The organism is Streptomyces sp. XH2 (assembly GCF_049725035.1).
Lineage (GTDB): Bacteria > Actinomycetota > Actinomycetes > Streptomycetales > Streptomycetaceae > Streptomyces > Streptomyces roseoverticillatus.
This window is the reverse complement of the sequence record NZ_JBMMMZ010000028.1, coordinates 1-55,071: the sequence shown is the minus strand read 5'-3', so window position 1 is coordinate 55,071 and position 55,071 is coordinate 1. Positions and strand designations below refer to the sequence as shown.

General features: G+C 71.3%; 60 protein-coding genes. 30 read left to right on the top strand and 30 right to left on the bottom strand.

Translation table 11 applies throughout. The annotated features are described in order from the left end of the window. Positions 1-163 precede the first annotated feature (163 nt). The 3 genes from ACOTKD_RS37385 to ACOTKD_RS37375 are packed head-to-tail and all read right to left on the bottom strand — an operon-like array spanning position 164 to position 2,098. Positions 164-1,306 carry a hypothetical protein gene (locus tag ACOTKD_RS37385; protein WP_424893474.1) on the bottom strand — a complete coding sequence of 381 codons (1,143 nt, stop codon included), beginning with the start codon at positions 1,304-1,306 and terminating at the stop codon, positions 164-166. Then, positions 1,299-1,565, bottom strand: coding sequence for a hypothetical protein (locus ACOTKD_RS37380; RefSeq protein ID WP_424893473.1), 267 nt, complete (start codon positions 1,563-1,565; stop codon positions 1,299-1,301). The genes ACOTKD_RS37385 and ACOTKD_RS37380 overlap by 8 nt, the downstream gene beginning before the upstream one ends. Beyond that, positions 1,562-2,098, bottom strand: a complete 537-nt coding sequence (locus tag ACOTKD_RS37375; RefSeq protein ID WP_424893472.1) for a hypothetical protein — start codon at positions 2,096-2,098, stop codon at positions 1,562-1,564. Before ACOTKD_RS37375 ends, ACOTKD_RS37380 begins: the two co-directional genes overlap by 4 nt. 104 nt (positions 2,099-2,202) lie before the next feature. Between ACOTKD_RS37375 and ACOTKD_RS37370 the strand changes: the two genes are divergently transcribed. Beyond that, positions 2,203-2,973 carry a hypothetical protein gene (locus ACOTKD_RS37370; protein WP_424893471.1) on the top strand — a complete coding sequence of 257 codons (771 nt, stop codon included), beginning with the start codon at positions 2,203-2,205 and terminating at the stop codon, positions 2,971-2,973. A gap of 335 nt (positions 2,974-3,308) precedes the next feature. On the opposite strand, the gene ACOTKD_RS37365 is transcribed toward ACOTKD_RS37370, so the two are convergent. Together ACOTKD_RS37365 and ACOTKD_RS37360 are read right to left on the bottom strand one after the other, a co-directional pair. Then, on the bottom strand, positions 3,309-4,208 hold the full coding sequence (locus ACOTKD_RS37365) for a zeta toxin family protein (RefSeq protein ID WP_424893470.1): 900 nt from the start codon (positions 4,206-4,208) through the stop codon (positions 3,309-3,311). Between the two features lie 3 nt (positions 4,209-4,211). Further along, positions 4,212-4,556, bottom strand: a complete 345-nt coding sequence (locus tag ACOTKD_RS37360; RefSeq protein ID WP_424893469.1) for a hypothetical protein — start codon at positions 4,554-4,556, stop codon at positions 4,212-4,214. 493 nt (positions 4,557-5,049) lie between these two features. Here ACOTKD_RS37360 and ACOTKD_RS37355 point away from each other — a divergent pair, with 493 nt between their 5' ends. From ACOTKD_RS37355 to ACOTKD_RS37345, 3 genes are all read left to right on the top strand, one after another. After that, a complete protein-coding gene (locus ACOTKD_RS37355; protein WP_424893468.1) occupies positions 5,050-5,898 on the top strand; it encodes a hypothetical protein in 849 nt (282 codons plus the stop codon). A gap of 10 nt (positions 5,899-5,908) precedes the next feature. Beyond that, positions 5,909-6,487: a GNAT family N-acetyltransferase gene (locus ACOTKD_RS37350; protein WP_424893467.1), complete on the top strand. Its 579-nt coding sequence runs from the start codon at positions 5,909-5,911 to the stop codon at positions 6,485-6,487. 450 nt (positions 6,488-6,937) lie between these two features. Continuing rightward, positions 6,938-7,465, top strand: coding sequence for a hypothetical protein (locus tag ACOTKD_RS37345; RefSeq protein ID WP_424893466.1), 528 nt, complete (start codon positions 6,938-6,940; stop codon positions 7,463-7,465). Positions 7,466-8,265: 800 nt separating this feature from the next. On the opposite strand, the gene ACOTKD_RS37340 is transcribed toward ACOTKD_RS37345, so the two are convergent. Beyond that, on the bottom strand, positions 8,266-8,607 hold the full coding sequence (locus ACOTKD_RS37340) for a hypothetical protein (protein ID WP_424893465.1): 342 nt from the start codon (positions 8,605-8,607) through the stop codon (positions 8,266-8,268). A gap of 70 nt (positions 8,608-8,677) precedes the next feature. Continuing rightward, positions 8,678-12,898 (bottom strand): MobF family relaxase, encoded by a 4,221-nt coding sequence (mobF, locus tag ACOTKD_RS37335; protein ID WP_424893464.1) that lies wholly within the window; start codon positions 12,896-12,898, stop codon positions 8,678-8,680. Between the two features lie 881 nt (positions 12,899-13,779). Between mobF and ACOTKD_RS37330 the strand changes: the two genes are divergently transcribed. From ACOTKD_RS37330 to ACOTKD_RS37320, 3 genes are all read left to right on the top strand, one after another. Next, positions 13,780-14,271, top strand: a complete 492-nt coding sequence (locus tag ACOTKD_RS37330) for a hypothetical protein (protein ID WP_424893463.1) — start codon at positions 13,780-13,782, stop codon at positions 14,269-14,271. Between the two features lie 509 nt (positions 14,272-14,780). Next, positions 14,781-16,451 (top strand): UvrD-helicase domain-containing protein, encoded by a 1,671-nt coding sequence (locus ACOTKD_RS37325; protein ID WP_424893475.1) that lies wholly within the window; start codon positions 14,781-14,783, stop codon positions 16,449-16,451. Between the two features lie 155 nt (positions 16,452-16,606). Further along, a complete protein-coding gene (locus ACOTKD_RS37320; protein ID WP_424893462.1) occupies positions 16,607-17,650 on the top strand; it encodes a fatty acid desaturase in 1,044 nt (347 codons plus the stop codon). Between the two features lie 82 nt (positions 17,651-17,732). Here the strand turns inward: ACOTKD_RS37320 and dapF are convergent, their stop codons facing one another. Both dapF and ACOTKD_RS37310 read right to left on the bottom strand, forming a co-directional pair. Next, positions 17,733-18,656 carry a diaminopimelate epimerase gene (dapF, locus tag ACOTKD_RS37315; RefSeq protein ID WP_424893461.1) on the bottom strand — a complete coding sequence of 308 codons (924 nt, stop codon included), beginning with the start codon at positions 18,654-18,656 and terminating at the stop codon, positions 17,733-17,735. Continuing rightward, positions 18,653-18,907: a hypothetical protein gene (locus tag ACOTKD_RS37310; RefSeq protein WP_424893460.1), complete on the bottom strand. Its 255-nt coding sequence runs from the start codon at positions 18,905-18,907 to the stop codon at positions 18,653-18,655. The genes dapF and ACOTKD_RS37310 overlap by 4 nt, the downstream gene beginning before the upstream one ends. Before the next feature lie 115 nt (positions 18,908-19,022). On the opposite strand from ACOTKD_RS37310, the gene ACOTKD_RS37305 reads away from it, so the two are divergent. Together ACOTKD_RS37305 and ACOTKD_RS37300 are read left to right on the top strand one after the other, a co-directional pair. Next, a complete protein-coding gene (locus tag ACOTKD_RS37305) occupies positions 19,023-19,784 on the top strand; it encodes a GntR family transcriptional regulator (RefSeq protein ID WP_424893459.1) in 762 nt (253 codons plus the stop codon). 49 nt (positions 19,785-19,833) lie between these two features. After that, entirely contained in the window at positions 19,834-20,745 is a 912-nt protein-coding gene (locus tag ACOTKD_RS37300; protein WP_424893458.1) for a hypothetical protein, read from the top strand. A 111-nt stretch (positions 20,746-20,856) separates the two neighbouring features. Here the strand turns inward: ACOTKD_RS37300 and ACOTKD_RS37295 are convergent, their stop codons facing one another. The 7 genes from ACOTKD_RS37295 to ACOTKD_RS37265 form a co-directional block, all read right to left on the bottom strand. After that, the gene (locus ACOTKD_RS37295) at positions 20,857-21,237 is read right to left on the bottom strand and encodes a hypothetical protein (protein ID WP_424893457.1); all 381 of its coding nucleotides are present in this window, start codon (positions 21,235-21,237) and stop codon (positions 20,857-20,859) included. A 62-nt stretch (positions 21,238-21,299) separates the two neighbouring features. Continuing rightward, positions 21,300-21,707 (bottom strand): hypothetical protein, encoded by a 408-nt coding sequence (locus ACOTKD_RS37290; protein WP_424893456.1) that lies wholly within the window; start codon positions 21,705-21,707, stop codon positions 21,300-21,302. 68 nt (positions 21,708-21,775) lie between these two features. Further along, the gene (locus ACOTKD_RS37285) at positions 21,776-23,191 is read right to left on the bottom strand and encodes a replicative DNA helicase (protein ID WP_424893455.1); all 1,416 of its coding nucleotides are present in this window, start codon (positions 23,189-23,191) and stop codon (positions 21,776-21,778) included. Positions 23,192-23,383: 192 nt separating this feature from the next. Beyond that, on the bottom strand, positions 23,384-24,511 hold the full coding sequence (locus ACOTKD_RS37280) for a hypothetical protein (protein WP_424893454.1): 1,128 nt from the start codon (positions 24,509-24,511) through the stop codon (positions 23,384-23,386). Next, on the bottom strand, positions 24,508-24,696 hold the full coding sequence (locus tag ACOTKD_RS37275; protein ID WP_424893453.1) for a hypothetical protein: 189 nt from the start codon (positions 24,694-24,696) through the stop codon (positions 24,508-24,510). Before ACOTKD_RS37275 ends, ACOTKD_RS37280 begins: the two co-directional genes overlap by 4 nt. 592 nt (positions 24,697-25,288) lie before the next feature. Then, on the bottom strand, positions 25,289-26,137 hold the full coding sequence (locus tag ACOTKD_RS37270; RefSeq protein ID WP_424893452.1) for a glycosyltransferase: 849 nt from the start codon (positions 26,135-26,137) through the stop codon (positions 25,289-25,291). A 2-nt stretch (positions 26,138-26,139) separates the two neighbouring features. Next, positions 26,140-26,958 carry a GntR family transcriptional regulator gene (locus tag ACOTKD_RS37265; RefSeq protein ID WP_424893451.1) on the bottom strand — a complete coding sequence of 273 codons (819 nt, stop codon included), beginning with the start codon at positions 26,956-26,958 and terminating at the stop codon, positions 26,140-26,142. 632 nt (positions 26,959-27,590) lie between these two features. Here ACOTKD_RS37265 and ACOTKD_RS37260 point away from each other — a divergent pair. The 16 genes from ACOTKD_RS37260 (at position 27,591) to ACOTKD_RS37185 (ending at position 38,863) form a co-directional block, all read left to right on the top strand. Beyond that, entirely contained in the window at positions 27,591-28,037 is a 447-nt protein-coding gene (locus ACOTKD_RS37260; protein ID WP_424893450.1) for a hypothetical protein, read from the top strand. Next, a complete protein-coding gene (locus tag ACOTKD_RS37255; RefSeq protein WP_424893449.1) occupies positions 28,034-28,552 on the top strand; it encodes a hypothetical protein in 519 nt (172 codons plus the stop codon). The genes ACOTKD_RS37260 and ACOTKD_RS37255 overlap by 4 nt, the downstream gene beginning before the upstream one ends. Next, positions 28,549-29,043 carry a hypothetical protein gene (locus ACOTKD_RS37250; protein ID WP_424893448.1) on the top strand — a complete coding sequence of 165 codons (495 nt, stop codon included), beginning with the start codon at positions 28,549-28,551 and terminating at the stop codon, positions 29,041-29,043. Before ACOTKD_RS37255 ends, ACOTKD_RS37250 begins: the two co-directional genes overlap by 4 nt. Further along, positions 29,040-30,791, top strand: coding sequence for a hypothetical protein (locus ACOTKD_RS37245; protein ID WP_424893447.1), 1,752 nt, complete (start codon positions 29,040-29,042; stop codon positions 30,789-30,791). Before ACOTKD_RS37250 ends, ACOTKD_RS37245 begins: the two co-directional genes overlap by 4 nt. Positions 30,792-30,856: 65 nt before the next feature. Further along, positions 30,857-31,348 carry a hypothetical protein gene (locus ACOTKD_RS37240; protein ID WP_424893446.1) on the top strand — a complete coding sequence of 164 codons (492 nt, stop codon included), beginning with the start codon at positions 30,857-30,859 and terminating at the stop codon, positions 31,346-31,348. Continuing rightward, positions 31,345-31,566, top strand: a complete 222-nt coding sequence (locus ACOTKD_RS37235) for a hypothetical protein (RefSeq protein ID WP_424893445.1) — start codon at positions 31,345-31,347, stop codon at positions 31,564-31,566. Before ACOTKD_RS37240 ends, ACOTKD_RS37235 begins: the two co-directional genes overlap by 4 nt. Positions 31,567-31,693: 127 nt before the next feature. After that, entirely contained in the window at positions 31,694-33,802 is a 2,109-nt protein-coding gene (locus ACOTKD_RS37230; protein ID WP_424893444.1) for a hypothetical protein, read from the top strand. A gap of 5 nt (positions 33,803-33,807) precedes the next feature. Next, positions 33,808-34,236 (top strand): hypothetical protein, encoded by a 429-nt coding sequence (locus ACOTKD_RS37225; protein WP_424893443.1) that lies wholly within the window; start codon positions 33,808-33,810, stop codon positions 34,234-34,236. Between the two features lie 21 nt (positions 34,237-34,257). Further along, entirely contained in the window at positions 34,258-35,055 is a 798-nt protein-coding gene (locus ACOTKD_RS37220; RefSeq protein WP_424893442.1) for a hypothetical protein, read from the top strand. Then, complete coding sequence (locus tag ACOTKD_RS37215; protein WP_424893441.1) at positions 35,052-36,470, top strand: transfer protein; 1,419 nt, start codon at positions 35,052-35,054, stop codon at positions 36,468-36,470. Before ACOTKD_RS37220 ends, ACOTKD_RS37215 begins: the two co-directional genes overlap by 4 nt. 24 nt (positions 36,471-36,494) lie before the next feature. After that, entirely contained in the window at positions 36,495-36,689 is a 195-nt protein-coding gene (locus ACOTKD_RS37210) for a hypothetical protein (RefSeq protein WP_424893440.1), read from the top strand. Positions 36,690-36,708: 19 nt separating this feature from the next. Beyond that, positions 36,709-37,161, top strand: a complete 453-nt coding sequence (locus tag ACOTKD_RS37205; protein ID WP_424893439.1) for a protein kilB — start codon at positions 36,709-36,711, stop codon at positions 37,159-37,161. A gap of 127 nt (positions 37,162-37,288) precedes the next feature. Further along, positions 37,289-37,822 (top strand): hypothetical protein, encoded by a 534-nt coding sequence (locus ACOTKD_RS37200; RefSeq protein ID WP_424893438.1) that lies wholly within the window; start codon positions 37,289-37,291, stop codon positions 37,820-37,822. A 14-nt stretch (positions 37,823-37,836) separates the two neighbouring features. Then, entirely contained in the window at positions 37,837-38,121 is a 285-nt protein-coding gene (locus tag ACOTKD_RS37195; RefSeq protein ID WP_424893437.1) for a hypothetical protein, read from the top strand. An 85-nt stretch (positions 38,122-38,206) separates the two neighbouring features. Continuing rightward, the gene (locus tag ACOTKD_RS37190) at positions 38,207-38,506 is read left to right on the top strand and encodes a hypothetical protein (protein WP_424893436.1); all 300 of its coding nucleotides are present in this window, start codon (positions 38,207-38,209) and stop codon (positions 38,504-38,506) included. Positions 38,507-38,533: 27 nt separating this feature from the next. Continuing rightward, positions 38,534-38,863, top strand: a complete 330-nt coding sequence (locus tag ACOTKD_RS37185; protein ID WP_424893435.1) for a hypothetical protein — start codon at positions 38,534-38,536, stop codon at positions 38,861-38,863. Between the two features lie 127 nt (positions 38,864-38,990). On the opposite strand, the gene ACOTKD_RS37180 is transcribed toward ACOTKD_RS37185, so the two are convergent. The 7 genes from ACOTKD_RS37180 to ACOTKD_RS37150 form a co-directional block, all read right to left on the bottom strand. Next, positions 38,991-39,881, bottom strand: coding sequence for a hypothetical protein (locus ACOTKD_RS37180; protein ID WP_424893434.1), 891 nt, complete (start codon positions 39,879-39,881; stop codon positions 38,991-38,993). Further along, positions 39,881-40,648, bottom strand: a complete 768-nt coding sequence (locus tag ACOTKD_RS37175; RefSeq protein ID WP_424893433.1) for a ParA family protein — start codon at positions 40,646-40,648, stop codon at positions 39,881-39,883. Before ACOTKD_RS37175 ends, ACOTKD_RS37180 begins: the two co-directional genes overlap by 1 nt. Before the next feature lie 208 nt (positions 40,649-40,856). Next, positions 40,857-41,603: a hypothetical protein gene (locus ACOTKD_RS37170; RefSeq protein WP_424893432.1), complete on the bottom strand. Its 747-nt coding sequence runs from the start codon at positions 41,601-41,603 to the stop codon at positions 40,857-40,859. 381 nt (positions 41,604-41,984) lie between these two features. Continuing rightward, positions 41,985-43,844, bottom strand: a complete 1,860-nt coding sequence (locus ACOTKD_RS37165; RefSeq protein WP_424893431.1) for an ABC transporter ATP-binding protein — start codon at positions 43,842-43,844, stop codon at positions 41,985-41,987. 146 nt (positions 43,845-43,990) lie between these two features. Further along, complete coding sequence (locus tag ACOTKD_RS37160) at positions 43,991-44,734, bottom strand: lasso peptide biosynthesis B2 protein (RefSeq protein ID WP_424893430.1); 744 nt, start codon at positions 44,732-44,734, stop codon at positions 43,991-43,993. After that, positions 44,725-46,602 carry an asparagine synthase-related protein gene (locus ACOTKD_RS37155; RefSeq protein WP_424893429.1) on the bottom strand — a complete coding sequence of 626 codons (1,878 nt, stop codon included), beginning with the start codon at positions 46,600-46,602 and terminating at the stop codon, positions 44,725-44,727. Before ACOTKD_RS37155 ends, ACOTKD_RS37160 begins: the two co-directional genes overlap by 10 nt. A 110-nt stretch (positions 46,603-46,712) precedes the next feature. Beyond that, a complete protein-coding gene (locus ACOTKD_RS37150; protein ID WP_424893428.1) occupies positions 46,713-46,856 on the bottom strand; it encodes a hypothetical protein in 144 nt (47 codons plus the stop codon). 278 nt (positions 46,857-47,134) lie between these two features. Here ACOTKD_RS37150 and ACOTKD_RS37145 point away from each other — a divergent pair, with 278 nt between their 5' ends. Then, complete coding sequence (locus tag ACOTKD_RS37145) at positions 47,135-48,454, top strand: XRE family transcriptional regulator (protein ID WP_424893427.1); 1,320 nt, start codon at positions 47,135-47,137, stop codon at positions 48,452-48,454. An 82-nt stretch (positions 48,455-48,536) separates the two neighbouring features. On the opposite strand, the gene ACOTKD_RS37140 is transcribed toward ACOTKD_RS37145, so the two are convergent. The 4 genes from ACOTKD_RS37140 to ACOTKD_RS37125 all read right to left on the bottom strand — a co-directional run bounded on the left by ACOTKD_RS37140 (position 48,537) and on the right by ACOTKD_RS37125 (position 50,724). Next, positions 48,537-48,719 (bottom strand): hypothetical protein, encoded by a 183-nt coding sequence (locus ACOTKD_RS37140; RefSeq protein ID WP_424893426.1) that lies wholly within the window; start codon positions 48,717-48,719, stop codon positions 48,537-48,539. Continuing rightward, positions 48,716-48,946, bottom strand: coding sequence for a hypothetical protein (locus tag ACOTKD_RS37135; protein WP_424893425.1), 231 nt, complete (start codon positions 48,944-48,946; stop codon positions 48,716-48,718). Before ACOTKD_RS37135 ends, ACOTKD_RS37140 begins: the two co-directional genes overlap by 4 nt. Continuing rightward, a complete protein-coding gene (locus tag ACOTKD_RS37130; RefSeq protein WP_424893424.1) occupies positions 48,943-49,251 on the bottom strand; it encodes a hypothetical protein in 309 nt (102 codons plus the stop codon). Before ACOTKD_RS37130 ends, ACOTKD_RS37135 begins: the two co-directional genes overlap by 4 nt. 234 nt (positions 49,252-49,485) lie before the next feature. After that, entirely contained in the window at positions 49,486-50,724 is a 1,239-nt protein-coding gene (locus ACOTKD_RS37125) for a helix-turn-helix domain-containing protein (protein WP_424893423.1), read from the bottom strand. A 158-nt stretch (positions 50,725-50,882) separates the two neighbouring features. Between ACOTKD_RS37125 and ACOTKD_RS37120 the strand changes: the two genes are divergently transcribed. From ACOTKD_RS37120 to ACOTKD_RS37110, 3 genes are all read left to right on the top strand, one after another. Beyond that, positions 50,883-51,140, top strand: coding sequence for a hypothetical protein (locus ACOTKD_RS37120; RefSeq protein ID WP_424893422.1), 258 nt, complete (start codon positions 50,883-50,885; stop codon positions 51,138-51,140). Between the two features lie 152 nt (positions 51,141-51,292). After that, positions 51,293-52,018, top strand: coding sequence for a GNAT family N-acetyltransferase (locus ACOTKD_RS37115; protein WP_424893421.1), 726 nt, complete (start codon positions 51,293-51,295; stop codon positions 52,016-52,018). Positions 52,019-52,088: 70 nt separating this feature from the next. Beyond that, positions 52,089-52,307, top strand: coding sequence for a hypothetical protein (locus tag ACOTKD_RS37110; RefSeq protein WP_424893420.1), 219 nt, complete (start codon positions 52,089-52,091; stop codon positions 52,305-52,307). Between the two features lie 162 nt (positions 52,308-52,469). Here ACOTKD_RS37110 and ACOTKD_RS37105 read toward each other — a convergent pair whose 3' ends face one another. Both ACOTKD_RS37105 and ACOTKD_RS37100 read right to left on the bottom strand, forming a co-directional pair. Beyond that, a complete protein-coding gene (locus ACOTKD_RS37105; protein WP_424893419.1) occupies positions 52,470-52,613 on the bottom strand; it encodes a hypothetical protein in 144 nt (47 codons plus the stop codon). Further along, entirely contained in the window at positions 52,570-53,310 is a 741-nt protein-coding gene (locus ACOTKD_RS37100) for a plasmid pRiA4b ORF-3 family protein (RefSeq protein WP_424893418.1), read from the bottom strand. Before ACOTKD_RS37100 ends, ACOTKD_RS37105 begins: the two co-directional genes overlap by 44 nt. Before the next feature lie 157 nt (positions 53,311-53,467). Here ACOTKD_RS37100 and ACOTKD_RS37095 point away from each other — a divergent pair, with 157 nt between their 5' ends. Then, positions 53,468-53,812 (top strand): hypothetical protein, encoded by a 345-nt coding sequence (locus ACOTKD_RS37095; protein ID WP_424893417.1) that lies wholly within the window; start codon positions 53,468-53,470, stop codon positions 53,810-53,812. An 823-nt stretch (positions 53,813-54,635) separates the two neighbouring features. Here the strand turns inward: ACOTKD_RS37095 and ACOTKD_RS37090 are convergent. Then, on the bottom strand, positions 54,636-55,071 hold a 436-nt coding region (locus ACOTKD_RS37090), incomplete at its 5' end, for a hypothetical protein (RefSeq protein WP_424893416.1).

The following is a 55,071-nucleotide window of genomic DNA, read 5'->3' as shown; positions in this document are numbered from 1 at the left end:
GTGTCTGCCCGGGCCGGGCAGACACCGACAGCGGGGCCGGTCCAGGCTGTGACAGCCTCGGCTCGCCGGCGAGCATTCCAGCCGTTGATCACCACGTCACCGTGGATGTGCTGGGCCTGGATGGCGACCTCGAACCGCCCACCACTGATTTCGTTGTGCCCGCTCACAGCCCGATGCCGTCGGTGGCGGCGTCCTCGGTGCGGTCGGCGTCGTCGACGTACTCCCAGAAGACTGGGGACTTCGGGGACCAGCCGCCCTGGGCACGGAGCTTCTCGACGCGCTTGCCCCGCTTGCGGCCGGTGTTGACCAGGCCGCGGCGGCCGGAGTGGCCGGTGAGGTGGGCGTCGACGCCGGCCTGCTGGGCGGCGCGGGTGATGGCACGGCCGCACCCGTCAGGGGAGAGGCGCTGGGTGCCGAGGTGACCCCACTGGTCGACGGGGAGGTAGGCGGGCCCGCCGGGGGCGGCGCCGGCGGCGAGTTTGGCCTGCTGCCAGGCGAGCCAGCAGCGCACGGGGCAGGTGTCGGGGTGCTCGCCGTAGTAGACGATCACGTCGCGGGGCGGGCGGCCCTTGACGGAGGGGACATGGACGTCCAGGCCCTCGGCGATCAGCTTGATGCCGGTGTCGTCGAGGGCGGAGACCTCCTCGTTGCGCCCGGCGATGCCGAAGCGCATGCTGCTCGCGGAGCGGTCACGCAGCCGGGCGAGCTCCGGTACCGCGTACTCGCGGCGCCGCCGGCGGGAGCCGGGCTTCTTGGGCACGATGCGGTCGGCGGTGTTCATCGCCTTGATGTGCGCGGGGGTCATGGGGACGGCTTTGCCCCGGCCCCTTGCCATCCGGGCGGGGTCGTTGCGGAACCGCTTGACCAGCTGGCGGGCGGCGAGGGTGGCCTCCTTGGGTACGGTGGCGCCCTTTGAGCAGGCGGTGACCGTCACGCCGGTGATCCGCCGGTCGATCGTGGTGGGCGCGGCCTGCTTCACCTCGTCCAGCCACACGGTGAAGCCGACGATGGTGCCCTTGGTGACGGCGGTGAGCGGCAGCATGGTGCCGGTCCGTCCGGCGAGCCAGGTGTGGAACTCCGTCCACAGCGTCCAGTCGCGGGCGTAGGAGACCTTCGTCTTGCGCGGGCGCACGGCCGCGATGTGCTCGTCGGCACCCTGCTCGAGCGCGGCGAGCACGGCGGCCGCCGCCGGGTCGTACGCCTCCACCGCCCCGCCACCGATGGCGTGCTGGGCGGGGACGAGCTCGGCGTCGACGACCAAGTCGGTGCGGTCGATCTCGGTGGTCATCGTGTTCTGCTCACTCATAGCTGGCTTCGTCCGGGTAGCCGGTCAGACGGTCGATGTTGAGCTCGACCTGGTGCAGGGCCTTCCCGGTGGCGGGGCTGATCATGGGGAGCAGTCCCGCGGCTACGGCGGCGCGCAGCCAGGCGTGCGCCTCCCGGTGGCGCTCGGCCGCGGGTCGCCGGTCGCCGTCGAGTTCCTTCCGGGTGAGCGCGAGCGCCCGTACGCGGGGATCGGTGTCGTCGATCTGGGCGGCCCGCTGGGGGTACGGGACGTTACTCACCGGCCGGTCTCCCCCCGTGCCGGCTCGTCGTCGGCGAGCTCGGCCAGGGCCAGGACGGCGGCGTGCTGCTCGGCGCTGAGGCCGAGCGGCTGTTCGCCGCGCTCCTCGGATGCGGTGTACAGCGTGTGCTGGCCCTCGGCCCAGGCACGCAGCAGCTCGCGGGCCTCGCCGGGGGTGAGGTCGAGGGCAGCGGCGGCCTCGGTCCAGGTGGCGCCGAGCTGGAGGGCGTCGTGGAGGTACACGCCGCGGCCGTGCTCCATCTCGCGGTGGATGGCCTCGCGCAGCGCGAGGACGGCGAGGGCGTCGCCGGCGGTGCCCCGTTCGACCTCGTGCGGGAAGTCGGCGGGGAGCAGGCGGTTGGTCAGCCGGTCGGTGTGCTGCTGGTGCTTCTCGGCCAGCCACATCAGCGGCGTGGCCGGCGGGACGTCGCCGGGGCGGCGGACGTCGAGCTCCTGCCAGTGCTTGTACGCGTCGGTGCTCATCGGGTCGTCGGTGTCCCTCCGTCGCGGGCGCCGGTCGTGACGCTTCGCCATGTCCCGTTTATCGCCTCGGATATCGCATATTATCCGAGGCGATACAGATCACAGGGCGCGTTCCAAAATTCTTTGCCGGAACCAGGCCGTGCCAGGACCGAAGGGTGAAACTGGCACCGCTGCTGGAAGGAATCGCCGCCGTGATCACCATCGGTAAGACCCCCGTGCCCCCACAGAGCGCAGGCAAGCGGCCCGTTTGGCCCACGCGGTTCGTCCTGGCTCCCAGCACAAACTCCATCAAGCCGTCAGAACCGGCGAAGCACGAGCGGTTCGACTTCCTCGCCCTCCTACGTATGCGGCTCTGGCTGGCAGAAGGCACCGAGGGCAATGACTCGGCCCTCGACTGGTGCGCTCACCACGTCCTCGGCCTCCGTAACGGAAACCTGTGGCGTGAAGCAGTGTCAACCACACTGATGAGCGACTGGGTCGAACACAGGGGCACCGAAGCCCACGTCCGCTGCGGCATCGCTGACCTGCGCGCGCAGGCCCGCATGATCCACCAGCAACTGAGGCCGCTGTGGCGTCGGCGGGCCAACGGCTTGCGGGTCGTGTTGCTGGACACCCCGCTAGGTCATGATGTGACGCTGTACGACCTGGTGGCAGGCAGCCCCACCCCGCAGGAACTGGCCCTCGGCGCACTGCCCGACGACCCTCGCCTCACCGCCGTCCTCAACGCGCTTACCCCCGCCGAGCGCCGAATTGCCCTGGCCTGGGTCCACCCGGCCGTGGCCACGTGGACCCAGGCCGCGCTCGCCGCGGGCGCGGCGGACCCGGTCAAGGCCGGCGAGCGGGTGCGACGCAAGCTCAAGCGGCTCGGCCAGCAGCACACCGCCCGCCTCCAGGCCGCCGCTGCCACCCGGGCTGGTGCCCCGTGAACCGGGGCCGGGAGCGCGCGGTTCTCGTCCGGGTACCCAGCGCATCCGCCGCCGCCGCCGTGCTCAGCAACGGTGCCGCCACCACCCTGCTCGCCGGCGGCACCGTGCCCGCCGACTCACCCCTGGTGTGGCCACTCGTTGTCCTCGCACTCGGATCCATGGCCTACGACCTCGGGGTTCGAGCTCTGTGCCGCACCAACAAGTAACCATGCCGCCTCAGGTACCCCGGTGTTATCGTCACCCTGCTCGGCGGCGGCATTCTCCTCCTGCCCGCATCAGAAGACGTCATCACCCAACTCAGCGAGAGTGGAGAAGGGGCAGGTTCGGCAAGCCTGTTAGTGCCCGTTGCGTAGGCAGACAGGGGTGTTCAGGAATTTGGAGATAGTGCCAACTATATGGCCACGAAGGGTTGGGTGAACCAAGTGCTCTGCACGTAGCAGCGACTGTGCAGTGGCCCGGAACCTATCCACGTGATAGTCCCAGTAGCTTCGGCGTTCCGCAGCTATAGTCCTTGCGGTCAGTGCTTTACCTTCTTGCCAGCCACCCCCAACTAGGTGGTTTTTATAGGCAAGTTCAGTGTCATTCCCGCGACGCCGATACACTCGCACCCAGAGCTTGTCAAACCCGAAGGTGTTTTCATCGATATGGCGGGCTGTGTCAATGCTTCCTGCACATGCCTCATCATGAATATCAGCCGGGACGTATCGGGCCCAACTGCCTGGTCGCCTGCCCCTCAGGAAGCGTTCGACGATACTGAGTCGACTGCTGATCTCGTCTACGCTGGTAAAGATCAAGAATACGTCATAATTGGCGGCCAGGAACGGCTCGATCTTTTTTCGCGCCTTCTGTGCGTCCTTCAGAGTGGCGCTAACAATCACGTCGAAGCCCCGCTCGGCCACATGCTGGATGGCCCGGTCCACCCACTTGCCCACAGCCTCCTGGCTCTTGGAAGCCGCAGTGAGATCGTCCTCACGCACCCATCGCGGATAATAGGGGTGGAGCTCCCGCATCTTGTCGGCGTCGATCCGAACTGGATCACGGAGCCTCTCCTCTTTCCTTGCGTAATCCTCGATCGTGGTCTTTTGTGACGCTGGTTGGCCAGCAACGAATACAGCCCTTGGAGGTCGATGGCCATGGCGCCTCCGGGGGGTCGGAGTCAGCTGTCCCTTGACGATGTCCTGCCACGCCCGATCAAGGAGCGTAGGCAGAATTGCGTCGGCCTCGCTGCCGCTCATGCTTCACTCCGGTGGGGGGCCCAAAAGATCTTCCGCAGCTTCGAAGGCGGCTCTGATCGATTCACCGCTTCCAGGGTCGAGATCACGCTGCTGGATGATGTAGCGCATTCGCTCGGCGCCCAGCCGGTCGGCTTCTTCCTGGGACCCTGCCTCAGTGATCAAATTGGTGTAGTGGGCAATGACGGCCGCGAGCGCATCAGATGCCAGCTCGAACTGGGATATTTGCTCGTCCGTCATTACCGCAAGGCGCTCGGCGGCCAGGGTGTCCGGCTGTGTTGCCACGTGGTATTCCTTAATCCGCTGGATCACTTGGAGAGAACGCCGTTTCGGGTTCGCCAGCAACGACATTCTGCGGTCTGTGGGTGGCGTCATAGTCACACACCCTTCGATGGCTCCGGTAGGCCTACGCAGAGATCGACATATGCTGTCGGGAAAAGTAAGCCTCGCCTTACTTTCAGTGTTCGCCAGGGGTCGCGCTAAGGCAAATCGGTTCACTGTCTGCCCCGCTCATTGCCGTGGGCGTCACCGTCGCCGTGGGCGTCTTCAAGTACACCTCGCGCGCACGCCGGTAGCCCGACCCCCGGGGGCCTCGTCTGCGCCATCGCCTCCGGGGTCAGTGTCGCTGGCGTCCTGACCGCCCTCCTTGTCCCAGGCTTCGGGCAGATAGCTCCTGCCCTCTCAGCGCCGCCGGCGGCCACGGTCAGCCCTGCGCCCGTCCGGTAGCGGGCGATCTGCACCCGCCGCCAGGACCATCGGGACGGCCGTCGGCTCCGCCGCCCAGCGTGTCGTTAGATACACGACACTCGTTGTCGCGGATGTAACGACATCGAGGGGTGGGGTCATGGAGACGTCGCACGAGCGGACTCGGCGGATCAGGGAGGAGCGGGCGCAGCGGGAGCGGGACTACGCCTGGTTCCACGTCGCTGCCGACACGGACGAGTTCGGCGACGACTGGCGGGCCTGGCCGGGCCGGCCGATCGCCGACGTCGCTCCGCACTTGGACCAACTCTTCGAGCACGCCTACCTCGGCGAGGCGGACAAAGTCTCGGAGACCGACCTGCTGGCCTCACTGCTGGTGCTGCGCATTCTCCGGGACGACCTGCTGCGTGCCGAGGGCCACCTCATCGAGGCCGCCCGGGCCAAGGGTGTCACCTGGGCCCGGCTCGCCCCGGCCTTGGAAGTGAAGAGCCGCCAGTCCGCCGAGCGCCGCTATTTGCAGCTACGCGGCGCCTACGGAGAGGGCGACACCCAGGAGGAGCGCGTCGCCAACGAGCGCGACCAGCGCGCCCAGGCCCGGGTTCAGCGAGCGTGGGTGAAGGAGCACGCCGACGAGGTGCGGGCGCTCGCCGTGCGTCTGGCGGCCGTCGAGGACCTCCAGCAGCGCGCCGACAGGGCGGAGCGCGCCAGCCAGGAACACTCGAACCGGCGCACCTTCCCGCGGCCGGCCTTCCGCCCAGCGACCTGGCCCGCCAAGCTGCAGGCCGCCATCGACCGCGACGACCTGCACGAGATGTTCTGGGAGATCCGCAAGGCCACCCTGCCCGCCGTCGTCGATCTCGGGCCGCAGCACACCGACCTGGTGGAGGCGGTGGCCACGCTGCACCGCGCCGAGAGAGATGCCGCGCACCAGGTGCTCTCCACCCGCTGGGACCGCCGCTACGGTCCCGACCCAGACGCCGGTGCCGTGTAACACTGCGCCGATGACCGAGATTGAGACCCCGCGCTTAATCCTGCGCCGCTTCCGCATCCAGGACGCGGCCCCCATGGCGGCCTACCGCAACGACCCGGACATAGCTCGCTACCAGGCATGGCCATCGCCCCTCACTCCCGAGGCCGCCACCGACCAGGCCCGCGTCTATTGCGAACAGGACCCCGAGCAGCCCGGCTGGTTCCAGTACGCCATCGAGCTCAAAGCCGACCGGAGCCTGGCGGGTGATCTCGGCGTGAACCTTCACGACAACCGCTGGCAGGCCGACCTCGGCTACACCCTCGCCCCAGCCCTGCACGGCCAGGGCTACGCCACTGAGGCCGTCCGCGCCGTGCTCGGCCACCTCTTCCGCCAGGGGCTGCACCGGGTCTCCGCCGAATGCGACGCCCGCAACACCCCCTCGGCCCGCTTGCTGGAACGCGTCGGTTTCGGCCTCGAAGGACGACGCCCGGAGTTCACCTTGAACATCAACACCGGCTTGTGGACCGACACCCTCCTCTACGGGCTGCTGGCCGACCGCTGGCAGAAGCCGGTAGCCGCCTTCCAACCGACAGCAGAGGGCCATTCGTGACGTGCTGGCAGTTCTCCTGCATGTGACAGTTTTCGCCCCAGTTCGACAGTTTTCCTTAATGCGACAGTTTTCGGCCGTCAGGCGGGAGCGGTCCGGACGGAGGTTCCCCCGCGGAAGACCGCCCGTCCGCGGCTCCTGCCGGTCGGGCAAAGCACCCCGCCATACAGGCCGGCGGTGCCTCGGGCCGGGCTTCACCACGTCTCCGGAGGGGTCTGTGGAGAAGTAGTCGGCGCGACGAACACTTCGTTCAGCCCCCTAGACCAGCAGGTCAGAAGCCTGGACCAGGCTCCGCTCCAGGCTTCCGGAAGCAACTCGTAGGGCTACACGTACGGCAAGTCGTAGAGCCACTCGTAGGACAACTCGTACGGCTACTCGTGGGGCAACCTCACGCAGGTCGGCTGCTGGGGCACCCCAGGTGTCCATGCCCGCCGGCCGTTCGTTGTCCCGAGCATGGACGTCACCGCATTGGCACACGCCGGATCCCGTCTCCAGCACGCCGACCAGCTGCTCGCCCCGGTGTGCGAGCGCCAGGCGGCCGGCCGTGGCGACGGCGAGGCGGTGACTCCCCTCAGCGGTTTACAGGAGCTGATCATGCAGGCCCGCGACGACGCGCTGGTCGCGTACGGGCTCGCTGCGGTGACCAGCGCCCCGAAGGCGAGGGCGCAGGCCCGCGCCCTCGATGCCTATCAGGCGATCGCCGATCTGGCGGACGGTCTCGACAACGCCTTCGACGAGCTGAAGCCGACGGGTACCGATGCGAGCGTCCTCGCCCGTACGTGCCAGGCGCTCAGCCAGGCCGCCACCTTCCTCGCGCAGGCCGCCGGTGACGAACACTTGGTGGCCGGGGCGGACGGCCGCACCCCGGTCAGACTGGCCACGCAGCTCGCTGTCCACTCGGAAGCGGCGCTGTATCCGCGAGCGCACCGCCCGGGACCGTCACTGCCATCGGATGTGACGGATTTGAGTAGCGTGACGTAGAGGCGTCATACCGGCCGGTAGGGGGCGGATTCGTGACGGCTCTACGTCACGCTGCTTGCCGAGCCCGGCGGGTGGCACGGCGTCGCCAGGCGCGGGAGCGGCACGCGGCTGAGCAGTAGACGGCGTCGCGCCGCCGTCCCGCCCTGGCCATGGTCGGGCGACCGCAGACCGGGCAGGACAGGGCACGGATCAGGCGTCGGCGACCGGCGTAGTGGGCCTGGCCGAACAGGACGAGGAAGTCCAGGCGGTACTGCTCCACCTTGCGGTCACGGTACGCCTGGGCCCGGCAAGCGTCGTCGCAGTACAGGCGCCGTGCCGACGCCTCTCGGGGCAGCCGGGCCCCGCATGAAGCACAGAAGCGAATGCGTCCCACACCACCAGCATCGCCCCAGGCTCCTCGCACCTTTCCGCTGCTTGAATCGGAGCAGAAGGGAGGGCCCGGCGCCCGATCAATCTACCCGTTGACCTGGGCAAACGTCTGCCCGCCGACGAAGTTTCGTCGAGCAGACGGTGCTGGACCTTTTGATCCCCTTTCCTCGTTGCAACTACTCCCTCGCGGAGCACGCTCGCAAGCTTGGAAACGTCACCTCAGCCACCGGTGACGAGCCGAGAGAACGGGAGCAGCACGGGTTATATAGCTAGATGTAATGGCAAGAGGGGGTCGCGACAGGGTGCGCGGGTTCAGGCCCCGATGCTCCCCGGCGCGCACGGGCGTCCGCCACGACGATGCGGTTTCGCGCCGGGGAGTATCGGGGGGAGCGGGGTCGCGGGGCCGGCGAAGGCCCCGCGTACCACCGGTCTCAGCCCGAGTTCTTGGCCTCGTCGAGGGAGTGCAGGACGCCGCGGAGCAGCATGACGGCGCCGGTCAGGGCGAGGACGGGCTCGCCGCCGCCGGCCTGGAGCGCGGTCATCGGGGTGAGGGTGAAGGCCCGGCTGACCCAGCGGGCGGCGTCTTCCTCGCTGTCGACGTACTCGGTGGACTCGAGTGCGCTGAGCGCGGCGGGCAGCTCGTCGGTACCGCAGATGCTGAGGTCGGCGACATCGGCGGCCATGCCCAGGACGCCCTGGACGGCCTCCTCGAGCTGCTTGCGGATGCTCACCAGGTGAACGATCTCCGCCCCGAACGCGCTGCCGTCGCCCATGTCCGCCCCTGTCGTCGCAGGGGTCGAGGCTACCGCGCGAGTGCCTGTCCCCGTGGTCGCCTGCGCGTGGTCAGCGGCCGAGCGAGGGGCCGCCGCGCCCTTGGGAGGGCGGCTGGTACCGGTGGGCCTGGGCGGATGCCTCGGCGGCCTGGCGCACGTGTGCGGCACGTTCGGCCTGCCGGGCCCGGGCATCTTGCAGCGCGGTCTCGCGCTCGGTGACTTCGGCGGCGTGCTGCTGCGGGCTGTGGCTGGCCATGGTCGTGCGGAGGTCCTTCTCGGCCTGGACGGCGGAGGCGGTGGCCCGGAAGCCGGCGGCCTGCTCGCGGGAGACGGCGGCCTGGCTGCGGTGTCCGTCGGCGCGTTCGGTGCGGGCGGCGTCGATCTGCTGGGCGAGGGCCGGGAGGTGCTGGCGCATGGCGGTCAGCCGTTCGCCGAGCTGGTCGAGGGTGCGCGGCGGGTAGCCGGTGGCGCCCTGCTCGCGGAACAGGGCGGCGCGTTCCCAGCCGTGGATGGTCTCCCACGCCGCCGTGGCGGCGTCGTGGCCGGCGGAGCGGGCGCGCTGTTCTTCGGTGTAGGCGGCGGCCATGCGGCCGCGGTGCTGGAGGGCCAGGTCCTGCTGTTCGGCGCGGGATGTGCCGGCCAGGCGCAGCGCGAGGCGGCCGCGCTGGGCCTGCTGCTCGGCCTGCTCCGCCACCGCACGCGCCTCCTTCGCGGTGGCGTTCGCGGCCTGCTCGGCGTGGGCCTCGGCCTGGGCGGTGCGCAGCAGGGCGTCAGCGCGGTCGAGGAGGGCGGTGGCCTCGTTGGCGGCGCGGCGGCCGGGGCTGGGGTGGGTGGTGAGTTCGCGTTCGAGGGCGCGGGCCTTGAGGTCGTGGTCGATGGCGAGGCGGTCGGCGCGGCGGGCCTGGGCGGTGGCGTCGGCGAGCTTTGAGCGCAGGCCCTCGGTGGTCAGACGGCCGTAGGGGCGCTCGCTCCAGTGCGGCACCTCCGGCCGTGCTTCGGGTTCGGGGGTGGGCTCGGGGCGGGAGGCGTAGCCGACGTCGAGGAGGTGCTGGAGGCGGTCGCGCTGGTCCGGGGTCAGGTCGGGCGGGTTGTCGCGGTAGTGCTCGCGCAGCGCGTCGATGGGGGTGGCGACGCGCTGCTCGGAGGTCGGCTTCGCCGGGTGGGGGAACGCCTCGGCGGCCAGGCGGACGGCCTCCCGGGCCTCGGCGTCCACGGCGTCACGGGCGACGTCGTGGACGGTCGCAGCGTCGTTCACCGCGTCCGCCCGGGGCGCCTCGTCGGCGCTCTGGCGGGGCTGGGGGACGGGGGTGGTGGCGAGTTCGTCGGTGACCATGACGTCGTCGCCGTCGCGCTCCAGGAGCTTGCCGTACGCGGCGACGGCGCGGTCCAGGCACTCGGCGTCGGTGCGCGGGGTGCCGAGGCGGATGCGGGTGACGTCGTCCTCGAGGTCTCGCAGCGGCAGGAACAGGTGGCTCTCCTGCCGGGCGCGGGAGAGGGCGGGGTAGAGGGAGTGGGCGTCGGCGTGCAGCCCGTACGCGATGGCGACGTCTGCGGTCAGGCCCTGGGCGGAGCCGATGGTGATGGCGTAGCCGTGGGTCAGCCGTCCCTCGGCGATGTCGCGCGCGGACATCCACGCCTGCTGAACGGTGTGGCCGCCGTGGGGGTTGGGGCGGCGCCATTCGACGAGCACGCCCTGGTCGGCGCGGACGTCGCGCACGACGCCGCGGAACCCGTTGAGGACGTCCGGCTCCGACTCGTTGCGGCGGGAGCGGTAGTCGTTGCGGCGGATGTGCACGAGGTCGCCGGTCGCGAAGCTGACGCGGCCGCCGCCGTCGACGGTGTAGGTGCGGCCCTGTTCGAGTTCGCCAGCGGCGACCAGCCGGGCGCGTGCGGCGGCGTTGAGGGTGGCCACGTCCGTACGCCGGGCGGCGAGCAGCAGCAGGCCCTCGACCTGGCCGTGCGGATCGCCCGTCCACCGTTCGCGGGCGGTGTTCCAGGCATCGAGCATCGCGGTCATCGCCTCGGTGGCGGTCTCGCCAGCGTGGACGTGACCGTGCTCGGCGAGCTGGGAGAGCGCACTGGTGCGGGCGCCGTCGCGCCAGGTCTGCAGCGCCGTGCGCTCGACGGGGTCGCGCTGCCTCCTGTTCTCCGTGAGCTCCAGGCCGCCGACGATGCGGTGGATGCGCGCGAAACCGCCGCCGATGCCGACGGCGCGCAGCTGCTGGGGATCGCCCACACCGGCGACCTTGGTGCCGGTGGTGGCGGCGTGCCGGAGCAGGACGGCGAGCGCGCGGTCGTCGACCATCGCGGCCTCGTCGATGACGAACGCGCCGACACCGTGCAGGCCCTGGCCGCCGCTGATCTCCCGTGTCCACGCGGCGATGGTCTGGCTCTCGATCCCCGCCTCCGCGGCGAGGTTGGCGGCGGCGACGGCGGCCGTGGACGCGCCGACGACGCGCAGCCCGGCGGCCTCCCACCCCGTGCGCGCCGCGTTCATCAGCGTGGTCTTGCCCGCGCCCGCGACGCCGATGACGGCGTCCGCGCCGTGGCCGGCGGTGAGCAGGCGCATCACGACCGCGCGCTGCTCCGCGCTGAAGTCGAACCCCTGGGCCGCCTCCGACGTCGACACCGCGAGTTCGGCGGCCGCCTCGGTGAGCTGCGCGAGTCCTGCGTCCAGGCCTTCCGTCGCGCACTCGATGATGGTCTGCTCGGCCTCGACCACGGCGTGGTGCGTGTACCGCTGACGGTGCGTGTGGTGGTGCCGGTTGGAGTCCGGCAGGCGTACGGCGTGGCCGTCGACGGCGAGCACGGCGTCGGTGAGCTCGGCGAGCTGCTCGACGGACAGCAGGTACGGCACGGCGGCGGCCACCGCCGCCATTACGTGCGTGTGGCTGACGGTCTTCTTTGACGCGGTGAGGCCGTGCTCGGCGTCCCAGATCGTCGCCGCGATCTCGGCCGGGGACGGCATCAGCGGACCCCCTCCGGCGGCCAGCGACAGGGCCGGTCCGTCGTCCGGTCCGGGCAGCGCGGCCGTCACCATGGCGTCGACCGCCGCCTCCCCGGCCTGCCGCGCCGCGAGCACGGCGGCGTCCCGCTGTGCGCCGTACAGCCGAGGGTCGACGGGCGGGGCCAGCACGGCGGCCGCGCGCTCGCGCCAGCTCAGCCGGGGCGCCTCCGGACCGGTCTCTTCCTTCGCTTCCGCGCTGCGGCGGGCGGCGGTCTTCTGCTGCTCGCGGGTCGCGTCCGTACCGACGAGCTCGACGATTTGCTGGTGCCGCCGGGAGAACGCCGTGCGCAGGTCCTCGCCGATGCCGACGAGCTCCCAGGCGCCCTTCTCCGACCGCTCGAACCGGGCGCCGTGCCGCTCGATCAGGCGGGCGCGGAACCTCGCCTCGGCGATCTCGTTGACCAGACGTGCGTACCGGTGGAAGTCCTCGGCACCGGCACCGGGCGTGCGCCATTTTCCGTCCGCGCACTTCACCATGTGCGCCACGTTGATGTGGATGTGCAGGTGCGGGTCACCGGGAGAGGCGTCGACGGGGCGGGCGGAGCGGTGCAGCGTCGTCCACCCCAGCAGCCCGGACGACTCGACGCGCTGGGCGCGCTCGCCATCGCCGTGGTGACCGGCCATCCCGTACGCGGCCCACGGCTCCAGCGCATCGGTGACGGCCTCGTTCACCGACGCCACCCACTCGTCCTCAAGGGCCTCCGCCGTCGCCGCGTCCGCCAGCCCGAACGCCACCGACAAGGACTTGGGCATCTCGACGGTGACGTCCACTCCGCGCAGCCCGACATCGACGTGCCGGCCCTTCCACTTCGTGGCCTCCGCGATCACCTTCGCGCCGTACAGGCTCTTGGCGGACAGGCCCGCGGCCGCGGCAAGCCGCTCGGCGTCCGCCACGGGTGTCGCGTGCCGCTCACCCTCGCGTTTGATGCCGCGCTCGGCACGGGCGAGACGTGCGGCGAGGCGGGTGTTCCCGAGGTACTCGGCGGGCGTCATGCCGTCCGTCTCGGCGGCCTGGCTGATGGCGTCGACGACGACGTTCGCGGGGACCTTGCCGCGCGGGTCGAGGACCTTCTTGCGGCGCACCAGCTGCTCGCCGGTGCGCCAGTCCTTCCCGTCCATCAACGCCCGCGCGACGTCCGCGTCGACGCTCTCGCCGGCCACCAGGCCGAGCTCCGCCAGGCCGCTGCCGATCCACCGCAGATCCCGCGCCGCAGCGAGCCGGTACTCGACCTGCGCGTCCCGCTTGGTGTCGCACCCGCAGTTCTCCGCGAGCCGGTAATCCACCTGCTCGGGGTGGCGAATCGGTGTCGCGTACCCCAACCCGCCCGCCCCCTTTGCGGTAGTTCGTCCGCCGGGCGGACCATGATCATGTATCGGAGATACCTGGAGTGCTATAGCCCAAGATCACCATCTCGGGGAACTGACGGTACCTCGGGATGCGCTGGCGGCCAACCGCCTTCCCGTGAGACGGGCGTCGGCCTGTGTGAGCTGGGGTGATGCACGGGGTCCGGGAGCTCGTGGTGCGGGGTGCGGACGACAGAGGGACGGGCAGGTCGGCGGCGGTCATCGGAGCGCATCACAGCGGTGTGGTGCGCTGCACCGGCACCGGTGGTGCGCACCGCCCGGTGCGGGCACCGGAGACGGTGGTGCGGTCTCTGCACACCGGCTCTCGTGCGCCACGGTGCGGCGGTGCGCGGCGGCGTAAGCACCGTGCTGCTGGCCACCGGCGATTCGCCCGTGCGCGACGGCAGCTGGGCAGGGCGGGCGCGCCGGACGGTGTCTAGCGAGCGCGATCAGGCCGTGGTCAAGGGGTCGTGTGGTAGAGGGCCGACGCCGTCCGGCCGGCGCACCAAGGTGGTGCCCGAAGTGCGGTGCGCGCTGCACCTGCCCCGGGTGCGGTGCGCCTGGCGCGGCGGGTGCGGTGCGCGTTCACCGTCGTTCCGGTTGCGCACCGGGCGACGCTGTCTTTACCTGCTCTTGGTGCGCTCGGAGCGCAGCTCCGATGCACCGCTTTGCTACCGCTTTACCTGCCGTACGACGGCCGCCGAGCGCGCGGCTTCCCCTGTTTCTCCGTGTCGAGGAGCGTCGGTGGGGGACGTCGGGCGTGCGCGGCGTCACGGAGATCTGGTCTCCCCAGCGGGTGGGGCGCGGGGGACGATCGCGTCATGAGTGACGGGATGACAGGGGCGCTCCGGCCGCCCAGGACGACATGGGAGTACGCCGTCAGCGCGGCCGACCGGCTGCTGCTCTGGCACGCGGAGAACGGCCACCAGGACGCCGGCGAGGAGCCGCTGCGCCTGCAGACGGTGGTGGTGCTCGCCGCGGCGATCCACTGGTGGGCCAGCGACGCGCAGCAGGACGGCCCGGCAGTCGCCTCGGCGCCGCTGACCGTACTCGCCGGGCTGCTGCGCGAGCACGCTCTTCAGCTGTTGCGAGAGTGCCCGGCCCCGGCCGGCTGCGGCGGCGAACAACGCACCCGTCTCCTGGACTCCGGCGAGACCTTCGAGCACGCACGGCGAACTGCCCTTGCCACCGTGCAGCACCACCTCGACGACGCCACAGGCGTCATCACCATCGCCGACCGACGACAGATCTTCCACGCGGCGACCCCGCGCGCTGTTAGCGCTCTCCTCACCGACGAGGCCGAGGACTACTGACGTCGCCAGTCGCGGTCGTCCGGCTCCCGCAGCCCGGACGACCGCGTCTCACCCAACTGACCTGCGGGTTATATAGCTATACAGACAGCCTTGAGGTTGGGGCTGGTGGGCCGGGGTTTCAGCCGTTCGGCCTGCGCTTGCGCGTTCTGCTTGCGTACCGCCTCCCCGGATCGTCACACTCGCCATATGTGACGGAAGTTCAGCGGTCGGGAGGGCGTGAACGGATGGGGAAGACGGCGACGGTCTGCGAGGCGCCGGAGTGCGGCGCCTCGCTCAAGCCGAGCCGCGGGGGCAGGCCCCGGCGGTTCTGCAATTCGACGTGCCGGATGCGTGCGTTGCGGCAGCGGTCCCGAGGCGACACGGAGGAGCTACGGCAGCAGGCTCGGGAGGCTGTAGAGGCGCTGGATCCGCTGGCGGCGGGTGAGCTGCTCCGCCTATTCGGCTTGGAGGACGCGGCGCTGCGGGAGGTGACGCGGCACGCGCGGACGGCCCGTACGGCGTTGAACGCGATGTATGGCGCGATGGGCGTGGTCGTTCCCGGGCGCACGATCGATCTGGTGGCCGCGCGCCCGGCGGAGGTCGCCAAACGGCAGGAGAAGGCGGCGACGATCGTCACGCAAGCCCCGGTGACGCAAGCCCCGGCGGCACGGAAGACCGGCAAGCTGAAGCCGACCGACGAGCAGCAGGCCGTCATCGACGCGTGCGCGGCCGGGGACGACCTGGTGGTCGAGGCCGGCGCCGGAACGGGCAAGACCACCACGCTGATGATGGCCGCCGCGGGGATGCGCGGACGTGGGATCTACCTCGCCTACAACCGGGCGATCGCGCAGGACGCGGGGAAGAAGTTCCCGGGCAACGTCGACTGCCGCACGGCGCACTCACTGGCCTGGCACGCGATCGGCCGGGACTACCAGGCGCGGACCCGGGTGCGGGTGCCAGCCCGGCGGACGGCAGAACTGCTGGGCATCACCGAGCCGCTGCGGGTGAGCGAGGACCGCGTCCTGTCGCCCGTGCAGCTCGCCCGACTGGCCACCGAGGCGGTCGACAAGTTCGCGCATTCCGCCTCCTTCGAGGTCGAGGCGCACCACGTGCCGGAGCTCGAGGGCATCCCGGACGGGACGATGAACGCGCTGCGGCGCGAGGTCCTCCCCCACGCGCGGCACCTGTGGCAGCAGACCCAGGACATCCGGTCCGAGCACCGGTTCACGCACGACTACTACCTGAAGATGTGGGCGCTGACCGAACCCAAGCTGAACGTGGACTTCGTGCTGCTCGACGAAGCGCAGGACAGCAACCCCGTGATCGCGCGGCTGGTGCAGGCTCAGGCTGCCCAGCGCATCGCGGTCGGCGACTCCGCGCAGGCCATCTACGGCTGGCGGGGTGCGGTGGACGCGCTGGCGAACTGGCCGGCCAAACGGCGGCTGCTGCTCCAGCAGTCGTGGCGGTTCGGCCCGGCCGTCGCCGCGGAGGCCAACCGGTGGCTGGACCAGGTCGGCGCGCGCATCCAGCTCGTCGGCAACCCGGACAAGCGGTCCGTCGTCGCTGCGCTGGAGAAGCCGCAGGCGGTGCTGTGCCGGACGAACGCCAAGGCGGTGGCCCGGGCGATGAAGGCGCTGGAGCAGGGTCTGCGGCCTGCCCTGGTGGGCGGCGGCGGGCAGATCAAGGCCCTCGCGGAGGCCGCGCTCGACCTCCAGGCCGGACGGCCGACCTCGCACCCGGAGCTGATCGCGTTCGAGACCTGGGGGCAGCTGCAGGACTACGTCGACAACGAGGGCTCGGGTTCGGATCTGCGGGTGTTCGTCAAGCTCATCGACGACCAGGGCGCGCGGGAAGTCGTCAAGGCGATGGACCGGCTCGTCTCCGAACAGCACGCCGACGTGATCCTCTCGACCGCGCACAAGGCCAAGGGCCGCGAGTGGGGCACCGTGCAGATCGCGAACGACTTCACGCCGCCCGCAGACCGGCCCGACGGTTCGCCCGGCGAGATCCGCCGCGACGAGGCGATGCTCGCGTACGTGGCCGTCACCCGCGCAATGGACGTCCTCGACAACGGCGGGCTGGCGTGGATCGACGAGTTCGACACCGGCGACCCCGGCTACGACCCCACCCGCGCCGTCCTCGCCCGAGCCCGCCGTCGCCTGGGCCGGGGCCCCGGGGCGTACGACCCGTACGAGGACTGATTCGTCACCTCCGGTCGGCGTGACGCGACGGGCCCTTGGCGATCTCCGCCGGGGGCCCGTGGTGTTGCTCACCTCGAGATCCCAGAACTAGTGACTAGCTGTACTGTGCGTGACGACTGGCGGGGATCTGCCCGCCCCCGTCCCTCGGGACCGTCATGCTGACCTGCTTAGCCGTCATCGCCTCCGGCATCGCGCTGCGCCAGATCGACCGCTGCTGGTTCGCCCGGGGCCGCCCGCGCGCCGCGAGCACCCGCGAGCTGATAGCCCTTCAACGCGCCCGCGCCAACGACTGGACACCCGCCCTCCTGCTGGCCGGGCAGTGGGTGCAGATCACCGGGTGGTGGCTCCTGGCCGGCCACGGGCCGCTGGCGGCCGCGGCGGCCGCCGTCGGCGTCGCCATCCAGTTCCGGCACCTCCAGGAGATCAGCCACTTCGCCATCCACGGCGTCCTCGCCCGCTCCGCCCGCGTCAACCGCGTGCTCGCCGAGGTCCTGGTCCACCTCCCCCTCGGACTCGTCCCCGTGGCGGTCCGACGCCGGCGGCACGTGCGCGACCACCACCCCAACGCCACCCTGGCCGCCGACCCCAACCTCGCCGAGCTCCGCGAAGCCGGTCTCGTCCCTGGGGCCAGCCGCGTGCGCTTCGCCCTCGCGCTGCTGTTCCCGCTGGCCCCGCGCGGTATCCGGGCGACCGTCACCGGCATCGCCGCGAACCTGGGCCGCTCCCCCGGCCGCGCGGCCGCCGTCGCCGTCGTCCTCGCCACCGCCTTCCTCATCGGCGGCCCGGCCGCCCTCGTGTGCGGCGTCCTCGTTCCGCGGCTATTGCTCTACCCCCTGCTCGCCTGGGGCAGCCTGATCGTGGAGCACACGTGGTTCGACCCCGAGGCGCGCACCGGTTCCCCGGCGTGGGTGGAGGCCGGGCGCTGCATGCGGCTCTACGCGCACCGTCGGCTCCTGGCTGCGCTCGCTGTCCTGGTGTGGCTGCCGTACGGCGACCTCTACCACTACGCGCACTCCTCCCATACCTCGGTGCGCTGGAACTACTTGCCCGCGCTCGAGCGCCACCTCGGCGCTCCGCACTTCACGCCTCCGGCCTTGCTGTGGGGGCCGGGCTCCGTCGTCCGCCGGCACTGGGCCGCCCTCGCTCCGCGGCCCGCCGTCGAGGCAGCACCGCCGAGACGGCCCGTGCGCGCCGCATAGCCGGGAGACGCAACGCCGGAAGGCCCGAACCTCTGGGAGGAGGTTCGGGCCTTCCGGCGTTCGTGCGGGTTCTGGCGGCCGGTCAGGCTGGGAGGGGGGTGGACCAGCGGGTCCAGGGGTGTGGCGGGGCTGCGGGGGTGAGGGTGAGGCCGCCCTGGGCGACGATGGCGGCGGGCCCGGTGAGTTCCATGGTGCCCTTGGTGGTGACTGTGATGTGCAGGCGGCCGCCGGGGAGGTCCACGGTGTAGCGGCCGGGGCCGGTATCCGGGCGGTCGCTGGCGTGACGGACGGCGGCGACGGCGGCGCACGCGCCGGTCCCGCATGCCCGGGTCTCGCCGACGCCGCGCTCGTGGACGCGCAGCTGGAGGTGCCGGGCGCTGCGCAGGCGCACGAAGGAGACGGTGACGCCGTGGGGGTAGGCGCTGGCGGGGGTGACGGTGGGTGGGGTGCGGAGGTCGCCGGCGTGGTCGAGGTCGTCGACCAGGACGACGGCGTGGGGGTTGCCCATGTCGACGTGGAGGGCGGGCCAGCTGCGGCGGCCGGCGGCGACTTCGATGTGGCCGGGGCCGGGCAGGTGGGGGCGCCCCATCAGGACGGTCACCGGCCCCTGGAATTCGGGGCTGCGTTCCGGGACGCGGACATGCCGGACGCCGGCACGGGTGGCGACGGGGACGGTGCCGGGCGGCAGGATGCCGAAGTCGATGAGGTAGCGGGCGAAGACACGGATGCCGTTGCCGCACATGGCCGCGGCGGTGCCGTCGGGGTTGCGGTAGTCCATGAACCACTCGGCCTCGGTAGCCATGGTGGCGGCCTCGGGGTCGGCGGTGGTCCGTACGGCGCGCAGGAGTCCGTCGGCGCCGATGCCGGTGCGCCGGTCGCACAGGCGCCGGATCTCGTCGGCGGCCAGCGCCAGGCGGCCGGCGGGGTCGGGCAGGAGTATGAAGTCGTTCTCGGCGCCGTGGCCTTTGACGAAGGGCTGGGCGGTGGGGAGGAGCTGGAAGTTCACGGGCGGGTGCCCTCTCCTAACTCGAAGCGAATCCAGACGATTTGACCGTCTTTGTCATCCCGCAGGCCGAACTCGGAGCCGAGGTAGAACACGGAGACCGCCACCATCCAGTGCCGGAGAAGGCCTTCCGTGACGGGGGCCTCGACGCGCATGGAGCCGCCCTCGTTGACGACGCGCGCCTGGGCGCCGGACAGCGCCGCGAGCTGTGCGCTCGCCGAGTGGATGACGGCGGTCCGCGGGTCGTAGGCCACTGCTCCCCGATCAGCCCAAGAGATTTTCACGAAGCGTGTTACTAGTCACTAGTTTTCTAGCTAGTGACTAGATTCGTCAATCGGTACTGATCAAGACCCGTGGGTGAGGAGAGGCATGAGCGTCGGACCGTCACGCACCCCGCCCCACCCCTACGAGCGGGTCGCCGCCGTCTTCCGCACCCGTATCGCCGACGGCACCTGGCCCGAGGGCTACCGCCTGCCCTCCCGCAAGGAGCTCGGCGCCGAGCTCGACGCCGGCGAAAACGTGGTCCGCCGCGCCCAGGAGGTCCTCATCACCGAGGGCCTGCTCGAGGGCCGGCCGGGGGCGGGCACCTTCGTGCGCCCGACCTACGTGCGCCGCCCCATGCCGCGCAACCAGGTGCACGGCACCGGCTTGGCCCCGGCCGGCTTCACCGGCACCTGGGAATCCGACTGCGCCGCGCGGGTCCCCGCGCCCGCGGACATCGCCCACCGGCTGGGCATCGCGCCCGGTGACGAGTGCGTGCGCACGTCGTACGAGTTCCTCACCGACCGCCAGCCGGTCCTGCTGACCACCAGCTGGGAGCCCATGGCCGTCACCGGCCGCACTCCCGTCGTCCTGCCCAACGGCGGCCCCCTGGCCGGCTGCGGGGTCGTCGAGCGCATGGCCAGCATCGACGTCACCGTCGCCCGGATCACCGAGGTGCCCCGCCCGGTCCACCTCACCGACGACCAGGCGCAGCTACTCGGGATGCCCGCCGGCGCGCAGGCCCTGCTGATCATGCGGACCCATTACGACACCGGGGGCCGGGCGGTGGAGACGGCGGACATCGTGGTGCCGCACGAGCGGTGGGACGTCACCTACGAGATCCAGCCGCCCGCACCGGCCAGCACCTGACGGCAATCGCATTCGCGGCCCGCCCCGGGCCGAGGAGGGGGAACGACTCGTGTCCGCACCACCAAGCCGCTCATCCGGGGTCCGGGCCTTCGACGCCCTGGCCTCGCCCGCCCTGACGAACCTGATCGCCGTCATCGGCATCGTCACCCCGGTCGCCGCCTGGGCCACCTCCCAGCCGGACATCAAGAACCTGCTGATCATCGCCGAGGCGCTGATCGTGCTGGTGCTCCTCGCCGGCCTTTTATGGCTGCGCAGCGGCTACATCACGCTGCGGCGGGCCAATAACCTCAAAGCCATGGATGACCCGCGCTACTACGACCTGGTCCGCGCGCACGTGGAGTCCGAGCTGATCTCCGAGTACTCCGAGATCGCCGACGGGCACATGCGCGTGTACGCCAGCGAAGTGCCCCGCCTGTCCGTGACCCTGGTCAAGACGTTGATCGAGTCCCAGTCCGAGCCGCAGAAGATCCTGGCGGCCGACCTGACCACCGACCCCACACTGCTGACCCGGCGCCGCGAGTACCTGGCCGCCAACCGGCAGATGATCGAGGCCGGCGGCACCATCAACCGCCTGTTCATCGCCTACCGCGACGACCTGGCCCGCGAGGCCTACGCCCGCGACCTGCTCGCGCTTATCGGCTCCCACCGGCAGCTCGGCGTCACCTGCGGCCTCGCCGTCCGCGAGCACCTGCGCCCCGAGCAGGCCGTCGACTTCATAGTCTTCGCGGCCGCGGCCGTCCTGGTCGAGGAAGAGCAGGGCGACGCCGACTACACGCGCGGCCGCAGCAGCGTGTACTTCAAGGACTCCGCCCGCTGGACCCAGCGGTTCGAATCAGCCTGGGGCCACGGCGCCGACTCCGCCCCCATGGCCCTCCAGACGTACGAGCTCCTCGCTCGCCCGATGCTGGAGGGCGGTACCTGGGACACCGACCGCGTCAAGCAGGCCGTCGAGGGCCTGTAGACCGACACGCAAAAGGGGCTCGGCGGGAAGTTTCCGCCGAGCCCCTTCGCTGTTCTCCACCACGGACCACGATGGCAGGCCCATACGGCTACCGTCGCGTCCTGCCCTCGGTCAGCTCGCCGGGGCGTCGCCTCCGCCGAGCCGGTCCTCGATCCGGGTCAGCTGCTCGGCCATGGAGATCTGCCCCACCATGAGCTGGCCGACGAGCTCGGCGACATTCTGCAGAGTGCGGCTCTGCGCCTCGAGGGCCGTGGTGTGGGCGTCGAGCACCTTGCCGTGCTCGACCTGGGTCTCACGCAGGGCGTTGAGGACCTGGGTGTGCCCGCGCATGGTCGTCCGCATCTCCGCCACGTCCCGGTCGGCCATGCCGGCCAAGGCCCGGGCGCTGGCCGCGTCCTCGCGCAGCCGCGCCACCTCGGCCTCCAGCTCACCGATACGGGCGGCCTGCTTCTCCAGGGCTTCCAGCCGGCGCTTCAGCTCGTCCTCGCTCATGTCCCTCATTCTCTCAGGTCCCCATACCGGGAAACGTGCAGGTCAGGTGTGCTCGTACGTGCTCACCGGATGCCGGTCGCGGCCTGCGCCGTACGACGCCGCTCAGTGTCGGCGGCGGTGAGGTCGGCGAGCTCGGCCGCCAGGCGATGGATGCTGCCGGCGTGCGGGCTGCCGATGGGCGTTGCCTTGAGGACGCGGAGGAGGTGGCCCCAGGATGCGGACGGGCGGAAGACGGCCGGGCCGCGCTTGCAGTCCCGGTAGGTGCCGCGGTCCATCTGCCCGAGCTCGCGCCGTACCTGCTCCAGGCGTTCGATATCGGTAGACGGTTGGTGTGCCTCGCGCTTGGCGCGGATGACGGTGTCGAGGATCTCGCGCATGCCCGGGTAGGCGGCGTTCCACAGCTCGACGACGCGGGCGGCCTGGTCCTCGTCGAGGTACCGGTTCGTACGGACGGTCTCGGTGGTGAGCATCTGTTCCTCCGGTCGGTGTCCGGTGCGGCCATCATCACGGCCGCACCGGAAAACGAGAAACGTGCAGGTCAGCGGCCCATCGAGCCAAGCCGTGCCATGTGCCCCTGGAAGACCAGGTCGACGATCCGGCCGCTGGCTCCGTTCCTGTTCTTCGCCACGATGGCCTCGACCTGCCCCGCCTTGGGGCCGGTGTCGGTGCCGTCTTCGGCAAGCTCGCGGTGGAGCAGCACGATGATGTTGGAGTCCTGCTCGATGGCCGAGGACTCCTTGAAGTCGCTGACGGCTGGGCGGCGGCCGACGGCGCCCCGGTTGAACTGCGCAAGCGCGACGACCGGGATCTTGAACTCCATGGCGATGAGCTTGAGGCCGCGGCTGATCTCGGCGACCTCCTGGGCTCGGTTGCTGTTCTTGCTGGTGCCCTCGGGGGTCATGAGCTGCAGGTAGTCGGCGACGACGATCGCGGGAGCGTGGCCGCGGGCGGTCATCCACCGCATGCGTGCGCGGATCTTCGACAGGGTCAAGCTCGCGCTGTCGTCGAGGACGAAGTTGTGGGCACGTGACATCCGGTCGGAGACCTTGGCAATGCGGTCCCAGTCCCGTTCGGTGAGCTTGCGGCGGACCAGGCTGTCGACGTTGATCCCGGCCTCGGCGGCGGTGAGCCGGGCCATCAGCTCGCCGCCGCCCATCTCCATGCTCGCGACCATGGCGGGTTTGTTGTGCTTGAGCGCGACGTGGGCGGCCAGGTTCATGCCGAAGAGCGACTTGCCGCCCGCGGTCGCGGCGCCCACGGTGACCAGCTGGCCGGGCTTGAGCTCGATCACCGCGTTGAGGTCCGGCCAGGGGGTGTCGAGGGCGTCCGGGTCGGCACCGGCCTGGAGCTCGTCGAGGAAGCCCTCCCAGCGGTCGGCGACGGAGAGCGGCGGCGTGGCTTCGACCGCACCGGTCGCGGCGGCCTGCACCTGGGCCATAGCGTCCTGGACGATCCGCTCGGCGTCTTCGGTCCGGGCGTACGCCTGGGCCACCATGCGAGTGCCGGCCTGGATGACCTGCCGCAGCGCGGCCTGCTCGCGGACGATCTCGGCGTAGTACGACGCATTCGCCGCCGTCGGTACCTCCTGCACCAGCGTGTGCAGGTACGGCGCTCCGCCGATCTTGTTGATCTCGCCGCGCTTGGTCAGCTCGGCGGCGACTGTGACCGGGTCGATGTGCGCCGGGCCGGTGCTGGTGGCGTACATGTCGAGGATCGTGCGGTAGATCGTCTCGTGGGCGGGCCGGTAGAAGTCCTCCGGGCCGCGCAGGATCTCGGAGACCTCGTCGATGACCTGCGCGGCCGTGGCTTGGGAGGCCAGCAGCATCGCGCCAAGGACGCTCTGCTCGGCGTGGTGGTCGTGGGGAAGAGGACGGGTGAAGCCACCGTCGCCGTCGGGGAACGGCTCGTCCTGCGGGCCGGGCTCGGCGTGGTCCGGAAGTTCTGCGATGCTCACGGGTGAGCTCCTGTTCTGGGAGTTTTCGAGCGGCGGCCGGGGCCTGGCGAGGATTCCGGCCGCCGCCGTCTTGATCAGGTAGGCCCGTGGAGGGGCCTGAGTGCCCCTCAGCGCGTCGACGAGGGGTCATCGGGCCCTTCCGGGTATCCGGTGATCGCTTAGGCCGTTAGAGGGCCGTGGGCGATCTTCGGGTCAGGCTCTTGCTCCAGAGGTCTTCCGGGTGCTGGACGGGTGGCACTCGGGGCACGGCGCGGTGGTGCGCCAGCCCTGCTCGTCCTCCGTGGTCCGCATCCGAGTGATCTCGTCGCAGTCCAGGTGACCGCAGTAGGCAGGCGCGCCAGGGACGGGCTCGCCGAAGGGGCGGGCCGGGCCGGGGACCGTACGCGCGGTCGCGGCGGCGCGGTGGCGACGGACCAGGTTCTCGATCCGGGTCTTGAGAGCACCTTGCGGGTTGTTCGGCTGCGGGCCCTTGATCAGCTCGGCGATCAGGGCGTCGTCGAGCTCCCAGCCCTGAGACCTGGTCACGTCCAGCAGCAGCGGTGCGTACCGCTTGGCAGTCGGCCGTCCGACTGCCCACGGCGCAGGCATCTCCTGCAGGAACTCCTCAGCGGCGGCGACGGCCTCGACGTCGAACTCTGCTTCCGCCTCCTCCACCTCCCGCGCAGCGGGGCTCGAGGTGTCGTTGAGGGCCTCGGGAGCGGTGAGGGGGTTGGGGGAGGTGGTTACCACCACCTCCCGGGGGGGTGTGGGGGGGGATCCGCCATTGGAGGCACATGGCGCGACCTGCGGGTTTGCCGCATCCACCACATGTGGCGATTCGCCATAGGTGGTCATTGGAGGCACATGGCGCGACCTGCGGGTTTCCGGTTTGTCCCCACCCTGCGCCGTCCATGTGTCCTCATTGGAGGCACATGGACTGACCTGCGGGTTTGTCGGAGTGAGGGAGATGACCTCGATCTGCTCCTGCGGCGGCTTCGGGCGCTTGGAAATCTCGTAACGCATCCCGACCATCCGCCCGCCCTCGCCCTTGAGGCGGTAGGTGCGGACGTAGCCAGCCTTCCGGATCAGCGCGAGCTCGCGGCGCACGGCATCCTCGCCCAGCGGCTTGCCGTTCGCCGACTTCCAGCCCATGGCACGGCACCAGCCCACGAGCTCGGGCACGTCGAAGTCCTCGCCGGGCGGCAAGAACCACAGGGCCATGAGCATGGTGATGGTCATCGGCTGCCAGCCGTGCCCGAAGAAGACGTCCTCGGTGATGGTGACCGAGGGCTCCGGCTCGATGGCCCGGGCCCACGTCTCGCGGGGCTGCTGAGCCGTCATCGGGCCACCTCCACGGTGGCCGAGACAGGGGTGAAGGCGGTGGCCGCGCTCGAGCGGCCGGCGGTGGTGAACAACATGCCCGTGTCGTACGGGACCAGGATCGTTAGCGTCGCGGGGTGCATCGGGCTGGTGTATCCGCGGAAGCGGACATCTCCCGGCGCGGCCGCAAGCGGCTGGTGGTGCATGTGGTGCGGATCTCCCTAAGGAAGGGAGCCGTACATCGGCGGTGACTCCGGTTTGGAGTGGCCAGGGCAACGCGGCGAGGTGCTGCATACCGCTTGCGATCCTGGCTATTCTTTTATCGGTGGCCGGGCCTCGGACCAGAGGTCAGGTGCCCGGCGGTACCGCCGAACGTACGACTCGGGCGCGGAGGCTTCGAGGGCCAGGGGTCGAGTCGTGACTTGGATGGCCGTCTCCTGTTGGCGCAGGGGACGGCCATCGCCCGTTTACGGGCTTCGTTCGTTCGGCAGCATCAGGTCCTTCAGCTGGTCTCTGGAGCCAGCGAGCTCGGTGTGGGGGCACGGCGAGGCGAGGCACTTGATCAGAGGTGCCGAGAACTGATTCTGCTGTATCGAGCGTGCATACCCGGGAGCTGAGGAGACGAGGCATGAGCCGCCGTGGCTCGGCAACCGGAAGCCGCCGGCGTCAGAACACGCATTGGCGAGCATGCAGGACCTCCGTGGGCTTCCCCGAAGACGGGTACTCGGACTCGGCGTACATCTTCCTCCACCGACCGCGCAGCCGGGCCACTGCCCCGCCGTTCGGAGTGTCGTTCTGTCAGCGCCGTGCGCCGTGCCGCTCAATGCTGTCGAGGCAGGTGTCGGCGGAATCGAGCGTTGCCGAACGAGGCTGAGCAGGAACGGCATTCTTCGGGCTCCACCGCCAGCCCGTGCGCCACAGTGCTTCGGCGCGGTTGATAGCGGCCTGGATGCGGGCGCTGCGCTCGCTCAGGTCGAGGTGACCGGCCGCCTTGGTGGACTGGGCCTCGTGCTTGCGGTAGAGCTCGCCGGGCTTCTCCTGCATCCAGCCGTCGGCGACAGCCTCGGCCGCCAGGAGAAGGGCAGCGTCCTCGTAGCCGGGCAAGGCTGGCCAGCCACCGAGCGCCTGGACGATCTCGGTTCGTATCGTGCTGGTGGTGCCCATGACCGGCAGGGCATCGGCGATGGCGCCGTCGAGAAGCAGTCGGTGCGGCAGCGGACCCGGGGCGGGGTCGCTCGGTCCCGGCAGGAGGGTTCCGTCAGGCATGAGGTCGAGACAGGGCGCGGTTACCCATCCGATTTCGGGGTTCTCGGTGAGGACGCGGATGTCGCGGGCGAGAACCTCGGAGTCGGGCAGCAGGTCGTCAGCGTCCACCGTGCGAATGACCTCGCCCTTGGCGCGGAGAAGGCCCAGGGTCCGGGCGCGGGCAGCGCCGCCTGCGCGACCGTATCCAGTGGAGATCCAGGGATAGGCGGTGAGCAGCTCGTGGTGTCGAGCGAGAGCGCGTCCCTCTTCGCCGTCCTCCTGAACGACCCACTGGAGGCGCCACTCTTCGGGAAGCTGTTGTTCGCGCAGCGACTCGAGGGTCTCGGGAAGGTACGCGTCGCCGCCGTCGTGCACGGGCGTGATCACGGTGATGACGGGCACGATCAGCTCCGACGGGTGAGAGGGATGCGGTAGGTCAGGCGGGTGCGGGCGGCGGGCAGGAGTATCACGGAGTAGTCCACGACACGGCTGGTGCCGTCCGGCTCCTGTCCGGTGGTGGTCTTCTCGATGCACATGACGGTTGACCGTTCCGGCAGGCCCAGCTCTTCGGCCTCGGCAGCCTCGGCGTTGCGGGCAGTGACGTCCTCGGTGATCTCGACGGTCTCGATGCCGACGGTGGAGAGCTGGTGTTGGGTGCCACCGGGCCAGGGTTCGCGGGACGAGTCGAACAGCTCGGGATTGCGGCTGGGCACGTCGTAGGGAAGGAACGACGTGGTCAGGCCCTGGGGGACGGAGGAGCCGCTCGCGTAGGAGCGGTAGTCGCGGCGCAGCAGTCGCACGCCGACCTCGATGCCGAACACCTTGGCCAGATGCTCGTCAGCCTCAACGGAAGAGAACTCCGCGTGGAACCGGAAGGTCTCAGTCGGCAGCTTCGTCGTTGCCTCTGCGGCGCCCCAGGCCGCCCGCTCCTCGTCGGTGAGGTAGACGCGGTCTTTCTCCAGCTGATGGCGGTCGGAGTGCCGGTGGATGGCCGGCGGCCGCGGGGCGACGAACATCCCCGCGCCTCGGCGGCCGATGATGTCGCCGGTCTCTTTCAGCAGGTCGTAGGCGCGCTCGACCGTTTTTGACGTCACGCCGTATTCGGTGGCCAGGGCCTTCGAGGTCGGCAGTTTGTCCTCGGGGCTGTAGGCCCCGGTCCTGATCTTCTCGCGCACGTCATCGGCGATGCGCCGCATGACGCTGCTGCCGGTGGTGGGTGTCATGACCCGAACCTTATCGGTTCCGACACCACCCCCGAAAGGTTGTGTCGGAACTTCTTGAGAACGTGTCGAAACCTCTTGACGGTGTGTCGGAACTTCTGGCACCTTCATGGTCATCGCCAAGCAACACCACGGCGGCAGGCGGTAACTGACGCCCTGTCTGCTCTGGTTTGTCCTGCGCGAATGGCCCCCGGAGGAAGCCGGGGGAAGACGGGCCGAGGGCGTTGGAGCCCCGGCCGCGCAAAGCCCAACTCAACAGTGGACGAGGCCGGCGCGAAGGGCCTCACTGACGGACTGCCAGGCATGGCAGCCCCGCGCGATGCCGCCCAGACAGGGCGGAAAGCGGCGTAATCCCCTCGGCGGGTGCGAGAGACGGTCAGAGAACGCGACACGAGAAAGCGAACTGAAGGTCACCAGCAAGCCCCCGGCACCGCCCGTGCGCCACGAGCGCCGAGGCCGAGCCGGACACGGGCGGCGCACGGTCGCCCCGGCCCTGATTCCCCTCCCGGGCCGGATGCGGGGTTCGACTCCCCGGCCGCCCACCCACCACGTCGCACACGCAAGAAGGGCCTTCGGGGGCGTCTCCCCGAAGGCCCGCACGGACCAGCTCCCACCTAGACGAAGGAAGTGTCCGCGTGAGCACCATCATGCCCGAGACCGCGCTGCCCGTCCGAGCCGACGGCGCGATCGGCGAGACCGAAGACACCCTGACCATCGCCCTGGAGCTCGTCTCCGCCGTCGCCGCGCTCAACGCGCTCGGCATCGGGGTCCGCTTCGACATCGAGGCCGACGCCCTGAGCGCCGACATCCGCCTGACCCCCGAGACCCGGCACCTGCTCCCCGAGTTCGCCCGCCACTTCTCCTCGCCCGGCTGGTGCTTCCCCGCCCCCGGCGTCGCCCGCGCCGTCAACGTCATGAACCAGGGCCGGGTCTCCGTCACCGTCACCGGGCCCGACCCCGACCCGCACGCGGCGACCGCGATGCAGGCCACCGCCGACGCCGCCACCTGGCTCGACCCCGAGCTGCGCAACGTGTTCGACGCCAACCGCGCCGCCGAGGCCACCGGGGGGCGAGTCGCGTGAAGCTCCTCAGCCGCAAGCGTTACCAGCAGCTCCTGGCCGCTGAGGCCGCCGCCGCCCGCCTGGCCAACGGCGCCTCCATGACCCGCCGCATCCTCAAGGCCGCCGACCAGCTGCTCGTCGAGCGCGACGAGGAGAATGCCGCGCTGCGCCGTACGGTCGCCTCCACCGAGCAGGCCCTGAAGCAGGCCGACGAGGACGTCACGGAGTGGTCCACGGCCTACAAGACGCAGGCCGCGACCCTTCAGCAGACCCGCGAGGCGCTCGCCGCGGCCTCCGCCGACGCCGCCGTCGCCCTCCACGGCGAGATCACGGTGCACGTCTTGCAGCGCGGCAACAAGGTCCTCGCCGTGCGCCGCACCCCGCAGGAGCTGCGCGACCTCGCCCACACCACCGACCCGGACGTCTCGCCGGACCCGGCGCACTGGGGGCCGAGGCGCGACCCGCTGCCCGAGACCAGCTTCCGCCTCGGTTCCCACACCATCCCCGCGACCAGGACCTCGGAGGCAACGTCATGACCAGCCGCAGCCGCCGCTACCGCATCGCCCAGGCCGCGGACCTCGTCGTCTCCTGGCTGATCCCCTGCGCCCTGGTCGGCGACGTCGCCGCCCTCGTCCCCCGTATCCCCGACCGGGTGCTCGAGCCGGTCCATTGGCTCGCCGGGGACCGCTACGTCCTCGTCGCCGCCGGAACCATCGCGGTCCTCTTCTTCTGGGAGGCGTTCGCCGCCCCGGGCCTGCGCCGCAGGATCGAGCTGCGCTACGTCGCCGGCCTGCCGCTGCCGGAGTGGCTGGACCACCTCGGGCTGACCGCCGCGTGGAAGCGCCCGGCCCCCACCCCGGCCGAGTTCGACGCCGCCCACGGCGACCGAAGCCGCTGGGACGCCGCCGACTTCGAGGTCCATCAGAACCTCTGCCTGCACCAGCCGCGGCTGCCGCTCGCCATCAGCGCGGGCCGCCGCCTTGCCCTCCCGCCCGCCACACAGCACCAGGAGCACCACGCCGGATGAACACCCAGGGTGTCATCGACCTCGCAACCCTCATCCCTCTCCCACCCCCTGCCCCGACCGCTTTCGAGCTGCTGGCGATCGTCGAGCGCAATGCCCAGGCTCATGCGGACCGGATCATCACCGGGGCCCAGGAGCAGGCCGAGGACATCGTCACCGCCGCCCGAGCCGTCGAAGAGGCGGCCGGGCGCCGGTCCAAGACGGCGAAGGCCGAGCAGGACGAGGCCGCCGCCGCGTTCGCCCACACCCAAGCCCGCGCCAGGGCGCTCCTGGCGACGAATACGCAGCTGACTGACGGCATCAAGGAGCAGTTCGACAAGCTGCTCGCCGATGCCGGCGACGTCGCCGCCCACCTCACCGGCCGGGCGCACGAGCTGCGGGCGGAGGCGGCCGATGCCAACGCCAAGGCCACCACCGCCCTGAATGCCGCCCACGTCGAGGCCGAGCAGTTGGTGCGCGAGGCCCGCGCCGAGGCCGCCCGGCTCCTGGACGACGCCCGCCTGGAGGCCGCCGAGCAGCGGCACCAGGACACCGTCGCCCGGCACCAGGCGCTGACCAAAGCGGAATCCGATGCGGAGGAGGTGCGGAAGGCAGCCGCTGCCCAGGCGGCCGACGTCACCGCACAGGCCGACCAGGTCCTCGCCGATGCCCGGACGCAAGCCGAGGCGCGGATCACCGAGGCCGAGGAGAAGGCGGCCGGCATCGTCGAGGAGGCCGACGACCAGAGCGCGGCGATGCGTGAGGAGGCGCGCCGCCGTCTTCAGCAGGTCGAGGACCGCGAGGCGCAGTCGGCCGGCCGGGCCCGCGCCGAGGCCGAGCAGATCATCAGCGGGGCGAAGGCGGAGGCTGACAAGCTCACCGCCTCTGCTCAGGAGCGCCACGACCGGATCGTCGCCGAGGCCGAGGCGGTCTTGAAGAAGGCCTGCGACGACGAGGCCCGGCGCAAGTCGCGGTCGGCGAAGTGGCAGCGCGTCAGCGAACGTGCCTGGCGCGCCGCTCCGTGGCTGGCCCTGCTGGCGGCCGTCGGGCTCGCCGCGATCGGCGAGTACAAGCTCGCGCTGCTCCTGGGGTTCGAGGTCTTCTCCCCGCTGCTGCCGATCGCGGTGGACGTGTACTGCGTGACGGCGTTCAAGAAGAAGCGCGACGTGATCCCGGCGCTGATGCTCATGGCCGGGCTCAACGTGATCTACCACGTCATGCACCCGCCCGAGGGCGTACCGATCCAGCTGATCATCGGCGTCGTCATCGCCTTCGTCTGCGTCGTCTGGAGGGTCCACAACCTCACCGGCGACCACGGCAAGAAGGACCCGGACGGCAGCGTCGGCGGGGCGGCGGACGGCCGTACGGAACAGTCCGACGAGCCTCCCGGCGTTCCCCGTACGCCCGACCCGCGTACAGGCCGTACGCCCCCGCCTCCCCGGCCTCCCGTACGGCCCGGCCGTACGGACCGTACGGACGAGGCCCGTACGCCCCGTACGCCCAAGTCCCGTACGGACCGTACGGACCGCCGTACGGGCAAGGACCGTACGGCCGAGAAGCCCCCGGCCCGTACGGACGCCGAAGCCGTCGCCCACCTGCTCACGCTCCCGGTCGCGGACGACGGATTCCTCACCGTGAACCAGGCCCGTACGGCGCTTGGCTGCCGCCACGACAAGGCCGTCCGGCTGCTCGCCGAGGCCGGTCGTCTGCGGCCCGCGGACGCCGCCAAGTACGGCGTCACCACCCCCGCCCCGGCAGCGACCGCCGGATGACCCACCAGGGGCCGGGCCGCCCCCGACGGCCCGGCCCCCATCACTGACCCAGAGGAGAGACGATCATGGGCCAGCAGCCCGACCGATGGACCTCGGATCACCTGCTCACGCTCAAGCCGTACGGCATGCACATCTACGCGGAGCAGATCCGCGAGCACGCTCGCCGACAGTCGCACGACTTCCGCCTCCTGGCGCTCGAGGTGTTCACCGACTTGAAGGCGACGCCGCCCGAGGGCGACAACAAGGTCCAGGGCTGGGTGCACGCCTGGCAGGTCGCCCACGTCCTGCACCAGATGGAGCGCCACGCCCGCGCGATCATGGGCCTGGCCAAGACGCTGGAGAAGACCCACAAGAAGATCTACATCGACCTGCCGGAGAAACGGGCCGAGAAGGACGCCGAGAAGGCCCTCAACAAGGCCAACCGGCAGCAGATCGCCGCCGGCACCGCCGCGCAGCTGAACCAGACGCTCGCCCAGGCGCTGCCCGAGGCGCCGCCGATGCCCGCCGAGCCGCCCAAGGCGCCCGTCTTCGATCTCTTCAAGAGCACCGGGTCATGAGCCGCGCCAAGCCCGCCGCCCAGCAGCGGACGGCGAACCTCTCCGACTTCTACGGCACGCGCCAGCGCAAGGCCGGCAGCAACCGCGAGCTGTGCCAGGTCGCCTACGACCAGGCTCGCGCGATGGCCGCCGAGTGCGCCCGCGGCGGCGACGGCGAGGCCGCCTGGTACTCGCTCGCGACCGCCATCACGGCCTGGGTCCAGAACTACGGAAAGTAGCGCGCGTGACCACCACCATCACCACCCCGGCTTGGTCCGGGGGGTGCCCATGGAGCGCGCGCGACACGCGCGCGCGAGGCTCCCACCCACGGTCACACTCCGTCAACCCCGAAAGAGGGGCCAGTTTATGAGCGACACCACCGGGGACGGCACGACCGGACCCCTCGCCAGGCCGCGGATCGGTCTGCTTCCGCCGGTCTCCCCGCCCCTCCCGACACCCCCTTCCGCCGCCCCATCGGCTCCCCTGGCTGCCCCCGCGCAGGCCCCCGCCGACCCCGGCCACGACGGCCAGGACGACGGCGGCGGTTCGGGGTTCCCGACCCTCAACTACGGCGCCATCGCCCCGCCCGCCTGGTTCGCCCTCGGTGCTGGGGACGACGGCCAGGACGACACCGACGACGGCGGGGACGAGGAGACGGCCACCGCGGACGTCGGCAACGCCCCCGCGACGGCCGCCCTGGGGGTGATGCTCCTGTCCGCCATCGCGATCGCGGCCATGCGCGGCACCGCCGGGATCGCCGAGCGCGTCAAGGCGCGGGCCGAGCACAAGATGGCCGTCCGCGCCCAGGCCAAGGACGCCCAGGGGAGGACGGCCGCCGGCCACCGGGTGCCGAGTGGGCCCGAGTTCGGCCGCCGGGCCCGCCACGGCCACACAGGCGCCACCCCGCCCGGCGGCGGCCGCGGCGGCAACCGGCTCCCGGCCGCGTTCCGTTCCGGCGGCACTGGCACCCCGCGCGGCCGCACCGGTGGCCCTGGAGGGCGTACGGGCGGTCCTGGGGGACGTACCGCGCCGTCCCGGGGCGGCACCGGCTCCTCGTCCGGGAGCAGCCGCGGCCCGGCCGGGCACGGATCGGCCAGGCCCTCGTCCCGCGCGCCGGGTGGAACCGGCAGCGGTGGCGGTGGTGGCAGGTCCCGGTCCGGCCCTGCCTCCGGCGGGGGCAGCCCGGCGCGGCAGAACTCCCCGAAGGCCGCCCGTCCGCAGTCGGCCGGCGCCGGGTCTGCGGCTCGCCGCCCGCGCGGCGGCAACCAGAACAGCCCGTCGGGCGCGGGGCGTCCCGGCGGCGGAGGCCGCAGGGGCGGACGTCCGAACGGGCGCGGCCCGGCCGGCGGCGGCCGGGCACCGGCCGGGCGGCCCGGCACGGGCGGGGGGAAGAACCGGCGCCCGAACGTCGGTAACGGCGGCGCCCGGCCCGGTGCTCGTCCCGGTGCCCGCCCCGGCGGCGGGCGAGGTGGTGGTCGGCCGAACAACCGGGGCGCCGGCCGTGGTCCCGCCGGGGGCCGCAACGGCCGCAGGCCATGGCGGCCGCCGAACTCGACGCCGCCGATCTGGAGGGCCACCGGTCCGAACCCGCGCAAGCGGAGGAAGAAGCGGAACCGGAAGCACGCGTTCAAGCGGCCGAACTGGCTGAGGTGGCACCGGGCCCGGCACCGGCGCGCCGGAACCGTGCCCCCGCGCCCGCCTCATGGCGCCGGATGGGGCCCGGGGTACCCGCCGCCCCCGGGCCACGGACCGACGCCGCCGCCGGGCATGGGGCCGCAGCCGTTCACTGTCAACCTCACCCGCCTCTACCCCCCGCGACCGCAGTCGCCGCCCCGGACCGCGGCCGCCGCGGTCGCCCGCGCCCGGCCCGGCCTGCCCGCCACGCCCCCGGCCCCTGCCGCTCCGGCTCCCGCTCCGGCCCCGGCCTTCGCGGCCGCCCCGGCCCCGGGAGTCCCGGCCCTGGCAGTCCCGGCGCAGGCCTTGGCGCCCCCGGCCCCGGCGCCTGCTCCCCTCCCTGCTCCCGTTTCGCCGAATCGAGGACACGTCCCTGTGGCCGCACTTCCCGCTACGCCGAGCCCGGCGCACGTCGCCGCCCCGGCGGCCGACTCCGAGCTCACGATCTACGACCTGGTGGACGCCGACAACGATGCCGCCGAGCAGATCCTCCAGCGCGTCGACGACGCGCAAGCCTGCGTCGGCGCCTGCGAAGCCTTCCAGGCCCGCCTCGACGAGCTCCACGCCCGCATCGTCCATCTGAAGATCCCCGGACGGCTCCTCGGCTGGGCGGTACGGCTCAAGGAGAAGGCCGAGCAGATCCACAACCACTCTGCCGCCCTCGCCGCCGCCCTGCCCCGCGCCTCCGAGGCCATCCGCGTGGCCGGCGCCAACGCCGCCGCCCGCCACCAGCCGCTGGCCGACGCCGTCCGCGACGCCGGCCACGTCGCCCCCGCCGAGCGCCAGTACCACAAGGAGTAGACCCGATGTCCGACCTTGTCCCCGCCGCACGGAACGTCCTGCAGAAGACCGGCGAGATCGTCGGCGCCGCCGTCACCTACACCCTGCTCGTCGCCGAGCTCGCCTCCGCCTCCGCAGGGCTGCGCTTCATGGGCAGCCTCGTCCGCTCGACGTTCGACTACGTGGAGGACTGCGCCCGCGACGTCGACCAGCTCGCCGAGACCGCCGCGTCGATGAACGTGGACGCCGACACCGTCGCCGAGCACCACCAGGCCGCCCAGGTCATGCGCTCCGTCCTCGCTGAGGCCACTGACATGGCGGCCGCCTTCGAGGAGACGGCCACCAGCTTCGAGCAGGCCAAGGCCGACCACGAGGCCGACTACGGCGTCGTCAACGAAACCGCCCAGAACATGCCCGTCGAGATGGCCGACCGCGAGTTCTACGCCAACCGCTGACCCCCAGGGGGAGAGACCACCGTGTCCGTGCTCGACAAGATCCGCAGCTCCTTCGGCCGGGCGGGAACCATCGCCGGGGCCGCCGCCCTGGTCTTCACCGCCACCAACCCCACCGGCCTCGCCCTGACGATCCCCGGCACCCTCGCCGTCACCAGCGCGGGAATCCTGTTCTCCCTGCGCCCCCAGCGCCACCCCGTCCGCGCGGCCGTCACCGCCCTCTACACCGCCCCGAGCGTGGCGCTGCTCGGTGAGGCCATCACCTTCCGCGTCGTCGAGCCGTCCGTGCTCGTCGAACTCGCCGCCACCGCCGCCTGGGGCGCGGGTGTGTGGTGGCTGCGCCCGGCCCGCATCGCCACCGCCATGGCCGCCCAGGCCGCCCCCGTCACCGCCGAGGTCGTCGTCGTGGAACCGGCACCGGTGATGGCGGCCAACACTCCCGAGGAGCGTCTCGTGAAGTTCTGGTTCGAGTTCGTCGCGTGCGAGGGCGGCCAGGCCCCCGGCACCCAGCTGGTCCGGGCCGAGGTCACCGGCCCCCGTGACTTCCGCGCCGACATCGTCGCCCCCGCCGGCCAGCCCGTCCCCGACATCAACCTCGGCGTGCTGTCCGCGCTGACGAACATCCCGCCGGAGATGATCCGCATCGATCCGGTGCCCGGGTGCGGCACCGGCCGCAAGGCGCTGGTCGTCTCCTCCGGCCCCGTCGAGACCGGGACCGACATCGAGACCCTGTGGGACACCCACGTCGCCCAGCTCGCGATGCCCGGCGCGAAGATCGTCGCCGTGCGCCGGGGCAGCACCCGGACGGGGATGATGGCATGAGCGGCACCCTCGCCGTCCCCGGCGCGAACGAGTACGAGATCGACGTCGTCGAGCTCGAGCTGGAAGTCCCGCCCGGCGGGCTCATCAACTACGACCTGCGCAAGCTCCGATCCGCCCTCGGCGTCCTGGACCCCTCGTGCCTGACCGTCGAGACCGACGGGCTCCGGCGCGCGATCATCACCGTCTACCGCACCCCGCCGCTGGCGAACGTGCGCGCTCCTCGCCCCGAGGAGCTGGTCATGACGCCGGACGGCTACATCACCGTCGGCCTCTACCACGACGGCCGCCCCGCCCGGAAACGCCTCTACGTCCCCGGCTCCGGTGCCCAGCGCGGCGCGATGTTCGGCACCACCGGCGCCGGCAAGTCCAGGGCGTTGCAGCTGGTCCTTGCCGCGGAGAAGCGGTCGCGGATCTGCTCGTGGGTCGCCGACCTCAAGGGCGGCCAGTCCATCCCCGAGGCCCGGAAGAACGTCGACTGGTACGTCACCAGCCCCGAGGAGGCGATCCTCCTGCTGCGGGCCGCGGTGAAGGTCGCCGAGGAGCGGATGCGCCGCTACGCCGCCCTGGGCCGCTCGATGTTCATCCTGGGCCGCCCCGACCCGCTGCTGAGCGTGCGGATCGACGAGGCGAACCGGTTGCTGGAGAAGGGCGCCCCCTACAGGGACGAGGCGACCTACCTCCTTAAGGAACTGGGCCGTACGGGCCGCTCGGTCGGCGTCGGCGAGGACCTGGAAGCGCAGGCCGGCCACGTCGACGAACTCGGCGGCTCCGACACGCTCAGGGCCTTCCTCAAGGAGGGCGACATCGTCCTGCTGCGCTGGTCGTCCAGCATGATGCAGGCCCTCGTCGCCGACGGCCTGCTGCCGCTGGGGGCGCAGCTCGCGCCGATCCCCCGCCTCGACGGCCCCCCGGTCCTGAAGTCCCGCTTCGACCTCGACGCGACGGACGACGAGGGCTCGACGACCGGCGGCATGGCCTACCTCCTCGGCGGCCCCCGCCCCACTGCCCTCATGCGCTTCTTCCAGGTCGGCACCCCCGGCATCGTCGAGGGCCTGGACCCGGTCATCCTCGACCTCTACGGCCACGACGAGCCCGAGCGCCTGGAGCGCGAGTCGTGGGACGCGGCCGGCGCCGCCTACCAGGCGCGCGGCCAGGGAATCCCCGTCCAACTCATCACCCAGGTCAAGCAGCAGGCCGACGCCAAGGCCAACGGGCCCAAGCCCACCACGGCCGCCCGCGTCTTGAAGGCCCTCGAAGACGGCGAGCCGTGGGCGAAGGACGACATCCTCGCCGCCCTGAAGAACGACGGCTACGGCGAGGTCTCGCCCGGCGGCCTGACGAACACCCTGGTCGCCCTGAAGAAGGCCGACAAGGTCCTCTCGCCCGAGCAGGGCGTCTACCAGCTCCCCCAGTAACCCACCCTCAAGGAGACCGTTTCCGTGGCCGTCAGCGTCAGCCTCGTCGTCATCCTGCTCATCCTCGTGATCATGCTCATGCGCTTCGGGTACGTACGCGGCGGCAGCGCCGTCGTCTGCATCCTGCTGGGCTTCTTCCTCGCCTCCACCGGCCTCGCCCCCGCCATCAACCAGAGCGCCCAGGCCCTCGCCCACGCGCTCGGCGCCGTCCGCCTCTGACCAGGCGAGAGGGACACACATGTTAAGCACCGTCATCGCCGTACTCGGCACCCTGCTCGGCGCCGTCGTCGCCGGGCTCCTCCAGCACCGCGCCGCCCGTACCGCCCGGGACGACGCCCGCATCGACCACCGTCGCGACCAGGAACTCCAGGCCGCAACCGACTTCGCCTCCGCCATCGCCGGCCACCGCCGCGCGATGACCGTCCGGGAAGAACTGCGGCTCACCGGAGCCGACCCCGACCGCATCGCAGCGGCCCGCGCCGAGTCGCACACCACCCGCTCGGCCATCGAGGCCCCCAAGGTCCTGGTCTCGATCCTCGCCCCCTCGCTCGCCCCGGCCGCGGAAGAGGCCGCCCAGGCCGCCTACGCGATCCGGAACGCCGCGTCCCTGGAGGCGCTCACCGCGCTCCGGGAGGACGCCATCCAGGCCGCCAACCGCTTCGTGGAAGCCGCCGCCCACCGCTTCGCCTGACCGAGCCAGCCCGCGAAGCGCAGGGCCTCGCGCAGCTTCTGACCGACGACCGCACAAGCCGCGGGGACCGGCCTCCCGTCACAGAACGCCGGTCCCCGCAGTGCTCGCTACAAGGAGCCCACCCAGCATGGCCGACCCCATCCCCTACGTCAGCACCCCGCACCAGACCGCCTACCCCGTCCCCGCCGCGCGCGGAGAAGTCGAGCTCTACAGCGTGCGCGTCCCGGCGGCCGTGGAGATCACCATGCCGGACGGCCGGGTGATGTGGGCCCACGAAGTCGCCCCCCGTCTCGAGGCCGCCCCCGCCCACCAGGCCGGCGCCGCCCAGCCGGTGCCCGGGTGGGCGAAGGGCGTGTGCCTGGCCGCCGTCGCCCTCTCCGGAACCGGGCTGGCCCTCTCACTCGCGCTGCGCATCGCCGCCCCCGCCGTGACGGAGGTATCGACCGCCATGACCACGCTCACCCCGCTCGTCGTACTCATCGCGGCCGTCGTCGGCTGGATCGCCATCCGCCTGCGCACCGCCACCGCCTCGAAGGCCGGCACCGAGCAGCAGCCCGACCCGGTGCCCGCGGTCATCCACGGCCAGGGCGGCCACGGCGGCCGCCTGTTCTCCCCCGGCGGCACCGGCGTCCGCATCAAGACCCTCAACATCCACCGCTGAAAGGGACCACGACCATGTCGTACGACTACGAGCTCGACGAAGAACTCGGCCTGATCGACGACCTCCCCGACGAGCCGACCACGCGTGAGGAATACGTCTCGCGCTGCCTCGGCCCGCAACAGATCGGCGGCCGCTACCACTGCGGCTACTGGAACCAGGACTACCGGGTCATTGCCATCGACCACGGCGACGACGACCGCTGGTGGTCCATCACCGTCCAGTGGGACAACAACCGCACCACGAACCACTGCACCGCTTGGGACGAGGACAACGACCGCGTCATCAGCCAGCCCGAGTAGCACCGGCCACATCCGCACCGTTCCCCCGCCAGCCAGCACACCTGATCAGTACGCTCCCCCGCACAACCCCCACCAGGAGGACCTCATGGCCACCGTCAACAACCACATCGCACCCGGCGCCCGCATATCCGGCGTCGCCATCCAGGGAGCCAACTTCACCGTCGTCCACGGCCGCCGAACCACCGCGGTTCCCGCTCCCGCTCCCGCCGCCGTTCCCGTCAACCTCGCCGACGGCGTCGTCCGGGCGCCGGACGGGACCGTCATCGCCCCCGAGCGCAATGCCCACGTCATCGCCGGACTCCTGCTGGAACTGGCCGCCCTCGTCCCCGCCAAGGCCGAGCTGGCCACCGCCTACGCCCACGCCATGACCGGCCCCCAGAACTGACCGGCACCACCGAAGAGAGGAGCGCCGGTGGGGACCTACGACTTCGACACCCCCGAGGAAGAGATCGCCTTCCTGGAGCGCGAGATCGTCCGCTACCAGCACATGCGCAACATCACCTCACACGAGGACCCCACCACCCGCGGCTACGCCCAGGACCGCATCGACCAGCTGCACCACCGCATCAAGGAATGCGAGGACGAGATCGCCCTCCGCGACGACGGCACCCCGCTGCTGACCAGGGCCGCATTCATCCTCGGCGCCAGCCTCGCGATGCTCGTCGGCTGGTGGATCGGCGCCCTGTGGTCCTGGATCACCTTCGGCATCCTCGCCGCCCTCTTCGTCCTCGCCGCCCTCTGACCCGAGCCCAGGGCCGATGCCGCCCTCCTGGGGCAAGACGCGGGGGCTTGGTGAGCGGAGCTTCAGCACGCACGAAAAGGCGCCCCATCCTCCGGGATGGGGCGCCTTTTCGTCTTTCTGCGGGCCGTCAGGCTGCCGCCGGCTCCTTGTGTTCCTCGGCTGGCTCCTCCTGGGCGCCACGTGCCTCGGGTACGGACTTGGCCGCTGGCTCCAGCGGCTTCAGCTCCTTCCGTACCTTGTCGATGTGGGCCTGGAGCTCGTCGAGGTAACGGTGCGCGGCCGCCGAGTCCTTCTTCGCGAGGCGACGCACCCAGCGCGACGGCACCGCCTTCTCCACCTGCTCGGCGAAGTCGACCGGCTCGTCGTCGTCCTCCCCACCTTCTTTGAGGGACTTGAGGTAAGCCCGTACATGCGCGGCGATTTCCTCGGCGTCGAAGTCGCCCTCCGGGAGTGCCTCGACCGCGCCCTTGAGGACCTTGGCGGTCACGTTGACGCCGTCGACTTCGACCGTGGTCTGGTAGACCAGCACGGCCGCGTCCACGTCCCAGGAGTCGGCGACCGGTACCAGCTCCCACACCTGGGCCTGGTTCAGAGCCTTGAGTGCTCTCTCGGCGTTGGCGCTCAGCGGAGTGGGCTTCTTGGCGGCTCCATTTGGAGCCGCTTCGTTCGAGAGGAGTTCGAATACAGCTTCGGCGATCTTCCACGTCCGGATCAGCTTGTTGGCGTACGCCTTCCGCATCCGCCAGTGCTTCCAGACGTAGTCGTCGAAGGATTCGGATTCGGCGCGGTAGAGCCTGCCCTCGCGGATGTTCTCCAGCGCCTTGCCTGCCAGCCAGAAAGCCCACTGCAAGGTGTCGACCGCAGCCTTGCACTGGGCCAGCATCTCCTGCTCTTCCGAGGTCAGGGTCTCCGGCTGCTGAGACAGCGGTCGGCTCAGTGGCTTGAGTGCCTTCGCCATGTCGATGGCGCTCTTGAACTCGAACCGGTCCTGCGCGGAGGCGCCGCGCTGCCTGCCCATCAGATCAGTCCTTCCACGCCCAGGGCGAGCTTGTAGAAATCTTCGCGGGCTCGAAGCGCCGTCCCGCTCTCTGGGTACTGGATCACCGTCATGCCACGCTCTGGTGCCTGAGCGTGGAGCTTGTATCGGCGGATCGGCTGGGACATGTACTGGTAGCCGCGCTTCGTGCACCACTCCTGCATTTCCCGGAGGTCCGCCTTGGTGCGGTCCGTTCCGGAGTCCCAGTTGTTGATGACCACCCGGAAGGGGATGCCTCGCGGACGTAGCAGCCGCTCGATGGTGTACTCCGCAGGGTCGTGGGTGAGGGTCTCCACGGGCACGATCGGCACCAGGGCAAGGTCAGTCAGCTCCAGGACCTCGCGCATCGCTTCGGCGGCCGGGCCGTTGCCGAGCGGGTCGATGGCGTCGATCTCGGCATCCGGGTCGATGTCGGCGAAGCCCGGGGTGTCGACGATGATCCGCAGTACATCGGGGTCCTCGGCGAGCTTGGTGAGTTCGCCGAGCTTGCCGTGGGTGACCACGTAGTCGAACGGGAGACGGTCCTCGGGAACCTTGCGTGCCCACTTCTCAAGGGAACCCTGGAGGTCGATGCCGGCGGCGACGACTGGGCATGGGGCGTCTGGCGTCGGGGGAGGGTTGTTCTCACCCATCACAGCGGCGACGTTGACGGCGTCGGTGGATTTCCCAGCGCCGCCCTTCTGCTGGAAAAACGAGATGACTTTGGCGCGGCGAGCGGTGTTGATCGCTCTTTGCGGGGTGAGGGGCATGCGGAACTCTCCTCCGTGGGCTTCCCCTGGTGGGTACTCGGACGTGCTAAATGTTGCCAGAGGTAACGCGGTGCCAGTGACCACCGCGCCGCCGGTCGCCTCAGTGCGAGTCACGCGGAAGCGGCAGGCTCCAATTGGAGCCACTTTGTTCGACGAGATTTCGAGCGAAACGGTACGGCGCTCCTGGGCTACCGTCTCGTCCTCGGCGTCAGACGGCGGTGTCCGTGTGGTCGGCCTCGCCGGGTTCCGTGACGGCTGGCTCCGGTGACGCTTGGGCGGGGAGCTCGGTCTGTTGCCCGTTGCGGCCGGCCCGGACGATGGCTGCGCGCATCAGGTCCCCGGTGGTGAGGACCTGGGCGCGGAGACGCTCTCGGGCTTCCAGCGCGGCCTGCGGGGCGGAGGGGCGCATCGCTGCCGCCATGAGCGCGAGCTGTCCGGGGATGCCGTCACGGGCAGCGTCGCGGAGGACCACCTCGCCGGAGCGGCCCCACCGGTCGTCCCACTCCTGCAAGGCTTCGACGGCGTCCTTGCTCGTCCAATACGCGGCGCGCCGCACCGTCTCCGCCAGCGTGTGGGGGAGCTTCACCGCGAGGCGCTCCTCGTACCCGCCCTCACCCATTGCCTTGCTCGGTGGGGTGCCCCAGCGCCGGCCGGGCGCGTTGAGTTCGCCGTCGGGAGGCTTCGGCCATTCCTTGTCCAGGCCTCGAGCGCGCAGTTCCTCCTGTACGGCCCTGGCGACGAGCAGGTCCCGGGAGCCGCCCAGCTCGCCGGAGGCGCGTTTGGCGGCCAGCTCAGCCCTGATCTTCCGGCGCACTGCGGCGGCTTCGCGTCGCGACAGGTCTAGCAGCTGCTCGCGCTGTTCGGTCAGCCACTCCTTCTCCCGGGCCCGTTCGAGCTTCGCCTGCTTCTCCAACCGTTGCAGCGGCTCGCTGTCCAGCGCCACCAAGATGTTCACCCACGCCATGGTGGACAAGGTAGCTAGATAAGGCGTGGGGGGCCCAGCACGCCTTGGCCGTCACTCCGTGCGTGGGTGACGTTTCCGTGCGCCCGGCGAGCGTCGGCAAGGCGGCGGTGGGTCGGGGCCTGTGCCGCCGACGGCACGACGTCGACCGGCGGCTGGGAGGCGGTGCGACCAGCTGCCCCGCCCGATGCTTCGGCCGTGGAAACCGAAACGGTAGTTTCCAGATCGTTCGATTTAGGGGTGCCCTGGATGACTATCCCCAGGGCACCGGCGGGCTTGCTGGTGTTCGGATTCGAACGAAGCGGCTCCAATTGGAGCCAGAACCGCGTCGTACGGGCCCACTGCCCTTCTTCTGCTGGGTTGGCGGGCCTGTGGTTATGTGGGCTGGTCGTTGTAGGCCTTGGCCTGGGTGCGGTACATGCTCGCGTACTCGCCATCGAGCGCGATCAGGGTTTCGTGGGTGCCTTCCTCGATGATGCGGCCGCCGTCGAGGACGATGATGCGGTCGGCGTTGCGGGTGGAGCCGAGGCGGTGGGTGATCAGGACGACGCTGCGGCCTTCGCTGAGGGTGCGGATGCGGTCGTAGACGGCTTCTTCGCTGCGGGGGTCGAGGGCGGCTGTTGGCTCGTCGCAGATGAGCAGGTCGGCGTCCTGGCGGTAGAAGGCGCGGGCGCCGGCGATGCGTTGCCATTGGCCGCCGGAGAGGTCGCGGCCTCCCCACCAGGAGGGGGCGAGGTTGGTGTCCAGCCCGTCGGGGAGGGCGTCGATGACGGTGTCGGCGCCGGCGGCGCGGGCGGCGGCCGTGATCGCCTCGTCGTCGGCGTCGTTTTGCCCGAGGGTGATGTTCTCGCGGGCGGTGACTGGCCAGCGGGCGAAGTCCTGGGGGAGCATCGCCAACCGCCGCCACGCCTGCTCGGGGTCGGCGTCGGCGAGGTTTGCGTCGTTCCAGTACACGGCCCCGCTGGTGGGGGTGTAGAGGCCGGCGAGGACTTTGGCGAGGGTGGATTTCCCGGAGCCGTTCGCGCCGACGACGGCCAGCACCTCACCGCGGCGTACCCGGACGCTGATGCGGTCGAGGGCCGGGAGCTCGCTGCCGGGGTAGGAGAAGGTCACGTCTTTGGCCTCGATCACCGACAGGTGCTCGGGCAGGGTGACGCGGGGTGCGGTGGCGGAGGTGCGGGTTTCGGCGTCGCGGAGGAAGTTGTCCCAGTCGTCGAGGTAGAGGCCGGTTTTGTAGCCGGAGTTGGCGCCTTGGACGAGGCCGGTCAGCAGGCGCTGGCTGGTCTGGACGGCGATGATGGCGGTTCCGGCGGCGGCCGGGGGGATGCGGCCGGTGGCGGTGAGCCAGAGCAGCGTGGCGTAGACCCCGGCGGTGGTGGTGCCGGCGACGGCGTCGCCGAGGAGCTGGTAGCGGGCTGTCGTGGTGCCGACGTGGGCGGCGGCGTCTTCGAGGCGGGCGGCGACGTCGCGGAAGCGGCCCAGGAGCCAGTCGCGCAGGTTGTAGGCGCGCACCTCGAGGGCGTTGCTGCGGCTGGAGGTCTCGAAGATGACGGAGTGCCGCAGGCGGCGGTCGGCAAGGACGTGCCGGTCGGTGAAGTAGGCAGCGCGCGCGGCGCGGACGGCGGCCCAGCCGCGGGGCAGGACGGCGAGCAGCATCAGCGGGAGCAGGACGGGGTGGAGGTGGGCGAGGACGCCGGCAGCGGCCCCGATGGACAACAGGGCGGTGGTGAGGGTGGTGATGGCCTCCACCATCAGGTGGACGTCCTTGGCGGCGCGGGAAGCGGCTTCGGACTGGTCGCACCAGGCCGGGTCGTCGTAGGCGACGAGCGGGACCTTCGTCGTGGCTTCCAGATAGCGGGTCTCCGCGATGCCGTCGACCTTCGGGCCGATGCGGGCGGTGGTGGCGACGGTGAGCGCCGCGACCACGGAGCGGGCACAGGCGGCGAACGTGACGACGGCCAGTGCGGGCAGCGCGTCGCGTACCCGCTCGCCGGTGGGCCCGGCGGCCAGCAGCGGCGCGAGGGCGTTGGTCGTGGCGTACAGCCCTATCGCGGTCACAGCCCCGGAGAGGAGCTGGAGCGCGGCAGTCAGGGTGACGGCGCGGGGGGCTGCCTGCCAGGCGAGGCGGATGGCGATGGCGGCCAGGCGGGGCAGGCGGCGGGCGATGGTCCACCAGGAGGCGTCGAGCGCGTCGTCGTGGCGCTCCCCGCTGACGGTGTACCGGGGGATGACCACGCCCTCCGGCCGGTGACCGGGACGGCGCTTGCGGGATGGTGTGGGGGGTGTGGGGGAAGCTGGAATAGTCGTCACACTTGCGCCAACGACTCACCCGAACGGGTGTCACGCCGCACCTCGGTGGCGGAGGGTGGCGAATGCACGTCCTATTCAGTGCGGTGCTCGATCCGCAGAGCGGGGGCATAGGGCCAGAGCCGGTCGGCGGCGTCCTGGCCGACCACCTGCCCGCCCGCTTCGTTCCAGGCGTGCGCGCCGGCCGGAGCCGTACGGGCTCCGACCACCCACGCCACGCTCCGGCCACGCAGCACGGCGGCCAGATAGCAGGCCAGCGACTCCTCCAGACAAGCCGACCGGCCCGGCCAGAAGCGGGCCGCACGGCGCACCGCAGCAACCAGCCGGTCGGCTTCCTCCGGCGCGGCCGGGCGCACGGGGATCCGGGCCAGGGCGCGCGCGGCGGTGATGCTGACGCGGATGGGAGTGCAGCGCAGCAAGATCAGCGCCGTGGCCATGCCCACCACGCCCACGACGCGATCGCCGGCGCCCACAGGCGTGGTTGTCGGCACGGCTGGGCGGACCGCGACCGCGACCGGCTCGGGGGCAGCCGCGGTCCGGGCGCCGAGCAGGCCGAGCTCGCGCATCTGGCCGACGAGAGCGGCCAGGTCGGCGCGCACGGCACCCTCGTCGGCGCCCTGGCCCACGAAGGCCTCGACGAGACCGTCCACAGTCCGCTCCAGGGACGCCCCGTCGGTGAGCCGGTGCCACAGCAGGGCGGCAGTGGTGTTGAGGTGATGCCACCGGCCACGGCCGGTACGGATGTCCATCACCGCGGCGCTGCCACCGGGCAGGTGGGCCCTGAAGAGCTGAGGAGCGGTCCCCGTCCCTACGCGCATGCCGCGCCTCCCCGGAGGGCGGTGGGCTGCCACCATGCGGCGCGGGCCGTTGCCGTCGACAGCCGGGCCAGCCACAGCTCGGAGACGAGCAGCGCGTGCAGGTTCCCCAAGGGCGCCGGCGCCCCGGCGATGGCGGCTTCGAGGTCGGCGGTGGCACGGCGGGGATCGAGCAGGCCCGCCTGGGCGAGATGCGAGCCGGTGACGATGCGGCGTAGGGCGGGGGCGTTGGCGGCCAGGCCGTCGAAGACGCTGGTGGTGAACAACGTCTTCGTCTGCCGCCCCAAGAGCCACTCCGGCACGAGCCCGACCAGAGCCGTGCGAGCGAGCGGTTTGTACATGCCCGGGCGGGCCCGCTGGTATGAGGGGATCGACAGGCACGCGTCAGCGACGGCGGAGTCGAGGAACGGCGCGTGGATCGGCAGGTGCCACAGCTGGCGGGCGATCGTGTCGAATGTGGCGTGCTCGGCCGCCATCCACTCCAGGTCCAGCCGGTCATGCAGCGCGCCCGGGGCCCGGTACGCGCCGGCGTCCGGCACACGGGCCGCGACGCGATCCGCCACGGCCTGGCGCCCCGCCGCCGTCAGCCACCGGGCGCCAGCGGTCGCCGAGCACCAGGCCAAAGCGTCCTCCGGGGCCGGGCGCCAGTCGTCCGGGAGCGGGGTGGCGGTCATCCGGTCCGCCAGGCGGGCCAGGGCACGCGGGTACGGTGTGGCGGCCGTCGCGGCGATCTGTCGCCAGGCCCGCCACGGCGCGATCCGCACCGCGCGCGCGAAATCGCTCCCGCGCCGCAGCGCCTGGCCACGGTGACCGGCGAGGAACTGGTCCACCCGGTGACTGCTGGCCGTACCGAGGACGTTGTCGCCGCCGCGCCCGGTCAGGTGCGCGGCGGACCCGCGGGAGGCGGCGGGCGCGAGCCGGGCGGCGAGGACGGACAGCACGCCGATCGACATCGACGGCAGGTCCGTCAAAGGCAGGGCCTCGGGGGCGTCCAGGCCGTCGAAGTGCGCCACCGCGGTGTCCCGGCCGCTGATGACCTGGTGCGTGATGCCGTCCACCTCGGCCGCGACGCGGCGGGCATAGAGGACATCGTCGTCCTCGGCCATCCGCGCATCGGTGTAGGTGATGGCGAACACCGGCCGTTCCCGTACGGCGAGGCAGGCCACGGAACTGCTGTCCACCCCACCGGACAGATCGCACGTCACCGGCTCTAACCGCTGTGCCCGGCGCTCGACCGCCACTGTCAGCGTCTCCCGCAGCTGCCGCGCCCCGTCGGCTAGGGACCACCCCGGCCGCCCAGCTGCCGGGACGGGGACGATCCGGGGCGCGGCGTGCTCGCGCAACATCAGGGCGCTTCCCGGCGGCACGCGGCGCATCTGCGCGAAGTGCGCGGAGCCCAGCCGGAAGTCCACACCGGTCACGGCCAGATCCGCCAGCAGCCAGACCAGATCCGGCGCGGCGTCGGACAGCGCGGCCAGCGGCAGGGCGGCTGTCGACCACCAGATGCCGATCTCGTCCTCCAGCCAGTACAGGGGCACCACCCCGCTCCTGTCCCCGGCCACCCAGGTCTCGCCGCCGACGCTCAGGACCGTCAGGTGCGAGCCCGCCAGCCGCAGGGCGGCCGCGAGGTCGCCGTCGCGGCCGGCGGCCAAGGCCGCTTGTCGTTCGGCGGCGGTGGCCAGGCAATGCCCCGCTGTCGCCAGCCGTCCGCCTTCTCCTGCGGGCGCTGCGGTGACGATCGCCTCGTGCGTGTCGTGGCCGACCGTCCACACCCGTCCCCGGGGCAGGTCGAGGAGTGCTGTTCCGTCGCGCGGCACCACGATCCCTCGCGCGAAGTCGGGGGCGGGCACCCCAACGACGAAGCGGTTCATCAATGACCTCCTGTGGCAGCGTCCTGCGAAATGGATGCGCCCGGGACAGCCAGCCGTCGTCATGGCTGTCCCGGGCGCGGGTCTCACTCAGCGATCACCTGCGTACTGGGTCAGCTGGCGTTCCAGTACTGGGTGTCGTCGGCGGGGTCGTGCTGCTTGTTACCGAGCGTGGCGCCGGTGACGGAGCCGAAGCCGGTCACCACGGCCGGCTCGTAGGTCTCGGCGCTGACCTGGTTCGTGGTCTGCTCGTCCATCAGGTGCCTCCACATTGACGGTGCCGCCGCCCGCCCCGCGTTCCCGGCATCCGGCCGGGGAGGCGAAGCGGCGAGCTGTGCATCACCATCCCGGCACCGAGCGGTCGCAGGAAGCGGCGAGCAGGGTGCGGTCGGGGTGCGGCTAAGCGCACCCGAAGAGCACCCTCGTACGGCATTCCGCCGGGTCGTCCACCCCAGCTACCGTCGATTCGTTCGGCCTCTGCTCCGGCGAGCGAAGGGCGAGATGCCGCATGCACCTGTTGAAACGAGCTCGGACCGTGCGCGGCTGGGCTGGGCCTGATCTGGCGCGGCGCATCTGCGACCTGGGGGCCACGCGGCACGTTCCGGTGGGCACCGGGAAGGACGGCGTCTACCGCTGGGAGGACGGACGCTGCCCGGACATCCCCACCCAGTACCTCATCGCCGAGCTGCTGGAAATCCCCGGAGAGGCCGTGGACCAGTACCCCTGGCCCAAGTGGCTGGCTCTCGACCCGCGCCAGCAGCCCACTCGCTACAGCTGGGACGCGCCCGGCGCCATCCGGGCACTCGACGAGGTGTCCGGGAGGGAGACCATCACCATGCACACGCTCGACCGGCGACACTTCACCCACCTCACCGGCATCGCCCTGACAGCCTCCCTGTGGTCCTGGCTGACCGCCGATCCCGCCGCGGCCGGCCAGATCGCCCAGGGCCGCCGCCTCGGAGAAACGGCCGTCGCCCACATCGAAGACCGCGTCCGACAGCTCCGCCACGCTGATGACCTCGACGGCGGCGGCCAACTGCTGACGGAAAGCTCCTCCACCTTGCAGATGGTCGTCGAGCTACTGAAGAACCGCTCCTACACCGACCAGCACGGAGCCCGCCTCCACGCAGCAGCCGCCGACCTCGCCCGCATGCACGCCTGGGCCGCCTTCGACCTCAACGACAGCTGCGCCGACGGCATCTTCCACGCCGCCCTGCGATCCGCCCACGCCGCCGACGACCCCGCCCTCGGCGCCCACATCCTTGCCTTCTGGTCCATCGCCGCCAACAACACCGGCCGACCGGACGACGCCGAGGCCATGACCATCGCCGCCTTGTCCGCCTCCCGCGGACGCACCACACCCAGGGTCGAGGCCATGCTCCTCTCACGACGCGCCCGTGCCCGCGCCCACCAGAACAATGCCGCCGCGTTCACCGACCTGGACCGCGCAGCCGACCTCCTTGACGCCGCCGAGCACCGCACAGGCGACGACCCGGAATGGGTGGGATGGTTCGACGAGGCAGAACTGCACGGGGCGTGGGCATCCACCTATCTCGACATGGGCCAGCCCAAGCATGCCGAAGCCGAGTTCCACCAAACCGCCAAGCTCTTCCCCGCCGACCGGACACGCACTCAGGCGCTCTTCCTCGCCCGCCAGGCCGACGCTCAATGGCGACAAGCGGACCATGAACGGGCCTGCGCCACCGCCCACCGCGCTCTCGACCTCGCCGAGGAAATCAGCTCCCACCGGGCCGCCGGCCCCCTGCGCGACCTGGCCACCAGCATGCGCACCCACACAGCCATCCCCGCCGTCCGCGACCTGCGCGAACGCGTGAAGAGCACCCTGGCCGCATAGTGGCACGCGGCGGGGCCCTTACGCGCACGCGCGTGGACCAGGGCAAAAAGTGACACCCGATGCGAGCGAGGAGTCGGGGGAATCAGTCCGCTGACGCGGAGTCCGGCATGGTCACCGGTGCCGGGGCCTCGTCCAGGAGAGCGCCGCAGTGACTATTCAGGATCACGGCGACGGGAACGCCGAGGGCGATGGCGGCCAGCGCGAGGCAGGACCTGGCCGGGTGCGTGGTGTCGATGGCGTCGTCGCGAGCATGCCGGGCGCTCACCGTTCCGCCGCCGTGATCCGGTCCACGGGGGCGGTCCATTCCCGTCCGCCGTGCTCGGGGGCCAGCCAGGCTCGTGTCACCATGCGCGACCGGCCGCCGGGGCCCTCGACCTGCTCGGGGGCGATCGCGCGCAGAACCCCGGTGCGATCGGTGGCGGTGTCCACGACCAGGCGGCCGAGTAACGGGTGCTCCTGGTGCCCGAGTCCGAGATCCTGGCGGGTGCTCACCGGTCACCGCCTTCTCGGCGGGCGATTTCGGCGGCCTCGCGTTCCTCGGTCTCCTTCCGCAGCGCGTCCCGCCGCTTACCGATGGCCTGCTCCAACTGGAGGTGGAGGAGCTCGACCTGGCCGGGGGTGAGGACCAGGACGGTCTCCGCGGTCGTGTCGTCGCGGAAGCGGACCCGTACGGGCAGGGCGGCCTGTGCGGCGCGGTGGTCGTAGACGACGTCTCTCTTCAGCGGCTCGGCGTGGGAAACGAACACCGGGGTCCGGGTCGGAATCGGGGCCGAGTCGCTGGTGGTGGTCGGGCTCATCGAGGAGGTTCCTCTGCGTGGGTGTGATGGCGACGGACCGCCGACTCATCACCACATCTCCGGCAGCCCGCCGTGCTGTGTAGGGCGCCGCCCAGGGCCCCAGGGGAGCGGAGCAGCTCCAGCCCCGGGCGGCCTACCGAGCAAACCGCGCAGCCTGCGCCCGGGGAACGGGCACGGTTGGTGTTGGTGAGATCGCTGTCGGCGAGGTGATGCGCCGTGCATCACTTCCCAGGGCTACGAGGCCAGGACGTTCATGTGCCGGGCGAGGGGGGCCAGGCCCGGCAGCCGGCGACGGCCCTTGGACTCCTGGATCTGGCGGACGACCTCGCGGGCGTGGACCTGGTAGCGCATCCACTCCGGCGCCATCGCGTGCACCCGCGTCAGCGTGTGCACCGCCTCGGCGTACCGGCCCTGCCAGGTGTGGGCCTGGGCCACGTCCAGCAGGTGGCGCCCCCGGGCAACCGGGGGGATGCGCCGGGTCGGCGGCACCTGCTGCGCCAGGCGCAGAGCCTCGGCCGGCCGCTCCTCGGCCATGGCCAACTCGACACCGACCATGGTTACCAGCGAAGGCCCGAAGGCCGCGTGATGGGCGCCGTTGACCAGGTCGGTGGCGTCGGTGTCCACGATGGACGTGCACCGCCCGGCGGTGGCCAGCAGCTCATGGGCGAGCGTGTAGTCCTCCAGGCGGGCGGCCGCCGTCATCGCCGACAGCGTTAACCGCCCGTACATCCGCACCGCCTGGTAGTGCTCCCGGGCAAAACGCGGGTTGAGCTGGTCAGCGGCGGTGGTCGCCACCACGCCCACCAGCTCGTTCTCGCCCTGGCGCATCAGCACCCACGCCAGCGCGTTGAACGCCCCGGCGATCAACACCGCGTCCTCGGTGCCCTGCGCGGCCAGCAAGGACCGCTCCACCGCCGTACGGGCCAGGTCGTCCTGGCCCAGGTGCACCGCCCCCCACGCGGCGGCCTGGTAGCCGCGGGCGAGCGCGGCCCGGGCCGAGCGCCGCTCGTCACCCCGCAGCTCCTCCACGGCCGCCCGGGCGGCGGCCAAGACCGCCGGCAGGCCGCCGATCATCTCGGACAAGGCGCCGTCCCAGTACCGCCGCCAGGCCACCTCGACCTCGCCTCGCAGGTCCGCGACGGTCAGCGTGCCCGCCTCGTGCTCCGCCAGTTGCAGCCCCGGCAGGGTCTCCAGTGGGTGGACCGCCCGGCGCAGTGCGCGGATGCCGTCCTCTTTGGGGGCGTCGTCCTGGTGGAGGGTCTGGCGCTGCCCGAGCAGGACGGACGGCTTCACATCCAGCGCACGGGCGAGCTTGGCGAGGGTGCCCATCAAGGCGCTCGTCCTCGCATTGCGCTCCAGGCCCCGGATGGTCGGAAGGGCCACGCCTGATCTGCCGGCCAGCTCCCGCTGGGTCAGGCCGGCCTGGCGGCGCAGGTGGGCGAGGTTGTCGCCGATCGTCGGTTCCGTGCTCACCACAGGGCTCCCCTGGAATTGCGATCCCGTACTCGGACGGTACCCGCCCCGGCAACTCCCAATAGGAACGTTTCCTTATGTGCCCGTTTTAGGACCTTCGCGGCTCGGGAATCTTGGGCGGCGTGGGTACCGACGGGGGCGTGCGGCACACTTCGTCGGTGACCACAGCATCCACATCGCCGTCCCGTCCCCGCTCCCTCGGCAAGGGGGTCCGGGCCATCATTCCCACGGGTGCCGCATCGCCGGCGGACCAGGCGGCTGCGCTCATCGCCGCAGTCCAGGACGTGCAGCTCCCAGCTGCACTTGTCCAGGCAGCGGCCCTGATCTTGGAGGCCGCCTCGAACCCCGAGCCCTTGGACGAAGCGACGAGGGAGCGGGCGGCCGAGATCGCGGCGCTGCTGGTCAGAGAGCCCTGACCCCCCTCCCAGGGAGCTGGGGCGGGCGCTGTACGGGAGCCTTACGCGCGTGCGCGTGGACCAGGGCAAAACGAGACACCCGCGTGTGCCCGGGCGGCTTGTCCGGCAGGGTGGAAGGCATCCGTTGATGATCAAGGGGAGGGCATTGATCCATGGGCAAGTCCACGGCGAAGAAGGCCAAGCTGGCGATACCCCTGTCCGCTGACCGGTTGCGAACGGGCTGGCGAGGACCGGCAGGTACCCGCATCCATCTGGCCCGCCCTCAAGACCTCGTGGCAGCTGACGCGCTGATGGCCACCACCGGAGACGGGGTCCGGATCATTCCGGTCCTGCGCACCGCCATCGAGGACGGCACGGCGGCGTCCGCCATGCTCGCCGGCCTGGGCGGCACGAAGGCGTACCACGACGCCGCCTCGCGATCGTTCACCGACCGGCCCATGAGCGAGGCCCTGACTACCGTCTCTCTGACGCTGGTCGCCACCGACGAGCAGGACCGCGCCGTCGGCGTGCTGTCCGCCACCGCCCCGGGAACCGTCATCGAGATGGCCATGAACAACGGCTTCAGCAGCGAGAAGGCCATGGCCCTGAGCTTGTTCATCGCCAAGGTCCACGGCCTGGCGGTGGCCGAGCACGCCCGCGGCCAAGGCATCGCCGCCACGCTGCTCAAGCGGACCTGGCAGGTCTACCAGCAGCTCGGATACTTCCTGCTGTACGGATCCTTCGAGGCCGACCGCAACCTGGCCGACTTCTACTCCCGGTGCGGCTACACCGTCCACGCCCCAGGAGAGAGCTTCCCCCTCGACCGCGTCGCGCTTCCCTTCGGCCTCAACGCCGGTGATGACCAGCGTATGTTCACCCGCTGGCGGCCCCGACGCTGACCATTGGCTCGTCAGGCACGGCGGAGTAGCCCACCGCGCGCGCCCCGGCCCCCTGACGGAGGCTGGGGCCATGGAGCAGCGTGTGGTCGTGCACCCGCCGGACGAGCGCGGCTGGCGCCGGGTGACGTACGGCGGCCGCACGCTCGGAACGGCCTACCAGCCGTCCGACATCCCGGTCTTCCTCACGGCCGCTGGCTATGAGGGCGCCGAAGACGTCGACCTCACCGACGAGGTGGTCTTCGAATGGCGCGGGGGAGGGCCGGAGACCTGGGCCCAATCGCCGCCGTGACGCAGACCGCTATCCCAGCGTCCACGCGCCGGCGCAGCATGCGCGTGACACATCTGGCTAGATAACCCGCGCGTTTCCGCTCTGCTGCGGTCGTCACATCCGACCATGGTGACGCTTCCGTGAAGTGGGGGAACAGGCAGCCAAGACCAGCCGTGAGGACCATCAGCTGTTCTGGCGGAGGGCCTTGAGGACCAGGGGGCGGGACATCGCACCGCGGGCGTGTTCGGCGAGCTCGTTGGCGCTGACGCCGGTCTTCTTCTGCTCAGCGCGCAGAGCGGCCCCCAGCCGGGCGCGGGCCTTCTCCACCTTGTCCAGGGCGTCGAGGACCTCCCGCTTGGCGGCGGCAATGGCGGGCGGCACCGTGGTCAACGCGTTGACCACCCGCTTCGGTCGCATTGGGGGCGCCGGGGTACGGGCCGGAAAGGTCGAGGACCTCCTCCTGCCAGGGGGCAGGCATGACGTATCGGCACTGCTTGGGGTCGTCGGAGAGCTGCCGGTTGACCTCGGCGCGGTCGAAGTGCGCCGGGTTGTACTTGTGCAGGCCCCACTCCCGCAGGTCTCGGTAGCGCGGTCCCTTGCGGGACCGGATCGCCCGCAGAGTGTGCTCGTAGCCGAGCGGGCCGCCGCAGTCCTCAGGCGGGCAGGCACGGCGGCCGGCGCTGCACCGGGGGTAGTAGGTGTTCGGTGCGGGCCGGTGGATCTTCTCGACTTCCAGATGGTGCACCCAGTGGTCACCGAAGTCGTAGACGTACCCTGCGGTGCGGCCGACCTCGGGCAGCACCTGGCCGATGGTGTACGCCGAGGCCTCGCGGCCGTTGTGGCCGTAGCTGTCCCAGCGGGCCCCGAACTCCCACAGGTGGGAGTCGTCCCAGCCCATGGCGACCTGGATGACCGCGTGCAGCCCGTACATCGTGGTGTCCGAGTACACGTGAATCCGGCGCCACACCACCGGCTCGATGTCCGGCATCCATACCTTCAACTGGTGCACAGTCCTCGCGGTCACGCCCGTCACCGTAGCGACCTCGGAGACCGTCACCGGCGCCGCTCGTGACGCTGGCCGTGCTCGTGCGGGCGGAGTTCAGGGAACCAGGCCCAGCCATGGGCGCGGCGTGGATACGGTGTCCGCCGGCTGGTCCAGCCGACACGGAGAGAGGCGAGGCGTGGCGAAGCGGTGGGTCCGGTACGTGATGCCGGTGATGGTCGAGGTCGACTGCGACGGGGACGAGATCACGCGGGTGGTGACGCTGCCCGAGGAGATCCGCGAGGACCGGGACGACCTGGGCCACTTCCTCACCTACGACGAGAAGTTTGTCCGTCGCTCCAGCGACGTCCAGCCGCAGCTGCACGCGTTCTGCGTCGCCGAACCGCGCTGGGAGCACGAGATGTTCCGGGTCGGCGGGCCGGTGAACTGGCTGAAGACGAGCGAGTGGGAAGAGGGCTTCGACCTGACCGAAGCCGACGATCGGTACGCGGAGATCGAGCCGTACGCCCTGCGCGAGCGGTAGTCCGCCCGAGGGGCTTCGCCCGGCCGTAGCACCGAGGGGTCAACTCACGGGCCTCCCAGCATTGAGTTGACCCCTCGCGCACTTTTCGTGACCCCGTACGGCGGGTCTTATGGGCGGCCGGTCCGCCTCATCGCCGGGCGTCGGGCCCCAGCAGACGGAGTCTGTCGTGGCTAGCGGTGCTGGGCCCACCAGATCGTGCCCGTTACGAGAGCACCTCCTGCGGCGGTGGCCATACCGCGGACGAGGCCGTGGCAGGCAGTGCGGGCAAGCTGCCGGACTATGTGCCCGAGACGGCGGTTGCCTCGAACTCGACGTGCTTGCCCCTGGCGCGTAGGCTCTGAGACGGAACTGATGGCTTCCTCCACGTCATGCATGGGTGAGAGCTGTCGGGCTACGCGATAAGCGGCTCCCTGTTGGCGCGGGGGGCCGCTGTTTTTGTGCCTCCTGTCATGAGAGCGGTCGGGCTACGCGTGACGACCCCTGTTGGCGCAGGGCTGTTCACTCGGCTCCTGCGCAGAACTCCGCTGGCGCACAAGCCGATCGGCCGTCAAGAAAGAGCGTACGCGTCCTTACAGAGGTCCTGGACGTCGCGAGACACTCAGAGCGCAGATCTGGGTGGGAGAGCCGTCGTAAACCACTAGATCTCGTGCCTGTACCTGCTCGCCCTGGCCGCCGGAGTCTTCCTCCCCCGGCCCCTCGGCCCGGTCAGCACCATGGGCGACGAGCTGGCTCACTTCCTCAACCTCGTCTTCCCACCAGGGGGAGGGGGAAGCAGGTCAACTGACCTGCTCTTGAGGGCTACCGGGCCCTTCCTGCACCCGGATCACTCGGCGCCTCCTTGCCCCAGGGACTCCGTCACCTCGTCGTTCGCGCCGTCGAGGGCCTGCCGCTGGGGGGCTGAATCGAGCCGACCGTCCTCATCGCGGCACCACTCGATGCCGTCGACGTCCCGGAAGTGGACTTCCAGTGGTACGGCGAACTGCGGCTCGAACTGGCCTTGGTCCCCGATCGTCACTTCCGCGCGTTCGCCGGGCGGGACGAGCCCCACGGCCACGATCATGAGAGGCTCCTCGCCCGGCAGGAGGTCGGCGTGCGGGGCGAGGACGCACACAACGACTTCGTGGATCGGCTGCGGCGAGCCGTTGTGCACGACCACGACGTGGAAGTGGTGACCCGCCCACTCGCTGTCGGTGTCTGCCCGGGCCGGGCACACACCCACAGCGGGGCCGGTCCCGGCGGTGACAGCCTCGGCTCGCCGG

Coding starts and splice junctions, on each gene's coding strand:
- ACOTKD_RS37385 (WP_424893474.1), bottom strand. CDS start 1,306: ATGAGTGAGCAGAACACGATGACCACCGAGATCGACCGCACCGACTTG.
- ACOTKD_RS37375 (WP_424893472.1), bottom strand. CDS start 2,098: ATGGCGAAGCGTCACGACCGGCGCCCGCGACGGAGGGACACCGACGAC.
- ACOTKD_RS37365 (WP_424893470.1), bottom strand. CDS start 4,208: ATGAGCGGCAGCGAGGCCGACGCAATTCTGCCTACGCTCCTTGATCGG.
- ACOTKD_RS37360 (WP_424893469.1), bottom strand. CDS start 4,556: ATGTCGTTGCTGGCGAACCCGAAACGGCGTTCTCTCCAAGTGATCCAG.
- ACOTKD_RS37355 (WP_424893468.1), top strand. CDS start 5,050: ATGGAGACGTCGCACGAGCGGACTCGGCGGATCAGGGAGGAGCGGGCG.
- ACOTKD_RS37350 (WP_424893467.1), top strand. CDS start 5,909: ATGACCGAGATTGAGACCCCGCGCTTAATCCTGCGCCGCTTCCGCATC.
- ACOTKD_RS37345 (WP_424893466.1), top strand. CDS start 6,938: ATGGACGTCACCGCATTGGCACACGCCGGATCCCGTCTCCAGCACGCC.
- ACOTKD_RS37340 (WP_424893465.1), bottom strand. CDS start 8,607: ATGGGCGACGGCAGCGCGTTCGGGGCGGAGATCGTTCACCTGGTGAGC.
- ACOTKD_RS37330 (WP_424893463.1), top strand. CDS start 13,780: ATGAGTGACGGGATGACAGGGGCGCTCCGGCCGCCCAGGACGACATGG.
- ACOTKD_RS37325 (WP_424893475.1), top strand. CDS start 14,781: ATGTATGGCGCGATGGGCGTGGTCGTTCCCGGGCGCACGATCGATCTG.
- ACOTKD_RS37320 (WP_424893462.1), top strand. CDS start 16,607: ATGCTGACCTGCTTAGCCGTCATCGCCTCCGGCATCGCGCTGCGCCAG.
- ACOTKD_RS37305 (WP_424893459.1), top strand. CDS start 19,023: ATGAGCGTCGGACCGTCACGCACCCCGCCCCACCCCTACGAGCGGGTC.
- ACOTKD_RS37295 (WP_424893457.1), bottom strand. CDS start 21,237: ATGAGCGAGGACGAGCTGAAGCGCCGGCTGGAAGCCCTGGAGAAGCAG.
- ACOTKD_RS37290 (WP_424893456.1), bottom strand. CDS start 21,707: ATGCTCACCACCGAGACCGTCCGTACGAACCGGTACCTCGACGAGGAC.
- ACOTKD_RS37280 (WP_424893454.1), bottom strand. CDS start 24,511: ATGACGGCTCAGCAGCCCCGCGAGACGTGGGCCCGGGCCATCGAGCCG.
- ACOTKD_RS37275 (WP_424893453.1), bottom strand. CDS start 24,696: ATGCACCACCAGCCGCTTGCGGCCGCGCCGGGAGATGTCCGCTTCCGC.
- ACOTKD_RS37265 (WP_424893451.1), bottom strand. CDS start 26,958: ATGACACCCACCACCGGCAGCAGCGTCATGCGGCGCATCGCCGATGAC.
- ACOTKD_RS37250 (WP_424893448.1), top strand. CDS start 28,549: ATGACCAGCCGCAGCCGCCGCTACCGCATCGCCCAGGCCGCGGACCTC.
- ACOTKD_RS37245 (WP_424893447.1), top strand. CDS start 29,040: ATGAACACCCAGGGTGTCATCGACCTCGCAACCCTCATCCCTCTCCCA.
- ACOTKD_RS37240 (WP_424893446.1), top strand. CDS start 30,857: ATGGGCCAGCAGCCCGACCGATGGACCTCGGATCACCTGCTCACGCTC.
- ACOTKD_RS37235 (WP_424893445.1), top strand. CDS start 31,345: ATGAGCCGCGCCAAGCCCGCCGCCCAGCAGCGGACGGCGAACCTCTCC.
- ACOTKD_RS37230 (WP_424893444.1), top strand. CDS start 31,694: ATGAGCGACACCACCGGGGACGGCACGACCGGACCCCTCGCCAGGCCG.
- ACOTKD_RS37225 (WP_424893443.1), top strand. CDS start 33,808: ATGTCCGACCTTGTCCCCGCCGCACGGAACGTCCTGCAGAAGACCGGC.
- ACOTKD_RS37215 (WP_424893441.1), top strand. CDS start 35,052: ATGAGCGGCACCCTCGCCGTCCCCGGCGCGAACGAGTACGAGATCGAC.
- ACOTKD_RS37205 (WP_424893439.1), top strand. CDS start 36,709: ATGTTAAGCACCGTCATCGCCGTACTCGGCACCCTGCTCGGCGCCGTC.
- ACOTKD_RS37200 (WP_424893438.1), top strand. CDS start 37,289: ATGGCCGACCCCATCCCCTACGTCAGCACCCCGCACCAGACCGCCTAC.
- ACOTKD_RS37195 (WP_424893437.1), top strand. CDS start 37,837: ATGTCGTACGACTACGAGCTCGACGAAGAACTCGGCCTGATCGACGAC.
- ACOTKD_RS37190 (WP_424893436.1), top strand. CDS start 38,207: ATGGCCACCGTCAACAACCACATCGCACCCGGCGCCCGCATATCCGGC.
- ACOTKD_RS37180 (WP_424893434.1), bottom strand. CDS start 39,881: ATGGGCAGGCAGCGCGGCGCCTCCGCGCAGGACCGGTTCGAGTTCAAG.
- ACOTKD_RS37175 (WP_424893433.1), bottom strand. CDS start 40,648: ATGCCCCTCACCCCGCAAAGAGCGATCAACACCGCTCGCCGCGCCAAA.
- ACOTKD_RS37160 (WP_424893430.1), bottom strand. CDS start 44,734: ATGCGCGTAGGGACGGGGACCGCTCCTCAGCTCTTCAGGGCCCACCTG.
- ACOTKD_RS37155 (WP_424893429.1), bottom strand. CDS start 46,602: ATGAACCGCTTCGTCGTTGGGGTGCCCGCCCCCGACTTCGCGCGAGGG.
- ACOTKD_RS37150 (WP_424893428.1), bottom strand. CDS start 46,856: ATGGACGAGCAGACCACGAACCAGGTCAGCGCCGAGACCTACGAGCCG.
- ACOTKD_RS37130 (WP_424893424.1), bottom strand. CDS start 49,251: ATGAGCCCGACCACCACCAGCGACTCGGCCCCGATTCCGACCCGGACC.
- ACOTKD_RS37115 (WP_424893421.1), top strand. CDS start 51,293: ATGGGCAAGTCCACGGCGAAGAAGGCCAAGCTGGCGATACCCCTGTCC.
- ACOTKD_RS37110 (WP_424893420.1), top strand. CDS start 52,089: ATGGAGCAGCGTGTGGTCGTGCACCCGCCGGACGAGCGCGGCTGGCGC.